42 protein-coding genes and 1 pseudogene are annotated in these 45,179 nt (G+C 64.0%); 25 read left to right on the top strand and 18 right to left on the bottom strand.

Annotated elements, in window-relative coordinates; all coding sequences use genetic code 11:
• Positions 1-118: 118 nt before the first annotated feature.
• Positions 119-1,363 (bottom strand): annotated as a pseudogene (locus tag ACTJLC_RS29525) (type VI secretion system Vgr family protein); the annotation flags it as partial.
• A 201-nt stretch (positions 1,364-1,564) separates the two neighbouring features.
• Here ACTJLC_RS29525 and ACTJLC_RS29520 point away from each other — a divergent pair.
• The gene (locus ACTJLC_RS29520) at positions 1,565-1,879 is read left to right on the top strand and encodes a hypothetical protein (RefSeq protein ID WP_310132733.1); all 315 of its coding nucleotides are present in this window, start codon (positions 1,565-1,567) and stop codon (positions 1,877-1,879) included.
• A gap of 231 nt (positions 1,880-2,110) precedes the next feature.
• On the opposite strand, the gene ribA is transcribed toward ACTJLC_RS29520, so the two are convergent.
• Positions 2,111-2,761, bottom strand: a complete 651-nt coding sequence (ribA, locus tag ACTJLC_RS29515; protein ID WP_073431615.1) for a GTP cyclohydrolase II — start codon at positions 2,759-2,761, stop codon at positions 2,111-2,113.
• 268 nt (positions 2,762-3,029) lie between these two features.
• Here ribA and ACTJLC_RS29510 point away from each other — a divergent pair, with 268 nt between their 5' ends.
• Positions 3,030-3,473, top strand: coding sequence for a CBS domain-containing protein (locus tag ACTJLC_RS29510; protein WP_073431616.1), 444 nt, complete (start codon positions 3,030-3,032; stop codon positions 3,471-3,473).
• A gap of 259 nt (positions 3,474-3,732) precedes the next feature.
• On the opposite strand, the gene ACTJLC_RS29505 is transcribed toward ACTJLC_RS29510, so the two are convergent.
• Together ACTJLC_RS29505 and ACTJLC_RS29500 are read right to left on the bottom strand one after the other, a co-directional pair.
• A complete protein-coding gene (locus ACTJLC_RS29505) occupies positions 3,733-4,077 on the bottom strand; it encodes a DUF4148 domain-containing protein (RefSeq protein WP_073431617.1) in 345 nt (114 codons plus the stop codon).
• Positions 4,078-4,350: 273 nt separating this feature from the next.
• Positions 4,351-4,998 carry a DNA-3-methyladenine glycosylase gene (locus ACTJLC_RS29500; protein WP_073431654.1) on the bottom strand — a complete coding sequence of 216 codons (648 nt, stop codon included), beginning with the start codon at positions 4,996-4,998 and terminating at the stop codon, positions 4,351-4,353.
• Between the two features lie 365 nt (positions 4,999-5,363).
• Between ACTJLC_RS29500 and ACTJLC_RS29495 the strand changes: the two genes are divergently transcribed.
• Both ACTJLC_RS29495 and ACTJLC_RS29490 read left to right on the top strand, forming a co-directional pair.
• On the top strand, positions 5,364-5,729 hold the full coding sequence (locus ACTJLC_RS29495) for a BON domain-containing protein (protein ID WP_083086178.1): 366 nt from the start codon (positions 5,364-5,366) through the stop codon (positions 5,727-5,729).
• Positions 5,730-6,106: 377 nt separating this feature from the next.
• On the top strand, positions 6,107-7,189 hold the full coding sequence (locus ACTJLC_RS29490; RefSeq protein WP_310132737.1) for a calcium:proton antiporter: 1,083 nt from the start codon (positions 6,107-6,109) through the stop codon (positions 7,187-7,189).
• 16 nt (positions 7,190-7,205) lie between these two features.
• Here the strand turns inward: ACTJLC_RS29490 and ACTJLC_RS29485 are convergent, their stop codons facing one another.
• The gene (locus ACTJLC_RS29485) at positions 7,206-8,099 is read right to left on the bottom strand and encodes a LysR substrate-binding domain-containing protein (protein ID WP_154873561.1); all 894 of its coding nucleotides are present in this window, start codon (positions 8,097-8,099) and stop codon (positions 7,206-7,208) included.
• 566 nt (positions 8,100-8,665) lie between these two features.
• Here ACTJLC_RS29485 and ACTJLC_RS29480 point away from each other — a divergent pair.
• The 7 genes from ACTJLC_RS29480 (at position 8,666) to ACTJLC_RS29450 (ending at position 15,181) form a co-directional block, all read left to right on the top strand.
• Positions 8,666-9,760, top strand: a complete 1,095-nt coding sequence (locus ACTJLC_RS29480; protein ID WP_154873560.1) for an ABC transporter substrate-binding protein — start codon at positions 8,666-8,668, stop codon at positions 9,758-9,760.
• Positions 9,757-10,758: an ABC transporter permease gene (locus ACTJLC_RS29475; RefSeq protein WP_310132742.1), complete on the top strand. Its 1,002-nt coding sequence runs from the start codon at positions 9,757-9,759 to the stop codon at positions 10,756-10,758. Before ACTJLC_RS29480 ends, ACTJLC_RS29475 begins: the two co-directional genes overlap by 4 nt.
• Positions 10,755-11,636: an ABC transporter permease gene (locus tag ACTJLC_RS29470; protein ID WP_310132744.1), complete on the top strand. Its 882-nt coding sequence runs from the start codon at positions 10,755-10,757 to the stop codon at positions 11,634-11,636. The genes ACTJLC_RS29475 and ACTJLC_RS29470 overlap by 4 nt, the downstream gene beginning before the upstream one ends.
• 34 nt (positions 11,637-11,670) lie before the next feature.
• The gene (locus tag ACTJLC_RS29465) at positions 11,671-12,744 is read left to right on the top strand and encodes an ABC transporter ATP-binding protein (RefSeq protein WP_154873557.1); all 1,074 of its coding nucleotides are present in this window, start codon (positions 11,671-11,673) and stop codon (positions 12,742-12,744) included.
• 140 nt (positions 12,745-12,884) lie between these two features.
• The gene (locus ACTJLC_RS29460; RefSeq protein WP_154873556.1) at positions 12,885-13,709 is read left to right on the top strand and encodes a transporter substrate-binding domain-containing protein; all 825 of its coding nucleotides are present in this window, start codon (positions 12,885-12,887) and stop codon (positions 13,707-13,709) included.
• 66 nt (positions 13,710-13,775) lie between these two features.
• Complete coding sequence (locus tag ACTJLC_RS29455) at positions 13,776-14,522, top strand: amino acid ABC transporter permease (RefSeq protein ID WP_073431626.1); 747 nt, start codon at positions 13,776-13,778, stop codon at positions 14,520-14,522.
• A 2-nt stretch (positions 14,523-14,524) separates the two neighbouring features.
• A complete protein-coding gene (locus ACTJLC_RS29450) occupies positions 14,525-15,181 on the top strand; it encodes an amino acid ABC transporter permease (RefSeq protein WP_114164646.1) in 657 nt (218 codons plus the stop codon).
• A 117-nt stretch (positions 15,182-15,298) separates the two neighbouring features.
• Here the strand turns inward: ACTJLC_RS29450 and ACTJLC_RS29445 are convergent, their stop codons facing one another.
• From ACTJLC_RS29445 to ACTJLC_RS29435, 3 genes are read right to left on the bottom strand one after another with little or no spacing between them, the layout of a single operon-like run.
• Entirely contained in the window at positions 15,299-16,579 is a 1,281-nt protein-coding gene (locus tag ACTJLC_RS29445) for a c-type cytochrome (RefSeq protein ID WP_310132750.1), read from the bottom strand.
• A 12-nt stretch (positions 16,580-16,591) separates the two neighbouring features.
• Positions 16,592-18,847 carry a xanthine dehydrogenase family protein molybdopterin-binding subunit gene (locus ACTJLC_RS29440; RefSeq protein WP_310132753.1) on the bottom strand — a complete coding sequence of 752 codons (2,256 nt, stop codon included), beginning with the start codon at positions 18,845-18,847 and terminating at the stop codon, positions 16,592-16,594.
• Between the two features lies 1 nt (position 18,848).
• Positions 18,849-19,304, bottom strand: a complete 456-nt coding sequence (locus ACTJLC_RS29435; protein WP_114164649.1) for a (2Fe-2S)-binding protein — start codon at positions 19,302-19,304, stop codon at positions 18,849-18,851.
• A gap of 360 nt (positions 19,305-19,664) precedes the next feature.
• Here ACTJLC_RS29435 and ACTJLC_RS29430 point away from each other — a divergent pair, with 360 nt between their 5' ends.
• Entirely contained in the window at positions 19,665-20,063 is a 399-nt protein-coding gene (locus ACTJLC_RS29430) for a hypothetical protein (protein WP_073431631.1), read from the top strand.
• Positions 20,064-20,421: 358 nt separating this feature from the next.
• The gene (locus tag ACTJLC_RS29425) at positions 20,422-21,240 is read left to right on the top strand and encodes an alpha/beta fold hydrolase (protein ID WP_310132759.1); all 819 of its coding nucleotides are present in this window, start codon (positions 20,422-20,424) and stop codon (positions 21,238-21,240) included.
• A gap of 64 nt (positions 21,241-21,304) precedes the next feature.
• Here the strand turns inward: ACTJLC_RS29425 and ACTJLC_RS29420 are convergent, their stop codons facing one another.
• Entirely contained in the window at positions 21,305-22,252 is a 948-nt protein-coding gene (locus ACTJLC_RS29420; RefSeq protein WP_310132761.1) for a peptidoglycan DD-metalloendopeptidase family protein, read from the bottom strand.
• A gap of 692 nt (positions 22,253-22,944) precedes the next feature.
• Between ACTJLC_RS29420 and ACTJLC_RS29415 the strand changes: the two genes are divergently transcribed.
• On the top strand, positions 22,945-23,283 hold the full coding sequence (locus ACTJLC_RS29415; RefSeq protein ID WP_310132765.1) for a hypothetical protein: 339 nt from the start codon (positions 22,945-22,947) through the stop codon (positions 23,281-23,283).
• A gap of 114 nt (positions 23,284-23,397) precedes the next feature.
• On the opposite strand, the gene ACTJLC_RS29410 is transcribed toward ACTJLC_RS29415, so the two are convergent.
• Positions 23,398-24,399, bottom strand: a complete 1,002-nt coding sequence (locus tag ACTJLC_RS29410; RefSeq protein WP_310120228.1) for an aldo/keto reductase — start codon at positions 24,397-24,399, stop codon at positions 23,398-23,400.
• A gap of 235 nt (positions 24,400-24,634) precedes the next feature.
• Here ACTJLC_RS29410 and ACTJLC_RS29405 point away from each other — a divergent pair, with 235 nt between their 5' ends.
• On the top strand, positions 24,635-25,582 hold the full coding sequence (locus ACTJLC_RS29405; RefSeq protein ID WP_310132768.1) for a LysR family transcriptional regulator: 948 nt from the start codon (positions 24,635-24,637) through the stop codon (positions 25,580-25,582).
• 125 nt (positions 25,583-25,707) lie between these two features.
• Here ACTJLC_RS29405 and ACTJLC_RS29400 read toward each other — a convergent pair whose 3' ends face one another.
• Positions 25,708-26,868 (bottom strand): porin, encoded by a 1,161-nt coding sequence (locus ACTJLC_RS29400; RefSeq protein ID WP_310132771.1) that lies wholly within the window; start codon positions 26,866-26,868, stop codon positions 25,708-25,710.
• A gap of 509 nt (positions 26,869-27,377) precedes the next feature.
• Here ACTJLC_RS29400 and ACTJLC_RS29395 point away from each other — a divergent pair.
• Complete coding sequence (locus ACTJLC_RS29395; protein ID WP_114163601.1) at positions 27,378-28,487, top strand: OpgC domain-containing protein; 1,110 nt, start codon at positions 27,378-27,380, stop codon at positions 28,485-28,487.
• 72 nt (positions 28,488-28,559) lie between these two features.
• Positions 28,560-29,435 carry an alpha/beta hydrolase gene (locus ACTJLC_RS29390; protein WP_114163602.1) on the top strand — a complete coding sequence of 292 codons (876 nt, stop codon included), beginning with the start codon at positions 28,560-28,562 and terminating at the stop codon, positions 29,433-29,435.
• A 78-nt stretch (positions 29,436-29,513) separates the two neighbouring features.
• Here ACTJLC_RS29390 and ACTJLC_RS29385 read toward each other — a convergent pair whose 3' ends face one another.
• On the bottom strand, positions 29,514-30,641 hold the full coding sequence (locus ACTJLC_RS29385; RefSeq protein ID WP_310132777.1) for an AI-2E family transporter: 1,128 nt from the start codon (positions 30,639-30,641) through the stop codon (positions 29,514-29,516).
• A gap of 347 nt (positions 30,642-30,988) precedes the next feature.
• On the opposite strand from ACTJLC_RS29385, the gene ACTJLC_RS29380 reads away from it, so the two are divergent.
• Positions 30,989-31,273, top strand: a complete 285-nt coding sequence (locus tag ACTJLC_RS29380; protein ID WP_073431656.1) for a DUF3331 domain-containing protein — start codon at positions 30,989-30,991, stop codon at positions 31,271-31,273.
• A 255-nt stretch (positions 31,274-31,528) separates the two neighbouring features.
• Positions 31,529-34,099 (top strand): adenosylcobalamin-dependent ribonucleoside-diphosphate reductase, encoded by a 2,571-nt coding sequence (locus ACTJLC_RS29375; RefSeq protein WP_440846030.1) that lies wholly within the window; start codon positions 31,529-31,531, stop codon positions 34,097-34,099.
• Positions 34,100-34,114: 15 nt separating this feature from the next.
• Here the strand turns inward: ACTJLC_RS29375 and ACTJLC_RS29370 are convergent, their stop codons facing one another.
• Entirely contained in the window at positions 34,115-35,047 is a 933-nt protein-coding gene (locus tag ACTJLC_RS29370) for a 2-hydroxyacid dehydrogenase (RefSeq protein ID WP_310120215.1), read from the bottom strand.
• 266 nt (positions 35,048-35,313) lie between these two features.
• Between ACTJLC_RS29370 and ACTJLC_RS29365 the strand changes: the two genes are divergently transcribed.
• On the top strand, positions 35,314-36,792 hold the full coding sequence (locus ACTJLC_RS29365; protein ID WP_310132783.1) for a sensor domain-containing diguanylate cyclase: 1,479 nt from the start codon (positions 35,314-35,316) through the stop codon (positions 36,790-36,792).
• On the opposite strand, the gene ACTJLC_RS29360 is transcribed toward ACTJLC_RS29365, so the two are convergent.
• Positions 36,762-37,139: a hypothetical protein gene (locus tag ACTJLC_RS29360; protein WP_310132785.1), complete on the bottom strand. Its 378-nt coding sequence runs from the start codon at positions 37,137-37,139 to the stop codon at positions 36,762-36,764. The two genes, ACTJLC_RS29365 and ACTJLC_RS29360, sit on opposite strands and share 31 nt — an antisense overlap.
• The gene (locus ACTJLC_RS29355; protein WP_073431644.1) at positions 37,136-37,357 is read right to left on the bottom strand and encodes a hypothetical protein; all 222 of its coding nucleotides are present in this window, start codon (positions 37,355-37,357) and stop codon (positions 37,136-37,138) included. The genes ACTJLC_RS29360 and ACTJLC_RS29355 overlap by 4 nt, the downstream gene beginning before the upstream one ends.
• Here ACTJLC_RS29355 and ACTJLC_RS29350 point away from each other — a divergent pair.
• Entirely contained in the window at positions 37,356-37,697 is a 342-nt protein-coding gene (locus ACTJLC_RS29350) for a zinc ribbon domain-containing protein YjdM (RefSeq protein WP_073431645.1), read from the top strand. The genes ACTJLC_RS29355 and ACTJLC_RS29350 overlap by 2 nt on opposite strands.
• A 64-nt stretch (positions 37,698-37,761) precedes the next feature.
• On the opposite strand, the gene ACTJLC_RS29345 is transcribed toward ACTJLC_RS29350, so the two are convergent.
• Positions 37,762-39,162, bottom strand: a complete 1,401-nt coding sequence (locus ACTJLC_RS29345) for a heavy metal sensor histidine kinase (RefSeq protein WP_310132791.1) — start codon at positions 39,160-39,162, stop codon at positions 37,762-37,764.
• The gene (locus ACTJLC_RS29340; RefSeq protein WP_073431647.1) at positions 39,159-39,830 is read right to left on the bottom strand and encodes a heavy metal response regulator transcription factor; all 672 of its coding nucleotides are present in this window, start codon (positions 39,828-39,830) and stop codon (positions 39,159-39,161) included. The genes ACTJLC_RS29345 and ACTJLC_RS29340 overlap by 4 nt, the downstream gene beginning before the upstream one ends.
• Before the next feature lie 196 nt (positions 39,831-40,026).
• On the opposite strand from ACTJLC_RS29340, the gene ACTJLC_RS29335 reads away from it, so the two are divergent.
• From ACTJLC_RS29335 to ACTJLC_RS29325, 3 genes are all read left to right on the top strand, one after another.
• Entirely contained in the window at positions 40,027-40,656 is a 630-nt protein-coding gene (locus ACTJLC_RS29335) for a hypothetical protein (RefSeq protein ID WP_310132794.1), read from the top strand.
• A 92-nt stretch (positions 40,657-40,748) separates the two neighbouring features.
• Entirely contained in the window at positions 40,749-41,381 is a 633-nt protein-coding gene (locus ACTJLC_RS29330; protein WP_310132797.1) for a cytochrome b/b6 domain-containing protein, read from the top strand.
• Positions 41,378-42,151 (top strand): molybdopterin-dependent oxidoreductase, encoded by a 774-nt coding sequence (locus ACTJLC_RS29325; RefSeq protein WP_154873536.1) that lies wholly within the window; start codon positions 41,378-41,380, stop codon positions 42,149-42,151. The genes ACTJLC_RS29330 and ACTJLC_RS29325 overlap by 4 nt, the downstream gene beginning before the upstream one ends.
• A 22-nt stretch (positions 42,152-42,173) precedes the next feature.
• Here ACTJLC_RS29325 and ACTJLC_RS29320 read toward each other — a convergent pair whose 3' ends face one another.
• Positions 42,174-43,142, bottom strand: a complete 969-nt coding sequence (locus tag ACTJLC_RS29320; RefSeq protein WP_310132802.1) for an AraC family transcriptional regulator — start codon at positions 43,140-43,142, stop codon at positions 42,174-42,176.
• Between the two features lie 322 nt (positions 43,143-43,464).
• Between ACTJLC_RS29320 and ACTJLC_RS29315 the strand changes: the two genes are divergently transcribed.
• The gene (locus tag ACTJLC_RS29315; protein ID WP_083086209.1) at positions 43,465-44,517 is read left to right on the top strand and encodes an NAD(P)-dependent alcohol dehydrogenase; all 1,053 of its coding nucleotides are present in this window, start codon (positions 43,465-43,467) and stop codon (positions 44,515-44,517) included.
• Positions 44,518-45,179: the final 662 nt, after the last annotated feature.

Here is a 45,179-nt window from a genome sequence, read left to right as displayed (position 1 = left end):
TGGGGATGGGCTCGCGCCCCTGCGTTCGACATGGCTGACTGGCTCCGTCAATCTAAACGCGCCCATCATGCTTTGGAAAAATCAGCATCGGGAAACGGTCGGGCCGAGTCGCTTACCTTTCGCCGCCCTTGGGCCAGTCCGCAAAATCCGCGTCGAAGCGGACGACGTAATAGCCCGCAGCGTTCAGGTAGCCATAGGTGTATTTGTCCGGGCTGCAGATACGCGCGCTGAGGGTCCCGGCGATTCTGGGCCAGGTGTCCGGTTTCAGTTCGAGGCGAAAGCGCCGGTCAGCGGGAATCGCCCTGTAGCTGTTGGTGTAGGGTTTGTCGCGCGCGCCATGATGCCTGAGCTCGATGATCATCTGGCCTTTGGGCGCATCGGGCAGCACGACATCCGTTTCCAGCACTCGCGCGCACTGCAGCGCCAGCACGTTGCTTTCGCCCTCATACACTACCTGCCGCGCGATTGCCGCTTCATGACGCAGCTGCGCCTCCCACTTCGCGCCGTCCTGATCCAGATGATGCGTGCCGTAGATATACGGCTGGCCGTAGGTCGTGGGATCCTGCGGGGCAATATTGGCCTCGTCGCGAAAACGCTCCCAGGCGGCCTCGGGGTTGTAGTCGGCGACCACGAACGACTGCGGCACCGTGACCGTGTGCGTCCTGAGCGACGTCACCGCCTCCACGCCACCCGCCTCGAGACCGGCCGCTTCACGGTACGGCACCACCAGTTGCGGATCGTAGCGATAGTGGTCGATGTCGTCGCCAAACACCACCTGGTCGCCGTGCTCGGTCTCGACGATATAGAAATAGATGCCTGTCTTCTCCATGAGCATCCGGACGTAGGACAGATCGTCGAGTTTGTACTGGAAGCGGAACAGCTGTTTCGGGTACGGGTTCCTGAGACGGAACGAGTACTGCTCCGGCCTGAACCCATGACGGCGCATCACCAGCGCAATGATGTCGGGAATCGACTGGTGCTGGTAGATCTGGGTATTGGTGACCGCGGCAAGCCGTCCGACATGGGACCTGAGCACCAGCCGGTACTTCGTGAAGTCCTTCGTCGTCTGGATCGTCGAGAAACGCTCGATGTACCCCGAGAACTTCTTCGGCGCACCATCGTCCGGCACGATCGAGAAAGCCGCGTCGCGGCTCAGGTAGTCGTTGCGCGAAAGCTGTTGCGGATGGGTCAGCTCGATCTGTACTTCGACGGGCTCGCCCATCCTCTCGGTTATCTCGAACGAGACGACCGACAGTTGGGCCGCGCTGTCGGTGCCCGGCACATCCAGAAAATGGCGCTGCCGCCCCGGAGCCGCCATCACGCCGGAGACCGCCTCTCTCGCATCGTCATACAGGCTTGCCATCTTCTATCGACTCCTCACCTGATCAGCACTGCTTCAGGACCGTTATGCGCGACAGACACATCGGTCGCGAACGATACCTGTTTGGGGAGGAAACGATACGCGCCTTCATCCCGCGGGTGAAGGGTCCGAACAGCTCACCGGCGGCGTCTGTTGTTTTTAACCGATCGCTGACAATCCCTGACTTCGCATTGTGTTTTTGGGATGATTGTCGTGCTACCTAGTCCAGACCTGTCAACGTCGACTGAAACCTGCTTCACCTGCGCGACGACAATTGTTCTGTCCGGCGTGTTGCCTGGCGAAGGAATGTTACCCGGCGGATTGTTGTCGTTTCGCTTTCTTTCTTTTCTTCTTTCGTGGCTTGCCGAGCTCTTCCCGCAGCAGCCGAATGGCGTGTTTGCGGTGATACCCGGTCAGAGCCACGAACTCATCGAGAATGCTGATCCGTTCACCGAGCGTCGCGATGCGATACCGCAATTGCAATTGCTGCCACCAACTCCTTGCGTGTCGTCATGCTGATTTGCCTCGTCACCTCGTGCCGCTCCCGCCGGACAATCCGACGTGTAGCAAACTACGTGAGGCAACAGATCAGCGCGAGTTGCAATTCTAATGAGTCAATGCGCAGCAGAAACCATTGTCGCCGTAGCACCGTGAACGGCAATACCTGCCGCACTGGCCGGCATTGGCGCAGCAGCAATCAATAAGGGAAGAAAATAGGCGGCGCAGCAATCGCCCGGAATTTACAAGGTTCTATTCGTTCTCGTCGAAGTAATGACCGAACTTCAACTGCTTGGTGCGGATATAGCGCTCGTTTTCCTCGCGCATCGGAATCGCCAGCGCGACCCGCTCGCACACCGGAATGCCGTGCTTGGAGAGCGTGTCGAACTTCTCCGGATTGTTGCTCATCAGGCGCACCGAGGTCACCTTCAGCGTGCGCAAAATGCCCGCCGCCGAATCGTATTCGCGCGAGTCGTCGGGCAAGCCGAGATCGAGATTGGCCTCGACGGTATCGCGCCCCTGCTCCTGCAGCGCATACGCGCGGATCTTGTTCGACAGGCCGATGCCGCGCCCTTCGTGGCCGCGCAGATACAACAGCACGCCGCAGCCTTCGGCTGCGATATAGCGCAGTGCGAGATCGAGCTGCTCGCCGCAATCGCAGCGATAGGAGCCGAGCACGTCGCCCGTGAGGCATTCCGAATGCAGGCGCGTGAGTACCGATGACTGGTTCGCGACCTCGCCCATCACGAGCGCGAGATGTTCGGCGCCGCTGTCGACCACGCGAAACACATAGGACGTGAACGTGCCGTAGCGCGTGGGAAGCGTGGCGGTAGCGTCGAGAACGACGCATTCTTCGCTGATGGCGCCGTCTGCCGTGGGCGACGGATCGTGAGACGTGAGCATGGCGTTGGACAGTGGTGCTGACATGAACCCGATCAAACCGGGGATAAGGTACGGACTGGGAGTTTACCGCTAATCGGCACGGTGCACCCGATGCCCTTGCGCGGTGCATGGAGCCGCCCGGTGCCGCGCCGCTACCCGAACTCGGCCCGCGGCGCGCCCCAGGTATTCCCGAAGTACCGCGGCGGCGCGTCGCGCCTATACTGGAATGGCCTGTCCCTCACGACAACGCGCCGTGCCGGCGCGCCGCATAGCGAAACGGAGCCGCTCCATGACAAGCGTTGCACAGCTTCTTAAAACGAAACCGAACAACACCACCGTCTACACGATCGGGGTCGACGATTCCGTCTACGAGGCGATCCGGCTGATGGCCGAAAAAGGCATCGGCGCGCTCGTGGTGACGGACGGCGACAGCATCGCCGGCATCGTCACGGAGCGCGACTACGCGCGCAAGGTCGTGCTGATGGACCGTTCGTCCAAGGCCACGCCGGTGCGCGACATCATGAGCAAGGCGGTGCGCTTCGTGCGCCCCGATCAGAGCACCGACGACTGCATGGCCCTCATGACCGAACGCCGCATGCGCCATTTGCCGGTCATCGAAAACGACAGGCTGGTGGGCATGGTGTCGATCGGCGACCTGGTGAAGAACATCATCGCTGAACAGCAGTTCACCATTCAGCAACTCGAGTTCTATATTCACGGCGAACGTCCTTGACGCACGGCGGCGCCTCTCGCGCCGCGCGATTCCACGCAAACACGCAGACGCAAAAAAAGCCCAATCCTTGACCGGGCTGGGCGAAGCTACCTTGCGGCAGCGGAGGTTCCTTGTATCGTGGACCGGGACAGCGCCGCGGCGGGCTGGCTACCCAGCGGACCGCGCACGAGTCTCACGCCGGAACAAAGACACCGTGTCGTGATGCGCGCCGCATCGGGCGGCGCGCCGATTTCTGCTTTTCCAATACCGCGCTACCGCGTTAGTTACCGAAATAAACCGACTTCGGACCCGAGGTCGGCTGGACCGTGCCGCCCGACTGCGACGAACCGCTCATCGGCGCGCCGTAACCACTGGTGTCGGCGACTGGTTGCTGGGTTTGTGCGATGGCCGGGTTTTGTTCCTGCACGCGGCGCTCGGCGGCCTGGATATCGGCCGGATAAGCCGGATCGCTGGCGGTGGCCGGGTTATAGCCCGCGCGCTCCAACTGAATCAGTTCGTTACGGACTTCCGCGCGGGTCACGGGTTGCTGGCTCGATTGGGCGAACGAGGCGACCGGGGCCGCGAGAACGGCTGCGAGGGCAACTGCCTTGATAAACGAGTTCATGATGACTTACCTCCAGATTGGTTTTTTGCTTCGCTTGCCACACACCGTGAGCAGCGAGTGATTCCAGTCTAGTCACCGGCACGCCAAGGGAAAACCCTTAATTGAGAGATACATAATTGCCCTAATCGCAACAGTGCAGCGGAATTTACCGTCGCATGCGAATTGGGTCGAGGGTTCCCCGTAATAATGCGCGGCTTCGTAAGCCTTTGTGTCTGAGGTTTCCAAAACGCATCCTGTCCCCGCGGATTTTGCCGGCGCCCGTGCGCTTGCCGGTCAGATTTTCGCGCGAGCCTCGGGTCCGGCATGCGCGCTCAACAACAGCTTTCGCGGTCCGCTCACGAACGCGCTGCCCGGTTCGAAAAACCGCAACGGTCGATGCATTTCGCGCGACAGACCAATGCGCGTCGTCACGCCAACCGGCAACTCGCCACGTTCAATCACGCCAATCCAAAGACCACGCCCAGTGCAAAGATCGCGGCCGTCGAACGCCTGGCCGATGCCGAGCGCGGTGGTCAAGCGGCCGGGTCCACGCGCGAGATCGCGCAGCGGCACGCCGGGGCGCCGCGCTTCCATCAACGGCAAACCTTCGAGCGGCTCGATCGCGCGAAACAGAATGCCCGCGCCGACCTCCTCCGCTTCCGCCGACATGTTCAGCATGTAGGACAAGCCATACGTGAGGCGCACGTAGGCGTGACCTCGCGCGAGAAACATCGAGCCGTTATGCGGACGTCGGCCGATGAACGCATGGCTGGTCGAATCGCCGACCGGATACGCCTCGGTCTCGACGATCCGTCCGCTGATGCGGCCTTCGGGCAGATCGTGCACGAGGTACTTGCCGATCATGAAGCGCGCCAGGCCGATCGTATCGACCGGCAAATCGTCACGATGCAACGGCAGGATGGGAAGCAACGGTTCGGGCATGCGTTCGGCCTTTTTAAAAGCGCGCAGCGCGCGGTTCGATGGATGCGCCATGCCACGCGGTATCGCGACATGGGTCGGTTGTCATCGGCCGATGCGTTGTAGCCACGCCTCATTTCGTGGCACCGTCGCAGTCGCCGCGGCATCGATTGGAGTATCGTGTGTTTCCGGTCCGCGGCACAGCCTTTGCCGGCTCGCATGCGCCTCGGCCCGCTCGTATCGCATCACCTCGCCTCGATCAGCAGTCAGCTTGCATGCACTCGCACGACCCGCGGCACAGTCCCGTTCAGATTCGTCCCGAAGTACCGTAGTTGCATTAAAGCGTCCCCACCCGGGGACCGAAGTATTCACGACAACAGGAGAGTTCAATGAAAGCATTCACGGCAATCAAGATGGTCGGCGGCGCGCTGATCGTTCTGGCATCGCTCAACGCCTACGCGCAAAGCAGCGATGCGGCGACCACGGCGGCCCCCGAGGCAGCCTCCGCGGCGCCGACCGCCAAGCAGGCCAAGGCCGCCAATCGTGCCTTGGGCCGCAAGGTGCGTAGCGCGCTGACGAAAACCAAAGGGCTGAGCGTGGCCAATATCTCGGTGCGTGCACGTGGCGGCGCGGTGACGTTGGCCGGCTCCGTGCCGGAGCAGCCGCAAGTCGATCTGGCGACTCAGGCCGCGCAAGGCGTCGCCGGCGTGACTTCAGTGAAGAACGCGCTGACGATCCGCCCGGTCGGACAGTAATTCGGTCGGCCGCGACCGTAGCGGCAGATCCGGGCGTCGCTGGGTTCGACAACGCATCGACGCCCGACTATCAGATCACTAGGTTCAACCGGCTCGCTCCGGCGCTACACGCCGCCGAATCTCGCGAAGCCGCACTACACTGCAACCCACCTGCTTTCCGCGCAAGCCCGCTTGACCGATCGTTCTGGTCAAGCGTCGCCGCATGTACCGCGCCTGCGGGACGCCGTCTGCGAAAATCTCGGACGCGGTCAAGTATCCCTTATAATTTAATACGTTAGAACGTATTTATGAGAAGCCGCATGAGCTTCCGCGCTCGCTCCTAGCCCACGTGGAACCCCTCCGCGCCAGTCAAAACAAGCAACAAAAAGGAAGCCCCAATGACCTCGACCGCGACCGTTCTACCCCGCTGGACCATTGCCGCGCCGTTCGTCGCCTGGATGGTGCTGGGCGCCGCCTATCTGCTGCCGGGCAACGGGCTGCTGCTCGCTTTGGTCGGCGTGGCGCTGTGCGCGGCGGTGTTTACGGCGGTGCACCATGCGGAAGTGGTCGCGCATCGCGTCGGCGAGCCGTTCGGCACCTTGGTGCTGGCGGTGGCCGTCACCGTGATCGAGGTCGCGCTGATCGTCTCGGTGATGCTGACCTCCGGCCCCGAAAAGGCCGGCCTCGCGCGCGACACCGTGTTCGCCGCGGTCATGATCGTCTGCAACGGCATCGTGGGCATTTGCCTGTTAGTGGGCGGCATCCGGCATCGCGAGCAGGACTTTCAAAGCCGTGGCGCGGCCGCGGCGCTGGCGGTGCTCGCCTCGCTGTCCGTGCTCACGCTCGTCATGCCGAACTACACGACCACCCGCGCCGGCCCGGTGCTGTCGCCGTCGCAACTGGCGTTCGCGGGCGTTTCGTCATTGGTGCTGTACGGCGTGTTCGTGTTCGTGCAGACGGTACGGCATCGCGATTACTTTCTCGCCGACGTGCCCGACGAAGACGTGCACGCCGCCCCGCCGAGCAGCCGCGTGGCGCTCGCGGCCGGCGGTTTGCTGCTGGTGTGCCTCGTCGCCGTGGTGCTGCTGGCGAAGGTGCTGTCGCCGGTCGTCGAAACCGCGGTGCAGAACGCGGGCGCGCCGGCGGCGGTGGTCGGCATCATCATCGCCGCGCTCGTTCTGCTGCCCGAGGGTCTCGCGGCGGTGCGCGCGGCCCGCGCCGATCGCTTGCAGAACAGCATGAATCTCGCGCTGGGTTCCGCGCTCGCCAGTATCGGGCTAACCATTCCGACCGTCGCCGCGGTGTTTCTCGCGACCGGTCAGTCGCTCGTGCTCGGCATCGACGGCAAGCAAACGGTGCTGTTGATCCTCACGCTGCTGGTCGGCACGCTCACGCTCAGCAGCGGGCGCACCACGATTCTGCAGGGCGCCGTGCATCTGTCGCTGTTCGCGGCGTATCTGTTTCTGTCGTTCGCGCCGTGACGCGACGTTCGCGGCCTCACTCCTGCCAATGCGCGGCGATCCAGTCGCGAAACAGATTGAGCTTTTGCTGATGCGCGGCTGAATCCGGATAGATGAAGTAATAACGCCAGCCGGTCTTGAGCACCGTATCGAACGGCCGCACCAGCCGCCTCGCCGCGACGTCCTCGTCGATCAGCGCGAGGTCGCTGATCGCCACGCCGAAGCCCTGCAACGCGGCGTTGGTCGCCATGTCGAGCGTGTCGAAACTCGGCCCGTGCTCGGCGTCGATCGCCTGGGCGTTCGCGGCATCCGCCTCGCTCACCTTGGCGAGCCACATTTTCCAGTCGCGATGATCGCGCGTGGGATGCAGCAACGTATGGCGCGCCAGGTCCGCGATCTCGTCCAACGGCTTGTCTTTCAGAAGATCGGGCGCGCACACCGGCGTCAGACGCTCCTCGAACAAGGGCACCGCCTGCACGTCCGCACCCGGCGACGAACCATAGATGATGGCCGCGTCGAACGGCTCCATCTGAAAGTCGACGTCATGCTGCCAGGTCGTGGTGATCTGCACGTGCAGATCGGGATACTCGGCCTGGAAGCGCATGATCTTCGGCAGCATCCAGCGCATCACGCAGGTCGGCACCTTCAGCGCGAGATCGGTGCGCTGCCGCGTGAGGCGCAGCGAAATCTCCTCGATGCGCGCGAAGCTTTCCTTCACGGCCGGCAGCAGCAGCTCGCCTTCGGCGGTAAGCGTCAAGCCCTTCGCGTGACGCTTGAAGAGCGGGAACTTGTAGTAATCCTCGAGCGCGATGATTTGCCGGCTCACCGCGCCTTGCGTCAGGCAAAGATGGTCCGCGGCGCGCGTGAAGCTGCGATGCCGCGCGACGGTTTCGAAAATCTGCAGCGCGTTGAGCGGCGGGAGACGGCGCATCGAAAGAAGTCCAGTAGGGTCCAGTAAGGATCAGAAAAACTCATTGCGCGAGCGTGAAGCAATGGGCGTCGCGCAGCGCATGCGGCCCATCTGGCCGATAGGATACGCCATCGAAAATTCTCACAGGCGCTCGAACCTCGCTTGAACCCATGCGTGTTGCTCATGGCATGAAGCAGGACGCCGGGCTCGACCGCCGGTTTGCACCGGCACAGGGCGCGTACCGTTCGCGACCGCACCAGAACCGAGCTTTCCTCATACCTCCCCGCGCAGCCCGAGCGCGGAAAAAACGTGGACGTTAACCCGCACGCGCCACCGTCTCGGCGCTCCCGCTTGCCCGATCAATGCCGCCGGCACCACCACCTCAATGCCGACGCATGAGATTAGCTCATGCGTTCCATGCGCATATTTCGTTTGTTGAGGGATTTTGGCAAACCTAGAGTGCATCCACCGCGGCGCATCGGGCAACGCGCCCGGTCATGCCAGGCGGGCAGCGCCAACGAGCGATGCAGCGGCAGCGGTCACAGCGAACATCACCCAGCAACAGGCGCTCAACACAGGAGACCGCCATGCAAGACATCAAACGGGGTAGAAGGCAGGCCATCAAGACGCTCGGCGCGGCGCTCGCGGCGTCCACGTTGCCGATGCCGTTCGTCAATCTCAAGGCTGAGGAGCACAACTTCTCCGGCAAAACGCTGCGCCTCCTGACATGGTCCGACGACACCGGCGCCGCGGCCTTGCGCAACATCGCCGCCACCTTCACGGCGAAGACCGGCGCGAAGGTGATCGCCGATCGCGCCGACGGCACCTCCGGCATGGTCGCCAAGGTCAAGGCCGCGGGCGAGCGGCCGACCTACGACGTGATCACGCTGGCGGGCGTGGGCGCGGCGGGTCTCGGCGACGCCGGCCTGCTGATGAAGCCCGATCTCGACAAGCTGCCGAATCTCAAGGACGTGGCCCCGCAATACCGCACGGGCGCGAACGGTTTCGGCATCGGCTATCTGCTGTGGTCGGACGGCCTGATCTACAACACGTCGACGTTCAAGGAAGCGCCGTCGTCGTATGAAGCGTTGTGGGACTCGAAGTACGCCGGCCGCCTGTTCCTGCCGCCGCCGGAATGGGCCGAAGCAGTGGACCTCGCGATCATCGCCGCGAAAATGAACGGCGGCTCGCAGCAGAACATCGAGCCGGGCTTCAGGAAACTGATGCAACTGAAAGACCACGTGATGACGCTCGGCGAGAACCCGAACCAGGTGGCCGATCTGTTCCGCACCGGCTCGCTCGATATCGGCGGCATCTATTCGCCGGCCTTTTTCCCCGCGCAGATCCGCAAGCCCGAGTACAAGATGGGCGTGACCTACGGCATGAAGGAAGGCTTCGCTACGCAACTGATGTTCACGGTGATCCCGAAGTCGCATCCCGGCGACAGCGATCTGATCCACGCCTTCATCAACCATTCGCTCGATGCCGGCGTGCAAGGCCGCATGGCGGCGGACGTGCTGAACGGCCCGGTCAATTCGAAAGCGGTGATTCCCGCCGAGAGCCGCGCGTTCGTACCGAGCCCGCGGCAGATCGCCGAAAAAGCCGTATTGCACGACGACAAGGCGCTCGCCGTCGTGCAGCCGGCGTGGATCAAGCGCTACACCGAAATCTTCTCGGCATGACGGCGATGCTCGCGCGCTTTTCGCGGCGAGCCGGATCGGCGTCGACTGCGGCGCGGGGTTCGGCCGCGGCATCCGGCAGCGCGGCGGGCGCGGCGGGCGGCGCGCCCAATCCCGCATCCGTCGCGCCGGACCAGCCCGCCGCAAGCGCGTTGGACAAAGCGCGCCCGTGGCTGCTGCTCGCGCCGATCCTGCTGTTTCTCGCGGTGCTCGGCGCGGCCGCGCTCGTCGTGCTGCGCATGAGCTTCGGCACGCAAGGCAACGAGTGGCGCGGCTTCACGCTGCAAAATTACGCGGACCTGCTCGACGGCTACTTCCTCAAGTCTTTATGGCTCACGCTGAAGCTGGCGTTTCAAAGCATGATCTGCGCGGTCGTGCTGGCGATTCCCGTCGCGCTCGCGATGGCTCGCACGCAATCGCGGCTCGCGCGGCGTCTGCTGCTCGCGGGTGTGCTTCTGCCGCTGCTCGTCAATCTGCTGCTGCAAGGTTATGGCTGGCTGATCATTCTCGGTCCGGCCGGTTTGCTCAATCATGCCCTGCTCGGCAGCGGGCTCGTGCAACGCCCGGTGATGTGGCTGTATCGCGAACATGGCGTGTTGCTCGGCTTGATCCAGACGGCGTTTCCGCTCGCCGTGCTGCCGTTGTCGAGCGCGATGCGCGCGGTCTCGCGCTCGTATGAAGAGGCCGCGGCGACGCTCGGCGCGACGCGCTGGCAAACGCTGCGTCACATTCTGTTGCCGCTCGCGCTGCCCGGTCTCGTGTCCGGCGCGTTGCTGGTGTTCGCGTACAACGCCAGCGCGTTCGCCGTGCCTTTGCTGCTCGGCGGACGCCGCGTGCCGATGCTCGCCGTGCTGGTCCACGATCAGGTGGCGCCCTTGCTGAACTGGCCGGCGGCGTCCGCATCGGGCGTCGTGCTGATGCTCGCCACGCTTACGGTGATGGCGCTCTCGCAGCGCCTTGTGCGCCGCACGCAACGTCTTGCCGAGGAGCCGCGCGCATGAGCACGCCGATTCAAACCGCGCGGCTCGCGCGTTTGCCCCGCGTTTCCCGTTGGCCGGTCACGATGCCCGGCCGGCTCGGCAAGGCCGCCGCGCTGCTGGCCGCGCTCGTCCTGTTTCTCGCCGCGCTGCCGATCCTCACGATGATCGCGATGTCGTTCAGCGCGGCCGATACGCTCGAATTCCCGCCGCACGCCTACGGCTTGCACTGGTATCGCGCCGCGTGGCGCAGCTTCGTCGCGCCGGATGCGAGCGACTCGCTCTCGATGGGCGCGGCGTTAAGCACGAGCCTGATCGTCGCGCTTTGCACGATGATCATCGCCACGCTCGTTTCGGTGCCCGCCGCCTATGCGCTCTGCCGCTACCGTTTTCGCGGCAAGCCCGCGGTCGAGCAACTGGTGGCGTTGCCGCTCGTCTATCCGCTCGTGATGCTCGGCCTCTCGCTGCTGCTGGTGTTCAACGTGCTGCCGGTCGAACTCGGCGTGTTCCGCCTGATCATCGCGCATGTGATTCTGGCGCTGCCGTTTACCGTGAAGAATTGCGCGGCGTCGGTGGCCTCGATCGGCCCCGAGTTCGAGGAAGCCGCCTGCGTGATGGGCGCAAGTCCTGGCCGCGCGCTCGTCGACGTGATCCTGCCGCTGATGCGCCCCGGCATTCTCGCCGGCATGCTGTTCGCGTTCATCGTCTCGTTCAACGAATTCACGGTGACCTTCTTCCTGTACGGCATCGACACGATGACCCTGCCGGTGTGGCTGTACAGCCGCACGGTGTCGTCGCTCGATCCGACCGTGTTCTGTTTCGCCGTATTCATCGTCGCGATCGACTTCGCGCTGATCTGGCTGCTGGAAAAGCTGATCGGCGACGAAGGCGTTGCGCTTTGACCGCGCTTCTCACGCGTTGCCGCCGGAGCATTCGATGACCCATCTCACCTTGCAGGCCGTGACCCGGCGCTTCAACGCGGCGCATGCCGTCGACGGCGTCGATCTGAGCGTGCCCGACGGCAAGCTGGTCTGCTTTCTCGGGCCGTCCGGCTGCGGCAAGACCACGCTGCTGCGGATGATCGCCGGGCTCGAAACGCCGAGCTCGGGCAGCATCCACTTTGCCGGCCGCGACATCACGCGGCTGCCGGCGAACCAGCGCGACTTCGGCATGGTGTTCCAGTCGCTCGCGCTGTTCCCGCATATGACGGTCGCGCAGAACGTCGCCTATCCGCTGAAGCTGCGCAAGACCGTCAAGCACGAACAGGCGCGCCGCGTCGCCGAACTGCTCGACCTGATCCAGTTGCCGCACATGGCGAACCGGCCGGTCACGCAACTCTCCGGCGGTCAGCGCCAGCGCGTGGCGATTGCGCGCGCGATCGCCTCGCAACCGAAACTGCTGCTGCTCGACGAACCGCTCTCCGCACTCGACGCCAAGCTGCGCGAAGCGATGCAGGTCGAGATCCGCCTGCTGCAACAGCGCCTCGGCATCACGACGATCATGGTCACGCACGATCAGCGCGAAGCGATGACGATGGCCGATGAGATCGTCGTGATGGAGAAAGGCCGCATCGCGCAGGTGGGCAAGCCGCTCGATATCTATCGCGATCCGGTCAGCGAGTTCGTCGCCGACTTCATCGGCCTCGGCAATATCCTGCCGGTGACTTACGACGGCACGCTCGGCGTGTGCCTGCCGGGCGGGCGGCGCATCGCCGTCGCTCAAACGGCGCGCGTGCCGGATTCGGGCGGCGACATCCGCCTGCTGATCCGCCCGGAGGACGTGTGCGTGAAACCCGCTTCAGCCGAAGCCGGCGCGAATCGGCTCGCGGGCACCGTCACGTTTATCCGTGACGTGGGGGCCTCGCTGGAAGCGACGATCGATTGCGCCGGCTTCACGCTGACCGCCACGACCACGCCGCGCGAAACGCCGGGGCTCACGCTCGGCATGCCGGTGCTCGCGGAATTGCCGCCGCACGCCTGCAAGCTGATCGCCGCTCGCGCCGCGCACTGAACCGCCGAACCGAGTCACCGAGCCGAGTCACCGAGCCGAGTCACCGAGCCGAGCTACCGAACCGCGCGACCACAGCGAGCGACATTCCAGCCAACCCCTAAAGCCATTCCAACACCACCGTTCTCGACAGAGGAAAGACCATGCACCAGCCGCAAGTTTTGAAATCGACCACCCGCCGCGGGTTCGCGGCGCTCGCCGCCGCCCTCGCTTTCACGAGCCTCGGCGCGCTATGCGCCTTTTCGTCCGCCGCGCGAGCCGACGCGCTCGACGACATCGCGAAGTCGGGCACGGTGCGCATCGGCGTGTTCATGGACTATCCGCCGTTCGGCTCGATCGGCCCGGACATGAAGCCGATGGGCTACGACATCGACGTCGCCGATCTGATCGGCAAGTCGCTCAACGTGAAAGTGGAACTGGTGCCGGTGACGGGCGACAACCGCATGGCCTACCTCGCCGGCCACAAAACCGACATGCTGCTTTCGGTGGGCCAGACGCCGGAGCGCGAAAAGGTGATCGACTTCTCGCAGCCTTACGCGCCCTACTACCTCGCCGTGTTCGGCCCGAAAGCGCTGCCCGTCAAGAACGCCGGCGACCTCGCCGGCAAGTCGGTGTCGGTCGCGCGCGGCACGCTGGAAGACCTGAGCGTCAGCAAGATCGCGCCGCCCACGGCGATCATAAAAAGATTCGACGATCCTAACGGCGCAATTTCGGCGTTCCTTTCTGGTCAGGTACAGTTGATGGTCGTCGGCAACGACGTCGGCGCCACGATTCTCGCGCGTCATCCCGCGAACGATCCCGAGCAGAAGTTTTCGCTCTTCAGCTCGCCGGATCACGTGGGTTTGAACAAGAACGAGCCGCGTCTGAAGCAGAAAGTCGACGAAACCATTGCCAAGGCCCGCAAGGACGGCACCATGAACGCGATTTCGCAGAAGTGGTTGCGCGCGCCGCTGCCGGCCGATCTCTGAACCTTGTTTGAGCGCGCCGGCATGCCGGTGCGCGCCGGAGTTTGACCTCACGATGAGCGCCACGCCATGACCTATGCGTTCGATTTCAGCGGCTTCGGCCTCTATGCGGGGATGCTCGCGCGCGGCGTCGCCGTGACCTTGGGGCTGACGGCCGTGTCCACCGTGCTGGGCGGTCTCGTCGGCATTGGCGGCGCGAGCGTCGCGGTGGCCGGGCCGAAATGGGCGCGCTGGGTGATCGCGAGCTATGTGGAGTTGATCCGCAATACGCCGTTCATCGTGCAGTTGTTCTTCATCTTCTTCGGCTTGCCGAGCCTCGGCATTCATATCGACGAAATACAGGCCGCGATTCTGGCGATGACCGTCAATCTCGGCGCGTACGCGATCGAGATCGTGCGCGCCGGCATCGATTCGATTCCGCGCGGCCAGGTGCAGGCGGCGCAGGCGCTCGGTCTGCATGGGCGGCAAGTGTTCCGCTACGTGGTGCTGCCGCAGGCGGTCGCCGCCGTGTTTCCCGCGCTGCTGAGCCAGGTGCTGATCGTGATGCTCGGCTCGGCGGTCGTCTCGCAGATCTCGGTGCCCGATCTCACGTATGCGGCGAACTTCATCCAGTCGCGCAACTTCCGGTCGTTCGAGAGCTACGCGATCATCACGGCCACTTATCTGTTGATGTCGATCCTGTTGCGGCAATTGCTGAACCGCTTCGGCCGCGGTCTGTTCGCCGGCCGCGCGGCGCGCGGCGCCGACAGCGCGCCGCGTGGCTGGCGCACTCGCCTGATGTGGCGCGCCCCGCGCACCCTGCCCACGGAGCGTTGATCATGGTCGAATTCACCCTGTGGGACATCGCCCGCAATCTGCTGCTCGCCGCCCGCTGGACGGTGCTGTTGTCGCTGATCGCGTTTGTCGGCGGCGGCATGGTCGGGCTGATCTTGCTGGCGATGCGCGTCTCGCCGCTGCCGTGGCTGCGCCGGATCGTGATCGTGTACGTGGAAGTGTTCCAGGGCACGCCGCTGCTGATGCAACTGTTTCTCGCGTTCTTCGGTTTGCCGTTGATGGGCGTTGAAGTATCGCCGTGGGTCGCGGCAGCCGTCACGTTGACGCTTTACACGAGCGCGTATCTGGTCGACATCTGGCGCGGCTGCGTCGAAGCCGTGCCGCGCGGTCAATGGGCGGCGGGCGCGAGTCTCGGCATGACGTTCGGCCAGCAACTGCGCTATATCGTGTGGCCGCAGGCGCTGAAAATCGCCGTCGCGCCGACGGTCGGTTTTCTCGTGCAGGTGGTGAAAAGCACCGCGCTCGCGTCGATCATCGGCTTCGTCGAGTTGACCAAGACCGGCACGATGATCACCAACGCCGCGTTCCGTCCGTTCCCGATCTACGGCATGGTCGCGATGATCTACTTCGCGATGTGCTTCCCGCTGACGTGGTATGCGCGTGTGCTGGAGAAACGGCAGAAGGTCGGGCAGCATCGCTAGCTCGCGTTCGCAGCGAGCGTTTTGGCCGGGCGTTTTGGTTGGACTTGCGTCCGCGAATGAAAAAGCGGCAACCGTGAACAACAACCGTTGCCGCTTTTTTTGTGCCGCCCCGTATGACTAGCGAGCCGCCTGCGTCGACTTGCGCAGCTTCGCCACCTCCGCCGCGCTGACCGCCGGCGCACCGTTATTCCAGCCGGCCCGCACGAAGCTCAGCACGTCGGCGATCTGCTGGTCGTTCAACACCGGCGCGTACTTCGGCATCGGATACGGCGCGGGAATGCCGCCGATCACCAGATCCTCGGTGCCGTTCAAGGTCACGTTGATCAGCGACGACGGATTCGTTTCGAGCACATTCGGATTGCCCGCCAACGGCGCAAGCATCGGCGCGAAACCGCGTCCGTCGACGCCATGACAGTGCATGCAATACGCCGTGTACACGCGCGCGCCGGCATCGTTCGCGGGACGGTTCAACGACACCTTCGTCGCTTGCGGATCGAACGTATAAGGCGGCGCGCCGTTGCCGCCCGCCGGCGGCAGCGACTTCAGATACGTCGTCATCGCCGCGATGTCGGTGTCGTTCATGGCCTGCGTGCTGTTGTTGATCACGCTGGTCATCGAACCGAACGCCGAGGCGTGGCGATTCGCGCCGGTCTTGAGGAAGGTCTGCAGATCCTGATCGTTCCAGCGGCCCAGGCCGACGTTGTGCGCGCCGGTCAGATTCGCCGCGAACCAGCCGTCGAGCAGGCCGCCCGTGAGGAACGCGCTGCCGCTTTCATCGAGCGCCTTCTCCTGGAACGCGATGCCGCGCGGCGTATGACACGAGCCGCAGTGCCCGAGGCCTTGAATGAGGTATGCGCCGCGATTCCAGGCGACGTCCTTGCCCGGCTTGTCCTGATAGACGCCCTTCTCCAGGAAGACCATGTTCCAGAGCTTCAACGGCCAGCGCATGTTCAACGGCCACTTGATGTCCGGCTCGCGGTTGGCCTGCTGCACCGGCGCGACGCCGCTCATGAAATACGCGTACAGCGCTTTCATGTCGTCGTTGTTGACCTTCGCATACGACGGATACGGCATCGCCGGATACAGGTTGTGGCCGTCTCTCGCGACGCCTTCACGCATCGCGCGGGCAAAGTCCTCCTCGGTATAGCCGCCGATGCCGGTTTGCCGGTCGGGCGTGATGTTGGTGGTGTAGATGTGGCCCATCGGCGTGCTCATCGGCAGGCCGCCCGCGAACGGCTTGCCGCGCGGCGCTGTATGGCAGGCGGCGCAATCGCCGACCTTCGCCAGATACGCGCCGCGCTGCACCAGCGTTTGATCGGCGGCCTGCGCCGGCGCTTGCGTGACGAACGGCAGCGCGACGCACAGCGCCGCGCCGAAACCCTTCAGTGTGTTTTTCATGTCGGGCTCCGGTCAGACGGTTTGCAGTTGACTGCCGACCGGCAATTGCCGCAGCCGCTTGCCGGTGGCCGCATAAATCGCGTTGGTCAGTGCGGGCGCGAGCGCCGCGGTGCCGGGTTCGCCGATGCCGCCGGGCGCCTCGCTGCTCTTCACGATATGCACGTCGATGGGCGGCGTCTGATCGATGCGCAGCATCCGGTAGTCGGTGAAGTTGTTCTGCTCGACGCGGCCGTTCTTGATCGTGATCTCGCTGTAGAGCGCGGCCGTGATGCCGAAGATGATGCCGCCCTGCACTTGCGCTTCGATCGTGTTCGGATTCACGACCATGCCGCAGTCGACCGCGCACACCACGCGCTTGACCGCGACCTCGCCCTGGTCCACCGCCACGTCGACGATGATCGCAAAGAAACTGCCGAACGCGTGCATCACCGAGACGCCGCGCCCTTGCCCCTTCGGCACCGCGCTGCCCCAGTTCGCCGCCTGCGCGGCGGTGTTGAGCACGTTCAGCGCGCGCGGCGTCTTGCCCAGCAGATCCTGGCGATATTTGACCGGATCGACCTTGGCCTGCGCGGCGAGTTCGTCGATGAAACTCTCCACCACGAAGGTGCCGCGCGTCGGTCCCACGCCGCGCCAGAACGCGGTGGGGACCGCATGCGGCTCCTGGCGCACGTAGTCGACCAGTTGATTCGGCAAGTCGTACGGCAGGTCCGCGGCAACCTCCACCGCGTCGGGATCGATGCCGTTCTTGAACGCGGGCGGCGCGAAACGCGCCAGGATCGACGAGCCGACAATCCGATGCTGCCACGCCACCGGCTTGCCGTTCGCATCGAGCCCGGCGGAAAGCTTGTCGTAGTAGTACGGCCGGTACATGTCGTGCTGAATGTCCTCCTCGCGCGTCCACAGCACCTTGACCGGCGCGGACACCTGTTTGGCGACCTTGACCGCCTGCGTGACCATGTCGAATTCCAACCGCCGCCCGAAGCCGCCGCCGATCAGATGGTTATGCACGACGATCTTGTCGGCGGGCAAGCCGGTCTCTTTCATCGCGGCGTCCCGCGCGCGCGTCGGCACTTGCGAGCCGATCCAGACGTCGCAGGCGTCGGGGCGCACGTGCACGGTGCAATTGATCGGCTCCATCGTGGCGTGCGCGAGGAACGGCTGCTGATAGACGGCATCCACGCGCGTCTTGGCATTCGAAAAGGCGTTGCCGACGTCGCCTTCCTTGCGCGCGACCGCGCCGTTGCGCTGCGCGGCGTTGGCGAGATCGTCGACGATCTGCTTCATCGAAAGATTCGCGCCCGCGCCTTCGTTCCACTTGATGTCGAGCGCCTGCACGCCGCGTTTCGCGGCCCACGTGTGGTCGGCGATCACGGCGACCGCGTTGTCGATCTTGACCACCTGGCGCACGCCCGGGATCTTCTTCGCGTGGGTGTCGTCCACGCTCGCGAGCGTGCCGCCGAACACCGGGCAATTGGCGATGGCCGCGTAGACCATGCCGGGTACGCGCACGTCGAGGCCGAACACGGCGGTGCCGTCCACCTTCTCCGGCGAGTCGAGGCGCTTGACGGCGGTGCCGATCAGCTTGAAATCCTTCGGGTCTTTCAGCTTGACGTTTTCCGGCGCGGGCAGTTTGGCCGCCGCGTCCGCCAGTTGTCCATAGCCGATGCTGCGCTTGCTGGCCGCATGAATCACCTGGCCGGCTTGCGCATGACAGGTTGACGGATCGACCTGCCATTGCTGCGCGGCCGCGTTGACCAGCGCCACGCGCGCCGTCGCGCCGGCGCGGCGCATCGGCTCCCACGCATAGCGGATCGACGTGGAACCGCCGGTGAGCTGGCCGCCGAGCAGCGGGTCCGTGAAGAGTTTTTCGTTCGGCGGCGCGTGGTCGAGCGTGACTGAATCCAGCGGCACTTCGAGTTCTTCGGCGATCAGCATCGGGATCGACGTATAGACGCCCTGCCCCATCTCCACCTTCGGAATCACGAGCGTGACCTTGCCCGTGGTGTCGATCTGAATGAACGCGTTCGGCGCGAACACGCCGTTTTGCGGCGCCTCGTCGGCGTCGCCGCCGATCACCGATTTGCCGGCCTTCTGATCCTGGCTCGCGGCCGGCATGCTGAAGCCGAGCAGCAAGCCGCCGCCGGCCGCCGCGCCCACCGTCACGCCGAACTTGAGAAACGTGCGGCGGCTGACGCGGCCCTTGCCGCTGTCGGACGGCTGCGCGCCGTGGTGTGCGCCGTTGTGTGCATCGAGCAATCCCTGGGACATATCAGACTCCCTTCGCGGCTTGCTTGATCGCCGCGCGGATGCGGTTGTACGTGCCGCAGCGGCAGATGTTGCCGGCCATCGCGGCGTCGATGTCCGCATCGGTGGGATTGGCGTTGCTCGCGAGCAGCGAGGCGGCCGACATCACCTGGCCCGACTGGCAGTAGCCGCACTGCACGACGTCCAGTTGACGCCATGCCTGCTGCACCTTCTGTCCGGCCGGCGTGCTGCCGACCGCTTCGATCGTGGTGATCTTCCTGTCGCCGACCGCCGCCGCGGGCAACACGCACGAGCGCACCGCGACGCCGTCGAGATGCACGGTGCACGCGCCGCATTGCGCGATGCCGCAGCCGAACTTCGTGCCGGTCAAGCCGACGAGGTCGCGTAAGACCCACAACAGGGGCATGTCGGGCGGTGCATCGACGGTATGGGTTTGGCCGTTGATGTTGAACGTGGTCATGGGCGGCTCCGAGTGGGGATTATTGTTTGTCAGTCTGTTTAGACGGGACGTCGAACCAAAGCAGGAAAGCTTGCCGCGTTTATTCGGTAAGCGCTGCTAATACGCGATGAGGCCGACGTGCAGTTGAATCGAAGATGATGCGCGGCGTGAATGCGGCGCAACAGTCCGGCAAATTGTAGTCGCGCACAAAGAATTTCGCCGCGACCCCTGGCGCGCTGACGCAACAGGAGAGCCGCTGCCGGCGCGCCTGGCACGGAACGAACGACATCCGGATCAATGCGTTACCATCGCTTGATTGAGCTCGCCCGACTCGAACCGGCCTTACCGTCTGACTGCCTGACCATCCGAAGGAGCCGCACGATGAACGACCAGCAATGCACTCAATTCCTCTCGGAGATTCGCAGACCGCTATTGGCGCTGCATAAATCCATTCTCGATCACGAGCGCGCATCGTATGAAAAGGAATTCGGCCCGGTGACACCCGCCGCCTTCCTGCAAGTGCTGATCAACGGCTCGGGGTTTCGCTGGCTCACGCCGCTGTCGACCTTGATTGCGAACGTCGACGAAATTCTCGACGACAAGGAAGCCGAGCCCGCCGACCGGCTCGCCGCAGCCGAAGCGATCGTGGGTCTCTTTTCAGCCGATCAGCCGAATAATGCTTTTCTGCCGCGTTATCTGCCGCTGTTGCAGGCCGATCCGGCGATCCTGCATCTGCATGGCCAGGTCTCGCAACTGCTGCGCGGCGCGGCAGCGAAATAGCGTCGGCTCCCGAATTTCCTCACCGTTGAAAAACAGGCTTTCGGTTGGTCGGGCGTCGGCGAGTTGAAGGGTGAAGTCGCTTGCGATTAGCCGATTACCTGGTCTTCCGAATCGCGCCGACATGAAAACACCTTATTTCAAGGCGATTCATGCGCGATTCGCAAAGGTATGCGGTGCAGGCTGCCGCGTTCGGACCGACGAGGAGTCCGCGAGCGGACGTCTCGATGAATTTGCCTGGTGTTGCAGACTAAAACAAAGGTGAGGTTTTCCGGGAGCGATTCACAGCAGGCTACGAAACACCGGGCATCAGGCTTCACGCAACCCGTTAAGGCAAGCAGACTTTCTCGCGACGCTCATCATGCAAAACTGGCCGCTTCCCCAAAGCTATACGTTCCGCGATCAAACCGTGCGCTTTAACGTGACCGGCAACGGTCCGCCGCTGGTGCTGGTTCACGGCACGCCGTTCTCTTCGTATGTATGGCATCGCATCGCGCCGCATCTCGCGCAAATCCGCACCGTTTACTACTACGACCTGCTCGGCTACGGCCAGTCGCAACAGTGCGACGGCCAGGACGTTTCGCTCGGCGTGCAGAACGTGCTGCTCGCCCAATTGCTCGTGCATTGGCAACTGAAGCGCCCGGACGTCATCGCCCATGATTTTGGCGGCGCGACTTCATTGCGCGCGCATCTCATCGACGGCTGCGAGTATCGCAGTCTCACACTGATCGATCCGGTTGCGGTTGCGCCCTGGGGTTCGCCGTTCGTGCGGCACGTGCGCGAGCATGGCGACGCGTTCGCCGGCTTGCCGCCGTATATTCATGAAGCCGTGGTGAAGGCCTACGTGCGCGGCGCCATCGCCCGCGAGATCCCCGATGACGAACTCGCGCCCTACGTGACGCCGTGGCTCGGCGCGACGGGACAAGCCGCGTTCTACCGGCAGATCGCGCAAATGGACCAGCGCTATACCGATGAAGTGGAAGCGCGCTATCCGCGGATGCGCTGTCCGACGCAGATTCTGTGGGGCGAACAGGACCAGTGGATTGCGCCGGAGTGCGGCCGTCAACTGGCCGCGGCCATACCGGAGGCGCGTTTTCAGACCGTGCCGAAGGCCGGCCATCTGATGCAGGAAGATGCGCCCGAAGCGATCGTCGCGGCGACGCTGCGCTGGCTGGATTGAAGGTGCGTGCCTGGCGCTCTTGAAGGGGCGCATGCCTCGGCGCTAAAGGCGCGCGCCTCGCCCCCTAACCGCGGCCTTGCGGCAGATAAGGCATCGGATCGATCGGCTTGCCGTCGCGCCGCAATTCGAAACCCACGGAAACGCGTGAGTTGTTTTCGTCGCCCATCTCGGCGATCTGCTGTCCCTGCTTGACGATGTCGCCGGTCTTCACGAGCAGCTTGCGGTTGTGCGAGTAGGCGGTCAAAAAGTCCTTGTTGTGCTGGACGATGATGAGGCTGCCGTAGCTGTTCAAACCCGTGCCGGCGTACATCACCTTGCCGTCGGCCGCGGCCCGCACCGGATCGCCCGGTTTGCCGCCGATCTCGATGCCGCGCGTCTCCCCCGGCTGGAAACTTTCGACGACGCGTCCGCCCGCGGGCCACGCCAGCGAAACGCCGTTCGCGCGCCGCGTGGTTTGCTGCGCGACTTCACGCGCCTCCTCGGCGCTCAGTGCGGCTGATTGCGCCGTGGACTGCGCGGCGGTGGTCGACGCCGACGATGGCTGCCCCGCAAGCGGCGCTGCCGGCGCGGACGAAGTCTTCGCGGAAGCCGCGGCCGCGTTGGCTGCATTCACCGCCCGCACCGTTTCCGGCGACGCGACGCGCAGCACCTGCCCCGACTTCAAACGCGACGACGCCTTCAAACCGTTCCACGTCTGCAACTGCCTGACGCTGCAATGATGCTGCTGCGCGATGCGCGCGAGCGTGTCGCCGCGTTTGACGCGATACACCAGCGGCGGCGCCTTCAACGGCGTGCCCTGGTCGGCGGCGTTGATCTTGTTGGCCGGCATGCTCGCCGCCGCATCCGGCGTGGGCGTTGCGGCCACCTGGACGCCGGACGCCGCCGCCGCGCTCGGTGCCGTGCCTGTCTGCGCGTCCTGCTGCCCGACATTCGCGCAACCGTTGAGAGCCAGCGCGACCCACACGCCGGCCAGACCGGCCATCATTGTTCGGTCGAAACGCTTTCCTACCATGTTCGACTCTCCTGCTGAATTCATTGGCGGGCGGAATGCCGCCGTCTCGCGTGATGCGCGCGTACTCACGCCGCGCCGGCTTTCTCCGCGAGACGGGCAAGCCGCCTCGTGCGGTGCTTATCCGTAACCTGCCGAAGCCATCCAATCTTCCGCGCGCTCGCCGCGCGTCCATGCGGACGCGAACCCGCTGATCTTCCGCGAACAGGACCGGATGGCTGATTAAAAATCAAGCGGAATTGTAAGACGCGTTTTAAACAAAAAGCGTCGTCCCACACACTCTGATACAAAGTTGCGCGCCCGGTTGCACATCCCGTTGCGCGTGGCGCCGCCTAAGCGGAAGCGACTAGCCCCCGACGGACGGACGAAGACCAACGGGTTAACGGCAGGATGCCGCCAGAACTTGAATTGCCATCGCGCTCCGTTCGTCGCGACGATGGTCGTCGCTGTCCGGGCACTGGCAGATGCCCTCTCGCCGCCTATTTCACCGGCTTTATTTTAAGAATCGTCTCAGCAAGCGTTAGGAATAGGACGATATGTGGACGAACGTAAAGCAAATATTCTTACGCGTCCCTTTGAGGCTTGCCGTCGATGCAGTCAATACATCGCGGATTGAGCGAAGGCCAAACCCATAGCACCGGTATTTTTTTATTCGTGAGCTTTGATAGCCGCGACGAATTAAGTTGAGGCATTAAATGGACTCTCTCAGTTCAGCAAATAGATTCGTAAGTGGTTTTTTCTTCGGGACCCTGGTCGCCGCCGTGATTATGGTGCTGCTATGCAATGCAGGCGAGCTTTCTCCATTTTTTCCTTTTGTCGCCAAACTGCATGCGTTGGAACAGATCGTCTTGACCGCACTGCTTTCCATCGTCATCGTGGATGCGAAGCCGCTGGCCTTTAAAACCGTTTGGCGTGAGCGCCGTTCAGCCTTCGTACTCGACGAGGATTTGAGCGCCACGCTGAGCGGCCGAACCTTCGGCATTCCGGCCGGCATACTCGTTGGCATTCTGTTTCAGCACTACGTCATGAACTGAAAGCGAATACGTCGTCCGATATTCGTTAATCACAAAAACGCGCCTTGGGAATCGGTTTCCCAAGGCGCGTTTTCATTCCCGCGTTTCAACCCGATCGCTCGATCGATTATTCGATCAATGCCCGCCGCGCTCGCTGTCCAGATGCGCCATTTGCACTTCGTTATAACGCGTGCCGGCCACGGCTTCCGGCGGAATGGCGGCTTCGATCAGCGCCAGTTCGTCGGCGCTCAACTTCAACGCCGTGGCGGCGAGCGCGTCGGTCAACTGCGCGCGGCGGCGCGCGCCGACGAGCGGCACGATGTCGTCGCCGCGTGACAACGCCCAGGCCACCGCGAGTTGCGCCGGGTTCGCGTTGCGCGCTTCGGCAAGCGTGCGCAAGGTGTCGACGAGCGCGAGATTGCGCTCCAGGTTCTCGCCCTGAAACCGCGGGCTGACGCTGCGGAAATCCTTCTGCGCGCCGCGCTCTTTCGACCACTTGCCGCTCAGCAACCCACGCGAGAGCACACCGTAGGCGGTAATCCCGATGCCGAGTTCGCGGCACACGGGCAAGATGCCGGCTTCGATCCCGCGCGACATCAGCGAGTATTCGATTTGCAGATCCGCGATCGGCGCGACCGCTCGCGCGCGGCGCAGCGTGTCCGCACCCACTTCCGAGAGCCCGATGTGGCGCACGTAGCCTTCCTTCACGAGATCGGCGATCGCGCCGACGGTGTCCTCGACCGGCACGGACGGGTCGAGTCGCGCCGGCCGGTAAATGTCGATATAGTCGGTGCCGAGCCGCCGCAGCGAATAGGCGAGGAAGTTGCGCACGGCCTGTGGCCGGGCGTCGTAGCCGATCCAGTTGCCCGCCGGATCGCGCAACGCGCCGAATTTCACGCTGACCGCCACGTTCTCGCGCTGGCGCCCTTGCAGCGCGTCGCGGATCAGCATTTCGTTGTGGCCCATGCCGTAGAAGTCGCCGGTGTCGAGCAGCGTGATGCCGGCGTCGAGCGCCGAATGAAGCGTGGCGATGCTTTCGTCGCGGTCGGCCGGGCCGTACAGATCGGACATGCCCATGCAGCCGAGGCCGATGGCGGAGACTCGCGGGCCCTGGCGGCCCAGTTGACGTGTGTTCATTGCGTGCGTTCCCAAGGTCGGTTGATCCGGTTGAGGAAGGTGGCGAGGCGGTCGAACGGTTACCGGGTTCGGTGCGCGGCTCGCCATGCTCGAAGGGCATTCTGCGCCTTGCCAACACGCGGATAAAGGCATGGCCGTCAATCAGATTGGTCGGCGGCGCCTAACAATCCATGCCATCGATTGGCAATCAAAACCCGAACCAACGCGGTTGACTATTTGACGGAGAGCAGTATCGATGGATCACTTGCAGGCCATGAGAATCTTTGCCCGCGTCGCGCAGTTGCGCAGTTTCACCAAGGCCGCCGAGCAGATGCAGTTGCCGCGCCCGAGCGTCAGCGGCGCGATCCAGTATCTCGAGACGCACTTGCGGGTGCGGCTTCTCCAGCGCACCACCCGGCGCGTCGCGCTCACGCCCGAAGGCGCCGCCTATCATGAGCGCTGCATGCAGGTGCTGGCCGATATCGACGACGCCGAAGCGCTGTTCGCCGACGTCGCCGCCGGCCCGCGCGGCGTGGTGCGCGTCGATCTGCCGGAGCGGTTGGCCTTGCACGTGGTGATACCCGCGCTGCCCGCCTTTTTCGCGCGCTACCCCGACATTCGCGTCGTGCTGAGCGCGACCGACCGCATGATCGATCTGATCGAGGAAGGCGTCGATTGCGCGGTGCGCGTCGGCAATCTCGGCGACACGACGCTGGTGGCGCGGCGCATCGGCGAGTTCGAGCAGCTCAATTGCGCTTCGCGCGGCTACATCGAAAAGCATGGCTTGCCGCGCACGCCGGCCGACCTGCCCGATCATCTCGCCGTCGGTTTCTTTTCCAGCCGCACCGGGCGCGATCTCGATTGGGAATACGAGGAGCACGGCGAGCTCAAGACGCTGGTGATGCGCAGCGCCGTCTCCGTCAATAGCGCGCATGCCTATATCGGCTGCTGCCTCGCGGGTCTCGGCTTGATGCAGGGGCCGATCGGCAAGGGCGAGGCGCCGCTCCTCGAAAGCGGCGAACTCGTCGAAGTGCTGAAGGACTGGAAGGCGCCGCCGCTGCCGGTGTCGGTGGTGTTTCCGCATGGGCGTCATCTGGCGCCGCGCGTGCGGATTTTCGTCGACTGGATCGCGCAACTGATCGCCGCCACCACGCCGGCCGCCACCGCGCCTGCAAGAAAACGGACGCGCCAAACCGCGAAGTGAAACGACGCAGCGAACGGCCGAATGAGAGCGGCCGAATGAGAGCGGCCGAATGAAGCAGCGAAGTCAAGCCGCCAGGTCAAGCGCGCAAACAAAGCGGCCCAGCGAAACGGCCAGCCGCAGCGCCACTAAAACTTATGCCGGATCGCCGCCCGCACCACGACCTGCCTCGACGTGGACGACGGCGCCTGGGTGCCGGGCGTGAAGGCGTCATCCAGGATCGAATAGGTGGGGTCGCCGGTCACCTGCTGATACTCGCCCTGAATGTAGACGTCGGTCCGTTTGGACAGGTTGTAGTCCGCCATCAAGCCGAACGAGTGAATCTTCGGCTTCACGCCGCCGTTCGAGGCGTCGTAGTTTTCCATCGTGTACACGTACTGCGCGCCGACGAACAGCATCGGCGAGATCTGATACTTGCCGTTCACCTCGAAGTTCTGATACTTCAGCGAGTTCAGCAGGACGCCCGGCGGTGCGAGCGGCGTCACGCCGAGGTAGCCGTTGCCGGTTGGGTCGAGATATTTCGAGTTGGTGTAGACGAAGCCCGCCGTGGCCGGGCCGAACGTATAGGTGATGCCGCCGCCGAACACTCGCATGCGCGCCGCGATGAAACTGGCGTCGTTCGCCGTGATCGCGCCGTTCGCGCCGTTGCCGGGATGGTTGGCCTGCATCCAGGCGGCCGTCACGAGCAGGCCGCCATACGCGTACTGGCCGCCGACACTGTACGCGCGGTTGTTCGCGAAGTTCGTGTCGTTGCTGAAGCTGTAGGTGCCGCCGAACTGGAAGCCGGAAATCGACGGACTGGTGTACTTGACCGTGTTGTCGAGGCGAAACGAGTTATCGGTGTTGTCGTTGTCGTAGGGGTGCGAGAACAGCAGGCCGGCCCAACTGCCGTTGGCCGTGGTCTGAGCCAGATAATCGACCACCGAATCGTACTGGCGGCCGAACATCAATGCGCCGTAGCGCTCGGCGCTCAAGCCGACGAAGGCCTGGCGGCCGAACATCCGGCCACCTTGATTGAGCCGCCCCGAACTCACGTCGAAACCGTTTTCCAGCTGGAAGATCGCTTTCAGGCCGCCGCCCAGTTCCTCGGCGCCTTTCAGGCCCCAGCGGCTGCCTTGCGCGTAGCCGCTCGTGAGCTCGTAGACGTGCCCGCGGCCGGCATTGTTGGTGTAATTGATGCCTTCGTCGAGAACGCCGTACAGCGTGACGCTCGTCTGAGCCGACGCCGACGCGGCGAAAGTGGCGGACACAGCGGTGGAGACAGCCAGCGCGAACACTTGCTTGTTCATGAATATCTCCCAGCACACGAGGAATGGGAAACCTCGACCCGACCGCTTATGTTTTAACGCCTCGCCACGCTTTCCCAGGATTTCCTGGACCCGGCGTTTTCGGGAAATCGTCACACGCCTTTAGCCGGCCGTCCATCGGCTGTCGCTCCCGCATCTCAAAACGTTGCTAAATCTCCACTGCGTGCGACGGCCGCTTTTTTCATCGCGAGTATTGGAGTAGACGGCGGGGCCAGGCGGCACCTCATGACCCCGGACGCGGCGCGGCTCCGTCGTATTTGTCAGAAAGCAATATAATCCACGGTCTTTGCGGCGCCGCAGCGGAACTCCGGCGCCGCCGAACGGGTCACTTCAAAGCCCTTGCAACCGACCTGGCCGAGCCGGCCGGTTGAAAGCGGCGACGCGGGTCACGCATCCGCCGCACCACTCAATCCAATTTCAAAAAGCCTTGTGAGACGCCTGCCGCGCTGGACTAGCGCGCCGTCGCACGGGGCTGCTTTTGGCGCCAAATAATGCAAAAGTCGCAATCCCGCTTGATCGAGCTTGATTTCTTCCGTGGACTGGTCCTTCTGATCATCGTCGTCGACCACATCGGCGGCAGTATCCTGTCGCGCATCACGCTGCACGCCTACGCGTTGTGCGACGCCGCCGAAATCTTCGTGTTCCTCGGCGGCTTCGCCACCGCCACGGCCTACGCCGCACTCGCCGCGCGGCGCAACGAGGCCACCGCACGCAGCCGCTTCCTGCGCCGCGCGCTCGAAATCTATCGCGCATTTCTCGTCACCGCCGGGTTGATGCTGCTGGTCAGCGCGGTGCTGAGCGCGTTCAGCATCGACGGACCGAATCTCGCCACCACCGATCTCGACGATCTGATGGACGCCCCCGCCGCCGCGCTGCGCGACATCCTGCTGTTCCGGCGCCAACCCTATCTGGCTTCCGTGCTGCCGATGTATGCGTTCTTCGCGCTGCTGGTTCCCATGATCCTGCCGCTCGCGCGCAGCAAGCCCTGGCTGCTGCTGGCCGGCAGCGTCGCGCTGTGGGCGGGCGCGCCCGCCATCGGCGCTTATCTGCCCGCCGCACCCGACATGCACTGGGATTTCAACCCGTTCGCCTGGCAACTGCTGTTCGTGCTCGGCGTGCTGGCGCGCTGCCAGCCGGTCTATCAGCGGATGAGCGAGCACCGCCTGGGCTGGCTCGTCAGCGTGCTGGCGTTCGCCGTCGTGATGGCCGCCGCTTACTACAAGCTCTTTATCGAGCGCGAGCCGCTCGATGCCAGCTTCAAGCAGAATCTCTCCTATCTGCGCGCGGTCAATTTCCTCGCGATCGCGTGGCTGGTCGCGAATCTGATCCAGTTGGGCTGGGCGAGGAAACTCGCTCAATGGTGGCCGTGGGTTGGCGTGATCGGCCGCAAGGGGCTGCTGTGCTTTGTCGCCGGCGCCGTGATCTCGCTGGTGGTCGATTCGGTGCTGTATGCGGCGACCGACGGCTATCTGAACTACCCGCTCGGCCTGATCGCGGACGCCTGCGCGCTTGGCGCGCTGTTCGCGGTTGCCCTGGCGACCGAACCGCTCAAGCGCTTCGCCGCCCGTCTTGTCAGCATGCGCCTGGGCATCGCACCCTGAGCGCTGCCCGGCTGGGCGACAGTGATAGCATGACGGCCGCGCGCGACTTGCGCGGCGGCCTCCTACTCTGACATGCGCGCATTCCTACATTCCGCACTCCTCGTGCTGTGCGCCGCCGCCGGCGCGCCGACGGCTCTCGCCAGCACCGTCGTCAGCCGAAGCTTCCACTCCAGCGCGCTCGGCCGGGACTGGGCTTACACCATCTATCTGCCTACCGGCTATCGCGCAGACGCCGCCCGTATCCCGGTGCTCTACCTCCTGCACGGCAACAACGGCGACGCCAACGACTGGATCACGCAAGGCCGCCTGCAAACCACCGCGGACACGCTGATCGAGCACAAGGACATGCCGCCGGTGGCGATCGTGATGCCGCAAGGCGGCACGGACTGGTACGTCGACCGCAAGGAGAAGATGGAGACCGCGTTCTTCGACGATCTGCTGCCCGAGATCGAAACGCACTACGCGGTCTCCACACAGCGTGGCGCACGGATGATAGGCGGCGTATCGATGGGCGGCTTCGGCGCGTTGCGCTACGCGATGACGCAACCCGAGCGCTTTTGCGGCGCGCTGCTGCTCAGCCCCGCGATCTATGCGAACGAGCCGCCGCGCGGTTCGGCCGCGCGCCGCGTCGGCGTGTTCGGCGAGCGGCAGTTCGATCCGCGGGTGTGGCATGAACTCAATTATCCGGCGCAATGGGAGCGCTACCTGAGCGGGCCGTATCGCGTGCCGATGTTCATCGCCGCCGGCGACGACGACCTCACGATCCAGGCCGAGGCTTCATCGCTGTACACGCACCTTCGGATGGCGGGCAATCCGGCGGCGCTGCGCATCATCGACGGCGGGCACACATGGGATGTGTGGCGCGCGCTGCTGCCGGCCGCGCTGAAATACACGCTCGGCTGCGTGAAACCGCCCGCGGACGACCATCCGTCGAATCAGCGGCCCTGATCACGCGCGAGCCTCGCGCCCTGTTCCCGCTCTTTTCCGTTTCGTGCCCAAAACCAGCGCCTGAAATCGGCGCGCTGGCTATTGCACGAACTCGGTCCACAACACCATCAGCACGGTCATGAGCGCGGGCCCGATGAACAGCCCGAGCAAACCGAACGTCTCCGCGCCGCCGAGAATGCCGAACAGCACCAGCAGGAACGGCAGGCGCGTCGAATTGCCGATCAGCACCGGCCGCACGAAATGCTCCGCGACGAACACCACGACGGACCCGAACACCACCAGCCCGACCGCCCCGGCCACCGAGCCTTGTGAAAACAGCCACAAGGCCGCGAGCCCAAAGGTGATGGGCGCGCAGAACGGCAACATCGCGGCGATCGCGGTGACGAGCGCGAGCAACGCGACATGCGGCAAGCCCGTGACGAAATAGGCGACGCCCAGCAACGCGCCCTCGCCCAGTCCGACCACCACCAATCCCGACACCGTGCCGCGCACCGCCGCGGCCATGCGTTGCACGAGCAGCGCGCCGTCGTCGCCGAAAGCGCGCCGCACGCCTTTGATCAACGAGCCCGACAAGCGCGGCCCCGCCTGAAAAATCACGAACAGCGTGACCAGCATGAACGCGAACACCATCACCGCGTGCACCGCGCGTGCGCCGAAATGGCGGCCCAGCGTCATCACCGTGGTGCTGTGCAGACCCCTCATCGCCGCGGAGTCGCGCAGCGGTTGAGCCAGATTGGCCTGCCACCATGCCGATATCGGGTGCACGCCGAACGGCAGACGCTGAATGAAATCCGGCATCGCAATGCCGTTTTCCTGCGCGGACCTGAACCACTCGTTGACGTCGTGCGCCTCGCGCAACGCCTGGGCGATGCCGATGCCGATCGGCAACACCACCAGCAATGCGATCGCGAGCGTCAGCGCCGCGGCGATCAGCGTCGTGCGGCCGGTGAACCAGCGGCTGCCCTCGACCTTGCGCAACAACGGCCACAGCGCGATCGCAATCACGCCGGCCCACGCGACCACCGCGATGAAATCGCGCACGACCCACAACGCCAGCAGCACGAGTCCGACATAAAGCACGAGTGAGGCCGGCTTCTGCTTTTTCACACCAGCAGGCGGCGACTGCGAGTCGGGCGATCCAGGCGATCCAGGCGTTTGCGGCGCTTCGGGAGAAACGGACGGCCGGACAGGTGGGCGTGAAATCATGTGGGCTCGGTGGTTATGCGGCGGGTGTGCGCGAGCCGACCGGAAAAATACAAACCCATTACACTGGCGTCGCGCGGTCGCTCATCGCTAAACCACATCTTAAAGGAAGCGCCGCAGCCCTTTACAGGCGGGCGTTTTCGTCTCACGGGGAACAACACTGCGTTGCAAAAAATCGCCCTATCCGAAATTCATATTGGATATCCCTCGCGAAGCCCCGCCATTTCGAGACAGCCGGAATGTCAAGTTTCATTGTTGCTGTTTGGAGAACAGTGTTTCAACGGCGGCACAATGGCTATCGCACGCCCACGGGACTACATTCGGCACACCACAATACGGAGCCGATGATGATGACCCTGGAGTCCATCCCCCTTGACGGTACCAATGGCGTACGCATCGAGATTCTCGAGCGCTCCGACACGACGGTGGTGATCCGTTGGGTCGAACCGGGGCGATGTCATTATGGCGAGCAACGGTGGCGGCGCAGATCCGCGCATACGTCCGGCACGTGCGCGGTGACGCGGCGCAAGATTCGCCGCGGCGACGCGGTGTTCAAGCCGGCCGAACGGCCCGCGCCTTCGAACGCTTCCGCGATGATCTGCGCCGAAGTGTTCTGCGAACTCGCCGAGGCTTGACGCGTTAGTCTTGTTGCCGATCGTTGTGGCCCGTTCGTTTGCCCCGTTTATCCAGGCGCCCTGCGCAACCGGGCGCACCGCTCGACCCGCCGCGCGCCGCGGGTGAAAAACTCCCCCGATTGCAGCCCTTCGCCACGTGCGTTAAGGTGGTTCCACATTGCGCCAGGTCATTTGTCCGCCGCATGCACGGCGCTATAGTGACCCGCATTTCCACCACCTCGCCGTGCCCGTCACGGCGCCGTTTGAGGGCATGACATGGCAGAAGACACGCCGGATACCCGCGCGCCGGCCGCATCCCCCGCTGCGCTGGTTGCACCGCAACAGTTCTCCCTCGACGTCCTGCTCGAAAAATACGCGAAAGGCGACGAGCAATCCGCCGACGACGTCTACCAGCGTGTCGCCCACGGCGTGGCGCAGGCCGAACCGGAAGCGCTGCGCGAATCGGTGGAAGCCCTTTTTGCCGACAATCTGCGGCACGGCGCGCTCGGCGCCGGGCGCATCATGAGCGCGGCGGGCACCGGCATCGCCGCCACGCTCATCAATTGCTTCGTGCAGCCGGTCGGCGACGCGATTCAAGGTGTCGACGACCAGGGCCTGCCCGGCATCTACGTCGCCTTGCTGCAAGCCGCCGAAACCATGCGGCGCGGCGGCGGGGTCGGCTACAACTTTTCCGCGATCCGGCCCAAGGGCGCGCGCGTTCGCACCACCAGTTCGTCGGCATCCGGTCCGTGCAGCTATATGGACGTGTTCGATGCGTCGTGCCGCACCGTCGAAAGCGCGGGCTCGCGGCGCGGCGCGCAAATGGCCGTGCTCGATTGCAATCACCCCGATCTGCTGGAGTTCATCGAGGCGAAGCATTCGAAAGGCCGCTGGAACAACTTCAACGTTTCGGTCGGCGTCACGGACGAATTCATGCGCGCCGTCGAGGAAGACCAGCCCTGGCAACTCGTCCACCGCGCCGAGCCGTCGCCAGCGCTGCGCGCGGCGGGCGATGTGCGGCAGCGCGAGGACGGCTTGTGGGTCTACAGCGAACGCCCGGCCCGCGAGATCTGGGATCGCATCATGCGCTCCACTTACGACGTCGCGGAACCCGGCATCGTGTTCATTTCGCGCATGAACGAGGACAACAATCTGCGCGCCGTCGAAACGATCCGCGCCACCAACCCGTGCGGCGAACAACCGCTGCCCGCCTATGGCTGCTGCAATCTCGGACCGCTGAACCTCACGCGTTTCGTGATCGATCCGTTCGCGCAAATCAAAGGCCGCAAGCCTTCGTTCGACTGGGACGGGCTCGCCAAACGCACTCGCACGCAAGTGCGCTTTCTCGACAACGTGCTCGACGTCACGCTCTGGCCGCTGCCGCAGCAATACGACGAGTCGCGCGCCAAGCGGCGCATCGGCGTGGGCTTCACGGGCCTGGGCGACACGCTCGTGATGCTCGGCTTGCGCTACAACTCGCAGGAAGGCCGCGACTTCGCGGTGCGCATCGCGCAACTGATGCGCGACGAGGCCTATCGCGCGTCGGTGGAACTGGCGCGCGAGCGCGGCGCGTTTCCGCTATTCGACGCCAAGCGCTATCTGGAACCGGGCACCTTCGCCTCGCGCCTGCCCGACGACATCCAGCAGGCGATTCGCCGCGACGGCATCCGCAACAGCCATCTGCTGTCCATCGCGCCGACCGGCACCGTGAGCCTCGCGTTCGCGGACAACGCGTCGAACGGCATCGAACCCGCGTTCTCGTGGACCTATACGCGCATGAAGGTCATGGCCGACGGCAGCCGCGAATCGTTCGACGTGGAGGACTACGCGTATCGCCTCTATCGCGAACTGGGCGGCGACGTCAAAAAGCTGCCGGACTATTTCGTCAGCGCGCTGGAAATGTCGGCGCGCGACCACCTCGACATGATGGCCGCCGTGCAGCCCTACGTGGACACGTCGATCTCGAAGACAGTGAACGTGCCCGCCGACTATCCGTTCGACGCGTTCGAAAGCCTCTACTTCGACGCATGGAAAAGCGGTCTCAAGGGACTCGCCACTTACCGGCCGAACGAAACGCTCGGCGCGGTGTTGAGCGTCAGCCCGCCGCAAGCGGACGACACGCTGGCCGAGTCCGACCTCGATCCGCTGCGCATCGCGATCGACCATCGTCCGAAGGGTGAATTGCCGGCGATCATCGAGAAGGTCGAGTATCTGACCCAGGCCGGGAAAAAATCGCTGTACGTCGCGGTGTCGTTCATCGAGGTCACGGGGCGTCTCGGCGGCGAAGACGTCACGATCGAGCGTCCGATCGAGTTCTTCATTCCGACCGGGCAGCGCGACGAATCGCAGCAATGGATCACGGCGACCATGCGTTCGCTGTCGCTCGCCGCGCGCGGCGGTTTTGTCGCGCGCAACCTGCAGGATATGCGCAAGGTGTCGTGGGATCGCGGCCAGGTCCGGCTCGGTGAAGTGCAGCGGCTCGACGGCCACCGCACGCCGCGCTGGCACGATTCGGAAGTCGCCGCGCTCGCGTTTGCGATCCAGCAGATCCTGCACCGGCGCGGCTTTCTCGATGCCGAGGGCAATCAGGTGCCCTCGCGCATGCTGGCGCGTTTGCCGCGTGGGCAAATGAAGGCGGAGACGGCTTTGTCGGCGGATTTCGGCATTCGCCCGCACCCCGGCGAAGCCGACGCGGCCGCATTGACCGCGTTGACCCAGGAGGGCGGCGAGCAAGGCCTGCACACCATGCTCGGGCGCAAATGCGGCTCTTGCGGCGCGAACGCGGTGATTCGTAAAGACGGCTGCGATTTCTGTACCGCGTGCGGGGAAGTCGGCGCATGCGGATAAGCGTGCAGCGCGCTTTCAGATCGGCGTCAACACGGCCTTGCCCGCAAAATGCCGCGTGGCGTTGGCCAGAAAGTTATCGACGGAAGCCGTGATCGCCTCCGGCGAACGGCCGCCGACATGCGGCGTCAGCACCACGTTGCGCAACGTCAGCAAAGCCTCGGGCGGGTGCGGTTCGCTCTCGTAGACATCGAGCGCGGCGCCGGCAATCGTCTGCGTGACGAGCGCCTGCGCCAGCGCGGCGGTGTCGAGCACGCTGCCGCGCGACACGTTGACCACGAAACCGTTCGGCCCGAGCGCCTCGAACACCGGCTTGCCGATCAGATGATGCGTGCCCGCGCCCCCCGGCGTCGCCACCACCAGAAAATCGCTCCACCGCGCGAGCGCCACCACGCTGTCGAAGTAGCGCAGCGCCGAGCCTTCACGCGGCTTACGGTTGTGATACGCGATATCCATATCGAACCCTGCGCCGCGCCGCGCGACCTTTTCACCGATGTTGCCCAGGCCGACGATGCCGAGCCGCTTGCCCGACACGTTCGGCTGCATCGGCAGTGTGTCGCGCCAGATGCCGTCGCGCGTGGCCCGATCGAGTTGCGGCACGTCGCGCACGATCGCGAGCAGCAGCGCGAACGCGTGATCGGCCACGCAATGGTCGTTGGTGCCCGCGCCGTTGACGAGCACGATGCCGCGCGAGCGGGCATGGTCGACGGCAAGGTTTTCGTAGCCGGCGCCAAGCGCGCTGATCAATTCCAGTTGCGGCATCCGGTCGATTTCGGCGGCCGTCAGCCCGGTCGTGCCATTGGTCAGCACGGCGCGGATCGTATCGCCGCGCGCGGCGATCGCGGCGGAGCGCCGGGTGGAATCGGGCGCGTAGACGACGTCGAAAGCGGCCTCGATACTCGCGCGGCTCGCGTCGTTCAGATGAATCAGAATCAACAGGGATGGCTTCATGGCGGCGCTTTTTCTTAACGGCATGGGCGAAGGGCATGTGGAACAAGCATGCGACCAGCGAGTGTAGCAAGGCGCTAAAAAGCGCGTTGAGCCCAACGCGCTACCGCGGCGCGAGACATGTTTGAAGGCATGTTTAAAGTCCACTGTGGCGCAACCGTCGTATTGCCCGCTCCAACAGCGCAAAAAAAGGATTCACGCTCCCGCTTTGTTTTCAGCCGACGCCGAACCCGCCTTAAAATAGCGGCAATTCCGATCCCGAGGCTCTCATGCTGGATACATTCCCGCGCGACCCCGCGTCCGCCAACGACGACTCCGAGATGTTCGAACTCGCGCCCGTTTCGCTCTGGCTCGAAGACTTCAGCGGCGTGCGCGCGTTGTTCGACGCATGGCGAGCCGAGGGCGTGACCGATCTGCGCGCGCATTTCGCCGCCGATCCGAGCCGCGTCGCGGACTGCGCGCACAGCATTCGCATCGTCAAGGTCAATCAGAAAACGCTGGCGCAATTCGAGGCCGCCGATTTCGACGCGCTCAACGCCAATCTCGCCTCGGTGTTCCGCGACGACATGCTCAAGACCCATCTCGAAGAGCTGTGCCAGTTATGGGCGGGTCAATCGCAATTCACGAGCCAGACGGTCAACTACACGCTCGGCGGCCGGCGGCTCGACGTATTGCTCAAGGGCGCCGTGCTGCCCGGCCACGAAGCGCGCTGGGACCGCGTGCTGGTTTCGGTCGAGGACATCACGGAACTGGAAGGCGCGCGGCATCGCGTGACCGTTGCCGAACAGTACGTGCGCGGGCTGTTCGAACATTCGCCGGTGTCGCTGTGGGTGGAAGATTTCAGCGCGGTCAAGCGTCTGCTCGACGATGCCCGCGCAGCCGGCATTTCCGATTTTCGCGTGTTCACCGACGTGCATCCCGAGTTTGTCGAACGCTGCATGCAGGAAATCCACGTGCTCGACGTGAATCAGCACACGCTCGACATGTTCGCGGCGCGAGACAAAAAGACGCTGCTGTCGCGGCTGGCCGACGTCTTTCGCGACGACATGCGCCCACACTTCCGCGAGCAGTTGCTCGACCTGTGGGACGGCAATCTGTTCCAGCATCGCGAAGTGCTCAACTATTCGCTCGACGGCAGCGAGGTGCACGTGCATTTGCAGTTCTCGGTTCTGCCGGGGCACGAAAAGAACTGGGACCTGGTGCTGGTGGCGCTCACCGACATCACGGCGCGCAAGAAAGCCGAGGCCTACCTGGAATTCCTCGGCAAGCACGACGTGCTGACCAAGCTCAGCAACCGCTCGTTCTACGTGGACGAACTGAACCGGCTCGAACGCAAGGGGCCGTGGCCGGTGACGATCATCATGGCCGATCTGAACGGCCTGAAACGCGTGAACGATCAGCTCGGCCACGCGGCGGGCGATGCACTGCTGCGGCGCGCGGGCGAAGTGCTCGCGAAAGCCATGGAGCCGCCCTTTCATGCCGCACGCATCGGCGGAGACGAGTTCGCGATCCTGATGCCCGACACCGACGAGCGCGGCGCCGCCGCGATGATCGACGCGATCCGCCAGTTGGTCGAGATGAACAACCAGTTTTATCCGGGCTCGCTATTGAGCTTTTCGATGGGCGCGGCGACGTGCCAGCGCGGCGACCGGCTCGAAGCAGGCGTGCAGCGAGCCGACCTGTTGATGTACGAGGAGAAGCGCCTGCACTACGCGAATCAGCCGGGAGCCGACGCGCGCGGCGGTTGATCTCCTGGCGCGTCGAAGCCCGGCTCAGCCTTGTCTTTGCGTACCGCCTCGCCATAAGTGCCGACGATCCGCCGGTCCTGCTCGTCGGCCGAAAACAACTCCCACTCGAGCCCGTTGACGTCCTTGTTGCTCGAATAGCCCTCTGCCGCGTCGTCCTCGAAACCGATGTGCCGCAGTGTTCCCGGTTTGTCCGGCATTGGGTTGATCGAAAAATTCAGCAGATCGGTGCGCCACATCGCGTAACGGCCGGGCACGACGGCCGTGGGCGGCTGCGCGAGGCGGCGGCTGTAATCGTCGATCGAAGCGTCGAGATCGGCCACGGCGAGCGCGATATGGAAACGTTTCACAGCGGTTCTCCCAGGTGTGCGATGAAGTGCCCTGCATCGTATCCGCCGCCCGCCGCGGCAACCAGTTGCGCGATCATTCCGGTATCCGCATTACCTGTTTGCGCAACGGCGGCGCCCTGCCCGCAGGCCTGGTGACCGCGGGCCGCCCGGCGCGCGTCGGCTATACTCGCGGCCTTGGAAATCACCCGCGGCGATCCGCGATCCGGAAACAACATCATGTCGACAATTCCCGCCTGCCCGCAATGCGCGATGGAAAACACTTACCCGGACGGCGAGAACTACGTCTGCCCGGATTGCGCGCACGAGTGGCCGATGAACGCCGCCGCGTCCGCTGACGACAGCGACGAACGCGTCGTGAAGGACGCCAACGGCAACCCGCTCGCCGACGGCGACGCGGTGGTGCTGATCAAGGACCTGAAAGTGAAAGGCTCGTCGATCACGCTGAAAATGGGCACCAAGGTGAAGAGCATTCGCCTCGTCGGCGGCGATCACGAAGTGGACTGCAAGATGGACGCGGGCAGCTTCATGCTGAAAGCCGCGTATCTGAAGAAGGTTTGAAGAAGGTCTGAAGCGGCGGCTCTGAAATTCGAACCGCCGTCGCGCGCGCTGGCGCAGCCCCGCATCACGCGCGCGGAAAATGCAATTCGAAGCGCACTACACCGGGCACCGGACACACCACGCGCGCCGTGCCGCCATGCAGATGCATGATCGCCCTGACGATCGCGAGCCCCAGTCCGCTCGATTCGGTGAACTCGCTGCGCGCCGCATCCGCGCGATAGAAGCGATCGAACAAACGGTTTAGCTGCGATTGCGGAATCGGCTCGCCGTCGTTTTCGACCACCACGGTTGCGCCCTTTTCGTCCTCCATGCCGCGCAAGCGTATGACCGTATCGCATGCGCCATAACGCACCGCGTTGACGACCAGATTGTTGATCGCGCGGCGGCATAGCATCGGGTCGACCGCTGCCGCGCCTTCAGCGACCACTTCGAAGCGCATGCCGCGCTCGTCGGCGAGTCCTTCGAAATAGTCCGCGATTCGGGCGAGTTCGCCGCGCAAATCGACCGGCTCGCGTTCGATGCACAGCGCCGCATGATCCGCATGCGCCAGAAACAGAATGTTCTCCGCGATGTGGCTCAAGCGGTTCAGTTCCTCCAGATTCGATTCGAGTACCTGCTGATATTCCTCCGGCTCGCGCGGCTTGGCAAGCGTCACCTGGCTCTGCCCGATCAATGCGCCAACGGGCGTGCGAATTTCATGCGCCAGGTCGGCGGAGAACTGCGACAGGCGCTGATAGCCGTCGGCAAGACGGTCGAGCATCGCGTTGAACGCTTGCGTGAGCTGGCGCAATTCGACCGGCGCCGCCTCGCTGTCGAGCCGCACGGACAGACTCGCCGGACTGATCTGCGCCGCCCGCGTGGCGATCTCGCGCACCGGCCGCAACGCGCGGCGCAGCACGTAGTAGGCGAGCAGCGTCGCGGCCAGCATGCCGATCAGCGTGGCCAGCAGGATGCGATCGCGATAGGCGGCCAGCATGCGCACTTCCTGAGTCATCGGGTGCGCGGCGATCACCTCGACTTCGGTGCCGTCCTCGCGCGCTCTCGCGCTAGCGATCGCCCAATGCACGGGCACGCCGTCCGGCAAACGGGTCTGCCGGATGTCCGCTAAGGTCGGCAAGCGGCCGCCTTTTGCGGCTTGCAACGCGGGCACCGCCACGTTCGCCGGATTCACGTCGATAAACGGCGGCTCGCCTGGGCGGCGAAACAGCAGCACGTCCTGCTCCGCGCCGAGCATGGTCTCGAACAATAAAGGCCGGCTCTTCAGATCGCTGACCGAATACAGATCGTGCACGATGCGGCTGAAATGCTCGACGCGCCCGCTGAGCACCACGTCGGCGCGACGCTGCAGCGACAGTTCGGCCGAGCGATAGAAATACGCGCCGAGCGCGCCGATCACCACGCACGCGATCAACGCGAACAGCAGCGTGGTGCGAACCGTCAACGAACGCTCGGTCCAGAGTTTCATGAGCCGTCGCCAAACGTGTAGCCAATACTGCGCACCGTATGAATCAGCTTCTTTTCGAACGGATGGTCCACTTTCGCGCGCAGCCGCTTGATCGCCACGTCGACCACATTGGTGTCGCTGTCGAAATTCATGTCCCACACTTCCGAGGCGATCTGCGTGCGCGACAGCGCCTCGCCCTGGCGCCGCACCAGCAGATGCAGCAGCATGAATTCCTTGTTGGTCAGGGGAATCTCGATGCCCTCGCGCGTCACCTTGCGGCGCAGAACGTCGAGCTTCAGGTCGGCGATCTCGAACACGTCGCGCTCGCGGATCACGCCGCGGCGCAGCAACGTGCGGATGCGCAACACGAGTTCGGTAAACGAAAAGGGCTTGACGAGATAATCGTCCGCGCCGAGTTCGAGGCCGCGAATGCGATCGCTCACGTGATCGCGCGCGGTCAGGAAAATGACCGGCAGATCGCGCCGCGCGCGCAGTGTGCGCATGATTTCCCAGCCGTCGATGCCCGGCAGCATCACGTCGAGCACCACGAGATCGTAAGCGTGCTCCAGCGCCATGTGCAAACCATCCGTGCCGGTGCGCGCGAGATCGACCGCGTAGCCGCTTTCGCGCAGACCTTTTTTCAGGTAGTCGCCGGTTTTCGGGTCGTCTTCGATGACGAGAATGCTCATGACGCTTGGCGCTCCAACTCGGACTTGCGTTCGGGCTTCAATGTGCGTTTTCGCTGAAGCCCAGGACGTGGATATGCCGGCCATTCTACGTGGCCGCGGCGCGCCGTTCATTACGTTTTTGTCATTCATATGTCATTCCGCGGAGCCGATCGCGCGCTTAATCTGGGCGTTATCGTTCACCACCTGGAGCCGATCCATGAACATCGTTTCAGCGCGCATGCTGCGCGCCTTCATCGCCCCCGCACTCGCCGCCGCCCTGCTCGCCACGGGAACCGCCGCTCACGCACAGAACGCCATGCCTACCGGCGTGCGCGGCACGGTGATCTCGCTCACGGGCGATCTGCTGAAGGTGCATACGCGCGACGGCAAGGACGTCGACGTGAAGTTGCCCAAGGACACGCCGATTCGCGGCGTCACGATCGCGGACGTGAACGACATCAAAGCGGATAGCTATGTCGGCACCGCCGCGATCCCGCAACCCGACGGCACGCTGAAAGCGCTCGAAGTGCACGTGTTTCCGCCGAGCATGCGCGGCGCCGGCGAAGGCTTTCGCCCCTGGGATCTCGGCTCGAACAGCACGATGACGAACGGCACGGTCGGCTCGCTCGTGGTCAGCAACGGCCGCACGATCACCGTCAAGTACAAGGACGGCGAGAAGAAGATCGTGATTCCGCAGGATGTGCCCATCGTCAGCCTGCAACCGGGCGACCGCTCCTTGCTGGTGCCGGGCGCGAAGGTCGTGCTGTTCGCACACAAGGAAGCCGACGGCACGCTGGCGGCGAACTTCATCTCGGCAGGCGTGCATGGCGTGACGCCGCCGATGTAATACGGCGCCTGTTCAGCCTTGCCTCGGCTACGCCGGCCGCGTTGTTCGGCAACGCGGCTTTCCCGTTCCCTATTCGTCTCTTGATGCCCGCCATGACTGAAGCCAAAGCGCGCCTGGTCGTTCACCCGGTCGTCGTCCGCATCACGCACTGGATCAACGCGTTTGCGATGGTCTGCATGGTGATGAGCGGCTGGGCGATCTATAACGCGTCGCCCATTTTTCCGTTCAGGTTTCCCGTCTGGGCGACGGTGGGCGGCTGGCTCGGCGGGTCGATTGCATGGCATTTCGCGGCCATGTGGCTGCTGTGCGCGAACGGCTTGCTGTATCTCGCGTACGGCATCGGACGCGGGCATTTTCGCCGCAAGCTGTTGCCGGTTCGTCCGCGCGATGTCGTGCACGATGCGGCATTAGCGCTGCGATTCAAGCTGCCGCACGATACCGGCCGATACAACGCGGTGCAGCGCGCGCTCTATCTGCTCGTGTTGTTCCTCGGCGTGGTGCTGGTCGCGTCGGGATTGTCGATCTGGAAACCGGTGCAGTTCTCGTGGCTCACCGCGGTGTTCGGCGGCTTCGACTTCGCGCGGCGGGTGCATTTCGTCGCGATGGCGGGCGTGGTCGGTTTCGTCGTCGTGCATCTGGCGCTGGTGCTGCTGGTGCCGCGCACCTTGCCGCCGATGTTGACCGGTCGCGCGAGACATTGCGCACAAGAAGGAGATCGCGCATGAGCGCATCCAAACCCACCGACGCGGACAAACCCCGCGTCGTGCTCGCGGATCACCAGCCGCAAATCGAGCGCCTGCAGCGGCGTCTGTTCTTGCGATCGTCGCTGTCGATCGGCGCGCTCGCGATGCTCTCGGGCTGCAACATGCAGGACGGCGATTCGGTCGACAAGGTGCTGTGGGCGATGTCGCGCTGGAACGATCGCGTGCAGGGCTGGCTATTCGACCGCAACAAGCTCGCGCCGACTTACGCGGCGAGCGAGATCACCGACCCGTTCCCGTTCAACGCGTTCTATCCCGAGTTCGACGCGCCGGACATCGACGGCTCGACGTATCGGCTGGAAGTGTCGGGCCTCGTGTCCGACAAGCGCACGTGGAATCTCGATCAACTGCGCGCATTGCCGCAGACTTCGCAGATCACGCGCCATATCTGCATAGAAGGATGGAGCGCGATCGGCCAATGGCGCGGCGTGCCGTTTCGCACGTTTCTGGAACGCGTCGGCGCCGATCTGAGCGCCCGCTATGTCGGCTTCAAATGCGCGGATCGGTATTACTCGAGCCTCGACATGGCGACCGCGCTGCATCCGCAAACACAGCTCACGCTCGATTTCCGCGACGCGCCGCTGCCCGCGAAATACGGCTATCCGCTCAAGCTGCGCGTGCCGACCAAACTCGGCTTCAAGAATCCGAAGCATATCGCCGCGATCTTCGTCACCAACACGAACCCCGGCGGCTATTGGGAAGATCAGGGCTACAACTGGTTCAGCGGTTTATAGCGTTCGCCGCGAGAATGAACGCTTATACGGCCGTCACGTAACGCGCGACCGGCTTCACCACGCGCGGCGTCGGGGCATCGTAGATGGTGCGCATGCGCTTGACCTCATCGACCGGGCTCAGGCCGAACAGCCGCTTGAACTCGCGGCTGAATTGCGACGCGCTTTCATAACCGACGCGCGCCGCGGCCGCGCCCGCATTCAAACCGTCCTGCACCATCAGCAAACGCGCGTGATGCAAACGCGTGGTCTTCACGTATTGCATCGGCGAGGTGGACGTCACCGCCTTGAACTGCGCATGAAACACTGCGAGGCTCATGCCTGCCTCGGAGGCGAGCGTATCGACGTCGAGTTGCCCATGGTAGTCGGCATGAATGCGCCGCAGTGCCTTCGCGATACGGCCGAAGTGATTCTGATGCGTGAGCGCCGCGCGAATCGCATCGCCCTGCTCGCCGGTCAGCACGCGATAACAGATTTCGCGGACCACGCCGGGCGCGAGTATGCGCGCGTCGAGCGGCGAAGCCAACGCATCCATCAGACGCTGCACCGCATTGCACAGCGCCGGGTCGAGCGGCGTCGAATAGATGCCGGCCGGTTCGTTCCGCGTGGTGCCCTGGGTTTCGTTCAGCGCCATCAGCAACTCGGCCACCATGGTCAGATCGACGCGCACCGAGATCGCGAGAAACGGCGCTTCCGGACTGGCCTCGGTCTCGCATTCGAACGGCAGCGGCACCGAAAGCACGAGGTACTGTTGCGCGTCGTACTGAAACACCTGGTCGCCGAGATAACCGCGCTTGCGGCCCTGACAGACGATCACGATGCTCGGCTCGTACATCACCGGCATGCGCGGCATCGGATGATTCGCGCGCATCAGGTTGACGCCGTCGAGACTCGTGCGGGTGAAGCCCGGATTGGGCGCGAGCACGTCGAACAATTCGATCAGACGCTGCTGGGCGGCATCGGCCGACAAGGGTTCTACTGAGGGAGCTGGCATGACGGTATAGTGACGCGCAAGAGAATAATGCTTGAAATCTAGCATCAAACGGACTACCGCGCTCCTTGTCAGGAGTTTTAGGCAAATCTTCAAGACATTCAGGTATTCCCCGCCTCGTGCCCGGCTTCTATCATGGGAACCCTGCCGGATCACTTTTCTCCGCGCTGCGCCGGGCCCGGTTGTCGATTCACTGCTTCGGCGAATTCGGCAGCCCTGCCGGCGCCGTGATCCCGGTTCATCACAAGGTTCGGCCGCATCGGCGACGCGCGTCGCCCATCGCCGGCGGCCTTGCGACATCACCACCCCTTTGCTGGAGCTACTCATGAGCACGACGTATGCCTATGCAGCGACCGACGCCACCGCGCCGCTCGCCCCATTCGAATTCCAGCGCCGCGCAGTGCGCGCCCACGACGTGCAGATGGAAGTACTGTTTTGCGGCGTGTGCCATTCCGATTTGCACCAGGCGCGCAATGAATGGAAGAACACGGTGTTTCCGGTCGTGCCGGGCCATGAGATCGTCGGCCGCGTGACTGCCGTTGGCCCGGACGTGACGAAGTACAAGGTAGGCGATCTGGTCGGCGTGGGCTGCCTTGTCGATTCGTGCCGCACGTGCGCGAGTTGCGAGGAAGGACTCGAGCAGTACTGCGAGAACGGTTTTGTCGGCACCTACAACGGTGTAGACCGTGTGGACGGCCAGATCACTTACGGCGGTTATTCGACGCAACTCGTCGTCGACGAGGAATTCACGCTGCGCGTGCCGGACAATCTCGACCCCGCGGGTGTCGCGCCGTTGCTGTGCGCGGGCATCACGACGTACTCGCCGCTGCGCACGTGGGGCGCCGGTCCTGGCAAGAAGGTCGGCATTGTCGGCCTCGGCGGTCTGGGCCACATGGGCGTGAAGCTCGCACGCGCGATGGGCGCACATGTGGTGTTGTTCACGACTTCGCCGTCGAAGATCGAGGATGCGAAGCGGCTCGGCGCGCATGAAGTGGTGATCTCGAAGAATCAGGAAGAGATGGAAGCGCATTTGAACAGCTTCGATTTGATTCTGAATACCGTTGCCGCGCAGCACGATCTGAATCCGTTTTTGAATCTGCTGAAGCGGGATGGGACCATGACGTTGGTCGGTGCGCCCGAGCACGATCATCCGTCGCCGCAGGTGTTCAATCTGATTTTCAAGCGTCGGCGTTTGGCCGGGTCGCTGATTGGCGGTATTGCCGAGACGCAGGAGATGCTGGATTTCTGCGGCGAGCACGGGATTACTTCGGATATCGAGGTGATTCCCATGCAGGGGATTAATGAGGCTTATGAACGGATGCTTAAGAGCGATGTTAAGTATCGGTTTGTTGTCGATCTGGATTCCTTGCGGAAGTGAGTGTTTTTTTGGCCTGCGCGGCGCTTTGGGTTGTGCTTCTTGGTGCCGTTGGCCTTTCCTTGTGGTCTTAGTGGTCTATTAGTGTTGCCCCTGTGCGGGGCGGCACCTACTTTTCTTTGCCGGCCGCAAAGAAAAGTAGGCAAAAGAAAGCGGCTCACACCGCTAACTCTTAAGCGGGTCCCGCGCTCGGAGGGGACAGTGGCACATCTGGAATCCGTGCTCTCGCGCACTCCGCATCAGTGACAAAGCCATCATCAGTTCCCACTCCGCACTGCGTGCGTCGCGGATGGGTCTGCCGGGGAAAACAGCGGTCATTCTCGCGCCGTGGGAGCCGTCGGCTTCACCTCGGCGACACGCCGTAAACGAAGGGGGAAGTACCGCTTCGGCGCGCGCAGCGCCGCCGGAAGTACGACTGCCTTGTCACTCGCGCGGAATGCGCGAGAGCACCGATTCCAGATGTGCCACTGTCCCCTCCGAGCGCGGGACCCGCTTAAGAGTTAGCGGTGTGAGCCGCTTTCTTTTGCCTACTTTTCTTTGCGGCCGGTGTACAGACCGGAGACATGGTTGACGAACGTGCGAGGACATCGTTGACACTTTATGGTCAGCGGTTTTCGCTCCTCAGGTCAAGGGTGAGGATGCGGTGATGGGCAAACCAGAATTCA

It is taken from the genome of Paraburkholderia sp. 22099 (genome assembly GCF_052045835.1).
Taxonomy (GTDB): domain Bacteria; phylum Pseudomonadota; class Gammaproteobacteria; order Burkholderiales; family Burkholderiaceae; genus Paraburkholderia; species Paraburkholderia terricola.
This window is presented reverse-complemented; position numbering and strand designations above follow the sequence as displayed.

Bases quoted from the DNA above. Each gene is read 5' to 3' on its own strand.
- ACTJLC_RS29420 (WP_310132761.1), bottom strand. From the start codon at position 22,252: ATGGTAGGAAAGCGTTTCGACCGAACAATGATGGCCGGTCTGGCCGGC.
- ACTJLC_RS29375 (WP_440846030.1), top strand. From the start codon at position 31,529: ATGGCAGAAGACACGCCGGATACCCGCGCGCCGGCCGCATCCCCCGCT.
- ACTJLC_RS29405 (WP_310132768.1), top strand. From the start codon at position 24,635: ATGGATCACTTGCAGGCCATGAGAATCTTTGCCCGCGTCGCGCAGTTG.
- ACTJLC_RS29440 (WP_310132753.1), bottom strand. From the start codon at position 18,847: ATGTCCCAGGGATTGCTCGATGCACACAACGGCGCACACCACGGCGCG.
- ACTJLC_RS29380 (WP_073431656.1), top strand. From the start codon at position 30,989: ATGACCCTGGAGTCCATCCCCCTTGACGGTACCAATGGCGTACGCATC.
- ACTJLC_RS29395 (WP_114163601.1), top strand. From the start codon at position 27,378: ATGCAAAAGTCGCAATCCCGCTTGATCGAGCTTGATTTCTTCCGTGGA.
- ACTJLC_RS29500 (WP_073431654.1), bottom strand. From the start codon at position 4,998: ATGCCCGAACCGTTGCTTCCCATCCTGCCGTTGCATCGTGACGATTTG.
- ACTJLC_RS29315 (WP_083086209.1), top strand. From the start codon at position 43,465: ATGAGCACGACGTATGCCTATGCAGCGACCGACGCCACCGCGCCGCTC.
- ACTJLC_RS29445 (WP_310132750.1), bottom strand. From the start codon at position 16,579: ATGAAAAACACACTGAAGGGTTTCGGCGCGGCGCTGTGCGTCGCGCTG.
- ACTJLC_RS29415 (WP_310132765.1), top strand. From the start codon at position 22,945: ATGGACTCTCTCAGTTCAGCAAATAGATTCGTAAGTGGTTTTTTCTTC.
- ACTJLC_RS29340 (WP_073431647.1), bottom strand. From the start codon at position 39,830: ATGAGCATTCTCGTCATCGAAGACGACCCGAAAACCGGCGACTACCTG.
- ACTJLC_RS29450 (WP_114164646.1), top strand. From the start codon at position 14,525: ATGGTCGAATTCACCCTGTGGGACATCGCCCGCAATCTGCTGCTCGCC.
- ACTJLC_RS29490 (WP_310132737.1), top strand. From the start codon at position 6,107: ATGACCTCGACCGCGACCGTTCTACCCCGCTGGACCATTGCCGCGCCG.
- ACTJLC_RS29385 (WP_310132777.1), bottom strand. From the start codon at position 30,641: ATGATTTCACGCCCACCTGTCCGGCCGTCCGTTTCTCCCGAAGCGCCG.
- ACTJLC_RS29435 (WP_114164649.1), bottom strand. From the start codon at position 19,304: ATGACCACGTTCAACATCAACGGCCAAACCCATACCGTCGATGCACCG.
- ACTJLC_RS29480 (WP_154873560.1), top strand. From the start codon at position 8,666: ATGCAAGACATCAAACGGGGTAGAAGGCAGGCCATCAAGACGCTCGGC.
- ACTJLC_RS29370 (WP_310120215.1), bottom strand. From the start codon at position 35,047: ATGAAGCCATCCCTGTTGATTCTGATTCATCTGAACGACGCGAGCCGC.
- ACTJLC_RS29350 (WP_073431645.1), top strand. From the start codon at position 37,356: ATGTCGACAATTCCCGCCTGCCCGCAATGCGCGATGGAAAACACTTAC.
- ACTJLC_RS29365 (WP_310132783.1), top strand. From the start codon at position 35,314: ATGCTGGATACATTCCCGCGCGACCCCGCGTCCGCCAACGACGACTCC.
- ACTJLC_RS29345 (WP_310132791.1), bottom strand. From the start codon at position 39,162: ATGAAACTCTGGACCGAGCGTTCGTTGACGGTTCGCACCACGCTGCTG.
- ACTJLC_RS29325 (WP_154873536.1), top strand. From the start codon at position 41,378: ATGAGCGCATCCAAACCCACCGACGCGGACAAACCCCGCGTCGTGCTC.
- ACTJLC_RS29465 (WP_154873557.1), top strand. From the start codon at position 11,671: ATGACCCATCTCACCTTGCAGGCCGTGACCCGGCGCTTCAACGCGGCG.
- ACTJLC_RS29430 (WP_073431631.1), top strand. From the start codon at position 19,665: ATGAACGACCAGCAATGCACTCAATTCCTCTCGGAGATTCGCAGACCG.
- ribA (WP_073431615.1), bottom strand. From the start codon at position 2,761: ATGCTCACGTCTCACGATCCGTCGCCCACGGCAGACGGCGCCATCAGC.
- ACTJLC_RS29355 (WP_073431644.1), bottom strand. From the start codon at position 37,357: ATGATGTTGTTTCCGGATCGCGGATCGCCGCGGGTGATTTCCAAGGCC.
- ACTJLC_RS29425 (WP_310132759.1), top strand. From the start codon at position 20,422: ATGCAAAACTGGCCGCTTCCCCAAAGCTATACGTTCCGCGATCAAACC.
- ACTJLC_RS29475 (WP_310132742.1), top strand. From the start codon at position 9,757: ATGACGGCGATGCTCGCGCGCTTTTCGCGGCGAGCCGGATCGGCGTCG.
- ACTJLC_RS29520 (WP_310132733.1), top strand. From the start codon at position 1,565: ATGATTGTCGTGCTACCTAGTCCAGACCTGTCAACGTCGACTGAAACC.
- ACTJLC_RS29410 (WP_310120228.1), bottom strand. From the start codon at position 24,399: ATGAACACACGTCAACTGGGCCGCCAGGGCCCGCGAGTCTCCGCCATC.
- ACTJLC_RS29335 (WP_310132794.1), top strand. From the start codon at position 40,027: ATGAACATCGTTTCAGCGCGCATGCTGCGCGCCTTCATCGCCCCCGCA.
- ACTJLC_RS29470 (WP_310132744.1), top strand. From the start codon at position 10,755: ATGAGCACGCCGATTCAAACCGCGCGGCTCGCGCGTTTGCCCCGCGTT.
- ACTJLC_RS29505 (WP_073431617.1), bottom strand. From the start codon at position 4,077: ATGAACTCGTTTATCAAGGCAGTTGCCCTCGCAGCCGTTCTCGCGGCC.
- ACTJLC_RS29320 (WP_310132802.1), bottom strand. From the start codon at position 43,142: ATGCCAGCTCCCTCAGTAGAACCCTTGTCGGCCGATGCCGCCCAGCAG.
- ACTJLC_RS29400 (WP_310132771.1), bottom strand. From the start codon at position 26,868: ATGAACAAGCAAGTGTTCGCGCTGGCTGTCTCCACCGCTGTGTCCGCC.
- ACTJLC_RS29455 (WP_073431626.1), top strand. From the start codon at position 13,776: ATGACCTATGCGTTCGATTTCAGCGGCTTCGGCCTCTATGCGGGGATG.
- ACTJLC_RS29460 (WP_154873556.1), top strand. From the start codon at position 12,885: ATGCACCAGCCGCAAGTTTTGAAATCGACCACCCGCCGCGGGTTCGCG.
- ACTJLC_RS29390 (WP_114163602.1), top strand. From the start codon at position 28,560: ATGCGCGCATTCCTACATTCCGCACTCCTCGTGCTGTGCGCCGCCGCC.
- ACTJLC_RS29495 (WP_083086178.1), top strand. From the start codon at position 5,364: ATGAAAGCATTCACGGCAATCAAGATGGTCGGCGGCGCGCTGATCGTT.
- ACTJLC_RS29485 (WP_154873561.1), bottom strand. From the start codon at position 8,099: ATGCGCCGTCTCCCGCCGCTCAACGCGCTGCAGATTTTCGAAACCGTC.
- ACTJLC_RS29510 (WP_073431616.1), top strand. From the start codon at position 3,030: ATGACAAGCGTTGCACAGCTTCTTAAAACGAAACCGAACAACACCACC.
- ACTJLC_RS29330 (WP_310132797.1), top strand. From the start codon at position 40,749: ATGACTGAAGCCAAAGCGCGCCTGGTCGTTCACCCGGTCGTCGTCCGC.